This window comes from Shewanella sp. N2AIL (assembly GCF_022690845.1).
GTDB classification, from domain to species: Bacteria; Pseudomonadota; Gammaproteobacteria; order Enterobacterales; family Shewanellaceae; genus Shewanella; species Shewanella baltica.
The window spans coordinates 1-57,671 of record NZ_JALBYT010000028.1 but is presented as its reverse complement, the minus strand read 5'-3'; the positions used below and the strand labels follow the sequence as shown (position 1 = coordinate 57,671).

Sequence of the window (57,671 nt, the reverse complement as noted above, 5' to 3'; positions counted from 1 at the left end):
ACTGATTGCCCAAGTGTGCGATGAGCTGATTGCGGGCGAACTCGATACGCAATTTCCCTTGGTGATTTGGCAAACGGGCTCGGGCACGCAAACCAATATGAACGTCAATGAGGTGATCGCCTATCGCGGCCATGTGCTCTCCGGTGGGCAACTCACCGATGCGGTTAAATGTTTACATCCCAATGACGATGTTAATCGCTCGCAATCTTCCAACGATACTTTCCCTACCGCCATGCACATTGCTGCCTATCGTCAAGCCGTTGAGCTGGTTTTGCCCGGCATGAAGTTATTGCAGCAGAGCTTGCAGCACAAGGCCGAGGAATTTGTGCACCTAGTTAAAATCGGCCGCACGCATTTTATGGATGCGACACCGTTAACCTTAGGCCAAGAGTTTTCGGGTTACGCCGCGCAATTAAGTCATGGTATCGAAGGCATTGAGCACAGTCTCAAGCGGGTGGCCGAGTTAGCCTTAGGTGCGACTGCCGTGGGCACTGGGCTGAATACGCATAAGGATTACGCCGTTAAGGTGGCGGACAATATCGCAAAGCTCACAGGCTTGCCCTTAGTGACTGCGCCGAATAAGTTTGCCGCCCTTGCTGCCCACGATGAATTAGTCGCGCTATCGGCGGCCTATAAAGTGGCGGCGGTCAGTTTAATGAAGATCGCAAATGATATTAGGATGTTAGGTTCTGGACCGCGCTGCGGCATCGCTGAGTTATTCCTGCCTGAAAATGAACCGGGTTCGTCCATCATGCCGGGAAAAGTCAACCCGACTCAGGTTGAGGCCATGACTATGGTGTGCGCGCAAGTCATGGGCAATGATGTCGCCGTTGGCATTGGTGGCAGCAATGGTCAGTTTGAGCTCAATGTGTTTAAGCCGATGATTATCGCCAATGTGCTGCAATCGGGGCGCTTATTGGGGGATGCTTGCCAATCGTTTAATGATCACTGCGTGGTCGGCATAGTGGCAAATGAACCACAGATTGCTAAGCATGTGGAAAACTCACTCATGCTAGTGACGGCGCTGAATCAACATATCGGTTATGAAAAGGCCGCTAAAATAGCTAAAAAAGCCCATAGCGAGCACAAGACACTGCGCCAAGCGGCATTAGAACTTGAGTTAGTCACGGAGGAAGAGTTCGAGCTTTGGGTCGATGCCAATAAGATGTTGGGACCAGATGTCTAGTGAAGGTAAAAAGCAGGGCGGGCTTCGCCCTGCTAGGACGCTGCAAAGAGCGCAGCTGCTAGAATCTAGAACCTAGAACCTAGAACCTATCTTAGTCTTGGGTGTCAGCGTCTACTACTTCGGCCCATAGATCGTGTTCGTCTGAATGGGTGATGCGGGCACGCACTAACATGCCAGGCTCCAACTCAGTTTCACCATTGATAAACACCATACCGTCGATTTCAGGTGCATCGGCGAAGCTGCGGCCAATGGCGCCTTCTTCGTCTACATCGTCAATCAGAATGTCTAAGGTACGGCCAACGAAACGGGCTAAACGCTCGGCGCTGATCTCGGCTTGGACTTCCATAAATCTGTGGTATCTGTCTTCTTTCACTTCTTCGCTGATAAGTTCGGCGATGGTGTTGGCGACAGCGCCATCCACTTCTGAATACTTAAAGCAACCTACGCGATCAAGACGTGCTTCTTTTAAGAAATCGAGCAGGATTTGGAAATCCTCTTCGGTTTCACCTGGGAAGCCGACGATGAAGGTTGAGCGGATCACTAGATCGGGACAAATTTCACGCCAGCGTTGAATCGCTTCTAACTGACGGTCAACACGGCCTGGACGCTTCATCATCTTCAGGATGCGTGGGCTTGCATGCTGCATTGGAATATCCAAATACGGCAGAATTAAACCTTCGGCCATCAGCGGGATCAACTCATCAACCCATGGGTATGGATAGATATAATGCAGACGCACCCAAGCGCCCATTTTACCCAGTTGGCGCGCTAGGCTAGTAATGTCTTGCTTGACTGGCATACCGTTCCAAAAATCGGTACGACCGCCTTTGTCTTTGCCGTAGGCCGAGGTATCTTGGCTCACGACTAGAATTTCTTGTACGCCTGATTCCACTAAACGCTTAGCTTCATCTAAGATGCTGCCCGCTGGGCGGCTGTCGAGATCGCCACGTAGTGAAGGAATAATGCAGAAAGTGCAACGGTTGTCGCAACCTTCTGAAATCTTTAAATAAGCGTAATGCTTAGGCGTTAACTTAACCCCAGTTTGTGGGATTAATGATGTGAAAGGGTTGTGTTCTGGCTTAGGCACATATTTGTGAACGTGCTTTAACACAGCTTCGTAGCTGTGTGGGCCAGTGATTTCTAACACATCTGGATGTACTTCGCGGATTTGGTTTTCTTTGGCGCCAAGGCAGCCAGTGACGATCACTTTGCCGTTTTCTTCTAAGGCTTCACGCACAGCGTCCAGAGATTCTTCAACCGCAGCATCGATAAAGCCGCAGGTGTTGACGATAACCAGATCGGCATTGGCGTAGCTGTTAGTCACTTCGTAGCCGTCGATGCGTAACTGAGTCAGAATACGCTCTGAATCCACGAGGTTTTTTGGGCAGCCCAAAGACACGAAACCGATGCGATTCCCAGTGGTAACAGCATTAGTGCTTGCTGCTTCTAATGTTTTTACTGGGATATCAAGCGTGGTCGTTTGCTTGGGTTTAAAAGTTTCAACTGTCATGGTTTCTCGCTGAGGTATAAGCCGCCTTAAAAAAGATGGCGGATTATACCTGAAGTGGTTAAAAGGTACAGTAGCTTTGGCTGAAAAGTGTACAACTGGGGCGCTGAATATACCAGTTAACCCTAAGGCCTATTTGGGGTGTGGGTATAGAGATATCCGCTAGAGATCCGCAGTCGAACTCATAGGGATAAAAAGAGCTAAATATTTTTCAGAAAAATTAACCCTTTTTAAAATCCGCCGCGTTTATAGGGAGCAAGAAACAGTTTGTTGATGCTGTTACATATTGGTACAGGTATTGGCACTTTTTACTGATAGCCTAAGCGCTAAATAAGCGACAAAGTCGTGTTAGCCGTCTCGTTTGAATATGCGTTCTATTTGAAGTGGTTTAGCTATAAGCACATTATTTTGGAGTAAGTTATGAAAAATTCTCTTTTAGCGGTATTGGTAGCGGGTGGTCTTTTTTCGAGTGCGTTTATGGCGCCAGCAGTGCTTGCCGCTGAGGTCGATTTCCCCCACATTGAAACCATGGGTGTGAGCCAAATCCAAGTCGAGCCCGATATGGCGGATGTGAATGTGGAAGTGGCCGTGACCGAAAAAACCGCTAAAGCCGCCAAAGATAATTCCGATGCCGCCGTGGCTAAGTTTATCGCCCGTCTCACCGCAGCGGGGGTGACTAAAGACCAGATCCAGAGCGCGAATTTAAATCTTCAACCGCAATACGTGTATTTGCAGGATAAGGCACCAGAGCTGACGGGTTACACCGCCAGTCGTCAAATTACCGTGACGGTAACAGACTTAAGCCGCTTAAATGCTATCTTAGATTCAGCCTTGGAAGAGGGCATGAATCGGGTGAATAACATCGCCCTTAAATCGAGCAAAGAAGCGGAATACATCGCCAAGGCACGCCAAGCCGCGATTGTTGATGCCAAACAAAAAGCCGAGTCTTTGGCTAAAGGCTTTGGGGAGAACCTAGGTAAGATCTGGCAGATCCGTTATTACGATCAACGCCCCGTGCAACCTGTCATGTTACGCATGAGCGCCAAAGCCGATGCCATGGGCGCCGCCGAGAGCTATCAGTACGGCCAAGTGAGCATAGAAGATAGGGTCGAAGTGATTTATAAACTGAAGTAAATCAATCATCAGTATGTGACTATGGATGAAGTTCCGATAGGGATTCATCCATTTTTATTTTTCTGCCTCGCACCAACGTTTCATTTCTTTTGTCATCGGCCCTTTATTTTTTATATTCCAGATTTTATTAACATGATGAACAGTAAAAACTGGCAAATTTAAACATTTATCCTCACACTAGTAAGGTGATGTTAAGGAGGCCGTTTATGGATTTCCCCGCTCGAATAAAGCAGCAAACATGCATGGATTGCTTAAGTGGTAAGTCATTAGGATTTGAAATTCGCATGGCATTTCAACCTATCATTCATTGGCCTAGCCGTGAGATTAGCGGTTATGAAGCCCTTGTTAGAGGTCCCGAAGGTGAAGGGGCCGCGTGGGTGTTTGCGCGAATTAACGATAGCAACAAATACTATTTTGATCAGGCTTGCCGGGTTAAAGCGATAGAAACCGCTTCAAAGCTGGGACTCGATAAGATGCTCAGTATCAACTTTCTGCCCAATGCAGTGTATAACCCTGAGACCTGTATCCGCGCGACGATTGAAGCCGCCGACATGTATGGGTTTGATATCCACAAAATCATGTTCGAAGTGACAGAGGGCGAGCAAATTGTCGATCGGGCGAAATTAGTCCGTATCTTCGAGAGTTATGCTAAACGTGGTTTTATCACCGCAATCGATGATTTTGGCAGTGGTTTTGCTGATTTAAGTTGGTTGGATGCCCTGCGTCCCCAAGTGCTAAAACTCGATATGACCTTGATCCGTGATATCGATGCCGATAAAGAAAAACAGCTGGCGGTGGATGAAATACTGCGTATTTGCCTAGAGCTTAATACCAGAGTTTTGGCCGAAGGGGTTGAAACCGAAGGTGAACTGAATTATCTCGCGGCTATAGGGATTGAGTATTTTCAGGGTTATTACTTTGCTAAACCTAAGCTCGAATATTTAACTACCTATGAAGAGCTGAACTTTCATGCACCATAGCCGCGCTCGTTCAACTTCTTAACCTATCTGGATCTTCTGCTTTGTGCATTCACCATAGAATCTAAAATGGCGATATCGACACATCTGGCTAAGCTTATTCGGACTCAAACACAGGAGGTGTTATGAAACAGTTTACAGCTTTAACCCTATTCGCATCCTGTTCCTTGCTGCTAGCTAGCCCAGTATTTGCCCACGGTGACATCGGTGAACCCTCGGATGGCGCCAAGGGAATGGCCGGTGCCATGGGCACTATAGAATTTAAACCCTCTGATTGGCAAGAGAATAAACAGAGCTGGTGGAAGGACAGTGATGGTGTTGCACCCGGTGTTGCCGGTTGCCATGTCGGCACCGATGAACAAGGTGTGCCTAATGGCAGAATGTTTGGTGAGGCGTGTTTGCCCGATGGCTTGTTAGTCGAATCCAATCCTGGCAAAGATGTGATACACGGTCACAGTGACGACTTAGGTCATCCTGATACCTTTGACTGTAATGCTTGGTGTGTTGGCGAAGGTAAAACTGCGGGTATGTGTGAAGTGGCCGCTGCGCCACCTTGCGAGCAATCCGCGAGATGTGCCTGCAAGTAGTTAATTGTGAGTGTGAGCTCGATGTGTGTTGTGAGTTCACTGCGATTATCGCGCTTAGCGGCTCTCCTATCCAACATACTTATTTGAATCCTTGAGTGTACAATTGGCCGCTTTAGCTTTAGCCGTACTGAGCTGCGGGGCAATTGTTTGTTTATGATATCGGCTAACTGATATATCATGCGCCACCTAAAATTGCCCTTGTTACCTATTCGCTACTATGTCTTCCAACGCGCTCTATACCGATTTATCCGGCTATTACGATTTAATGTGTTCTGATATTAACTACCAGCAACAGAGTGCGAGCATTCATCGTCTGCATCAGTTCCTTGGCAATAACGGTAAACAACACCTTGATTTAGCTTGTGGTACGGGTCCGCATGTGCGGCATTTTATCGATCTTGGTTATCAATGCAGTGGCCTCGATATCAATCAGCCAATGCTTGACATGGCCATGCGCCGTTGTCCCGAAGCCCAGTTTAACCTCCAAGATATGACAGCTTTTTATTTAGAAGAGCGCGTCGACTTGATTACCTGTTTTTTATATTCCATCCATTACAGTGCTTGTATCGAACGGCTTAAAAGCTGTATCGCCAGCGTGCACAGTGCGCTCAATGACGGCGGACTGTTTTGTTTTAATACTGTCGATAAACACAGAATTGATAACACTACCTCGGTTAAGCATTTTGCCGAGTTTGATGGTAGTCATTTCGCCTTCGAATCCGGCTGGCATTACAGTGGTCAAGGCGAGAAACAGTCCTTAAAGTTGAGTATTGCCAAAAGCAGTCTGCCGTTTACTGAGGTGTCAGCTTCGGCTTTACCAGTCTCTGACATGAAAGATTTAGGCTCGCTGGAAGCGGGGTTACAGGCTGCAGGTTTGCAGGAAGTCGGCTTGCAAGAACTACACAGCATTGAGCAATGGCAAGATCAACATGCCATGGTTGCGACTAGCTTCACAGAACTGCAGGAACTGTTAGCCCCCTATTTTGAAGTACATGTTTTCGAACATGATTATGAAAGAATCGTCCCGTGGGATCTCGCATCCGGCAACGCGCTGTTTGTCTGCGTGAAGATTTGACCTTCTGTTGAAGGTTCGGCAACTCAAATGACTCTTCGCAACGTCGAAGAGCAAGGGCGATTCATTGGGTTTAAGTAAGGTTTGTTAGCCCTTAAAAACAAAATGAGTCTTGGGTGCTCTGTCTTTTCAATTCTCTTTTCATACTTTTGTTATGATGGCTGGCGGCTGATTTCGTGCTTCAATGTACGGTAAAGCGAACGCTATTATTGATGGAATGACTGGCAGTATGGAGAGTTGATATGAAGCAACTAGCAGAAAACCTGTGGATTTTTGATGGTGAGGCCGTACCATTTTTTACCTTGCCCTATACCACACGGATGACAGTGATCCGTTTGAATAATGGCGCTTTGTGGGTACATAGCCCAATCAAACTCACCTCTGAACTTCAAGCACTGGTCGAAGCGTTAGGCGAAGTTCGTTATCTTATTGCGCCTAACCACTTGCACCACCTATTTTTAAAGGACTGGCAGCAACGTTATCCGCAGGCCCAAAGCTTTGGCACTGCGGAAGTTCAAACAAAGCGGCCAGATCTTCACTTTGATGGGCTGTTCACCGCTCAATTTCATGCCATGTGGGCGACTGATATTGACCAACTTTTATTTACGGGCTCTCATTTCATGCAGGAATGTGTGTTCCTTCATAAAGCATCGCATACTTTGATTGTGACGGATCTTATCGAAAACTTTTCACCCGAATCTTTTAATGCCTTGCAGCGGTTATTGGCTCGCGGAGCGGGAATACTCGCTCCAAACGGTAAAATGCCCTTAGATTGGCGCTTAAGTTTTATGTTTGCTAAGACACAAGCGCGCAGTCATATTGATAAAATATTAGCTTGGGAGCCCAAAGCCATCATCATGGCCCATGGTCTTATTATCGAGAATGATGCAACGGCATTTTTGGAAAAATCATTTTCTTGGGTAAATAGGGAAGGATAATATTATTATTTTTGCCTCAATAGCATTTTAGCGTTTAAACCGCTATACATTATCAGCGAATAAAAGGCGGACACTTTATAGTTGAATTCAGGAGTTAACTATCTGCAATTTTATTTAAAATTAACCAGTGCGACATGAATGATGACTAATTTGTGAGATGTTGTAGGTTGATGGGATGTAGCGGGTTTGTGAATATATTCCTTATCTATGAAATAGTTACAATGCAATAGGCAATAAATACATTCGCCAGAGTGAGTGCAACTTACAGCTATTAATATATAAGTGATTTTAGCTGTTATTTTAGACGTTTTTTCTTCATTTTAAATTATCTTGGTTAAGGTATAGCATTGATAGTAATGTTTTTTATTAACTTTCTTAAAGCTATTTAGCTTGAGTTCGGTAAGTCTGGCATTACTTTTGTAATGTACTTAGCGTATTTAAATAATTAACTAGGAGTACATTATGAAAAATACCATTCTTACTTTGGCCGCCATTATTTCTTTAGCCTCTGTTAGTGTTTACTCTCATGCGGAGAATATGAAAAATAATGATGTCGCAGAAAATGGCATTTATGTTGGTGCTAACTATGGTTATTTAAAAGTCGATGGTAAAGATGACTTCGATGACAATAGCGATGTTATTCAAGGGCTTGTTGGTTATCGCTTCAACCAATATTTAGCTATCGAAGGCGGATACGTCAACTTCGGTGATTATGGCAATAGCCTTTCTAATGCAGAAACAGATGGTTATACCGCTGCGCTAAAAGTCTCTTATCCCATTGTAGATCGCGTTGAGTTGTACGCTAAAGGTGGGCAACTATGGTATTCCACTGATTATGATGTGTTAGGTTTTTCTGGAAATAAAGATGATGAAGGTGTGTTCGCCGGTGCCGGTGTTGCATTCAAAGTCACAGATCGATTCTTAATTAATGCCGAGTACACTTGGTATGATGCAGGAATTACCGTTGAAAATGTTAGCAACGGTGCAGATACAGACACAGACTTTAAACAAGCCAGTTTAGGTGTTGAATATCGATTCTAATTATTCGTTTTTGATATTTATAATTTAAGAATTAATTATCTAGGTGTGACACGCTAAGTGTCACACCTTTTTTATATTACTAATAAGCCCCTCCGAGTTTTTATTTTTTAAATCAAAGTCAAAATCAACGTCGTGGGGCTTCACCCCACACCAGACCAAGAGGGGAAAAGCGCCTGTTCCGCTTTTGGAAATCCCTTGCCGAATAACGTACATGTTTAACTGCCTGTTTGTCATCCATGGCTCTCATTCGTAATGCCGTTACGCAGCACTTACCCTGGTGAAGTTACATGCATTGGTTTAGCTGCCTCATACTCCAAAAATCACCTAACGGCTCAGATGGTACATCCAAGCGCTCCCGATACTGCGCCATCATCAATGATGGCACCACTGCATGTTTGCCTATATATTTCGATAACTTCGCAGGGAAGGCGTATCCCTATAGTTTTAGTATTGTTGGTTTGTCGTTCAAAGCAAAAATATGGATTTCCTATCTTTCTTTGCTGTGACAGAGGTTTTATCAATAAATTTGTTACTTCTCTTTTACGTGTTTTGACGTTAATTACGTATGTTGCATTACTTGATTATTGCGATAAGTTATTTACTCCTGCGTATAAAAATACAACAACATCGCAGAGATCACGAACAATCGTTTATCTAAGTAATATCCATCCAAGAACCCAGATTTTTATCGTGTTTAACATTTTGGTTACATAATGGTTGTTTAATAATTGTACAGTCTTCCTTGTGTTATTCATTTTTTGAGTAAAACTATTCGTCAATAATTGGTGTTGGTGTTTTGCGGTTATACATTTTAAAAGATGTTTTCTATGTATTTATTTGTATTCACCATGTTAACATCGAGTTTGATTTTATGTCATAGGGCTAGGTTAGTTTAACCTCATTTTTAAAGGATTAAATTTATGTTCAAGAAAGATATAGTATCAGTGCTTGTGTTCTCAGCATTGATGTCAGGATGTGGCGATTCAGCGAAATCTACACCTGAAAAAACTAATCAGACTCCTACAATCGCTGCAGAATTCTCTCCTATAACCGAAAAATCCTCTGTAAATTTGTCAATCGTCGCATCAGATGACGATCGTATTGCAAGTTATTTATGGGAGCAAGTTTCAGGTACACAATTAGCTTTCACTGGTGGTGACTCTGATACCATTGCATTTGAGGTCCCTGCAATTACTCAAGATAGTGTAGTTGAATTTAAAATAACTGTTACAGACAGTGAAGGTCTTTCTGCCTCAATAATTTCACCAGTGAAAATTGAGAGAATTGAAGCCTTGTATTCGATTGTAGGGAAGGTTGTTGGTAACGGTTTTAACAATGTTGATATTACGGCTACAGTCGGGGAGGAATTAGCGACATCGACTATAGATGACTCAGGCTTATTTTCTCTAATGCTTGCTGTTGATGATGATGTTGATGTTGATAAAACGGTGACAATTAAGGCTGGGAGCATCGATACTTTTCAATTAGTTGCGCTTTATCCATCTATTACGACTTTTGCTTTGGCTGATGGGTTAAGTCCTGTATCTAATGGTGTTCAGTCTAAAGGTGTAAAAGTCAAATCTAGTCGTGCAGCCGAGAACCAACAAAGCTCACCTACAGTGTCTATTTCTGCGGTATCAACGGCGCTATTTGGTTTGTTAAGCGCAGCTAATGGTGGCAAAACACCTATTAATACGAGCGAAATGCAGTTATTTGAAAGTCAAATTAACCCCGATCTTATTATCGAGGCTGCTGCTGTGGTTAATATTGTACTTTCGAGCGAACAGAAACTGCTTGACGAAGGTATGGATTTAGTCAGTACTATTACTAATCCTGCAGCCTACAATGCATTAGTAGTAAAAATTGAAGCTATCGACCCTAATAGTATTTCCGATGCAGTAGAAAAAATCATTCTTAATCCTGATTATGCAGTTGCACTTACACCGGAAAACATTGCTCCTATTTATTATCAAACAACAGCTGTTGCCCCAACTTTTGTAGCTCGAAGTGGAGCGCGCTATGAATTTAAACAGGAAGGCATTGGCAAGAATGTAAATTCCTATGAGAATGATCAATTTGATTGGACAGTGAGCAACAATACAATAAAGTTAGATTATTCCCAATATGAGAGTAATGGAAGTACATCTTTTGAGTCTGTGTCGAATATCTCTTTTTTAACTGAAGTTGAAAAAGAAGCTATAATTGCAAACGGTCATCAACAAGTTATGACTAGCTATAAGCCATTTAGTAGGACGTTGACTCGTATTGTTAGTGGTTCGACAGTCGACACATTCCGTGATGAATATGTGCAAATACACTCAGTGTTACCTATTAAAGAAAATGGTTTTACTTTTCCAGGGGCATCAAAAGAATCCAGTACCGTAAGTAATGTACTATTACGCAAAGCTTCAATGGGTAATAAGCAATTTGAGGCTGGTGAGCTTGTGGGGCTTTGGGGATTTGATGTATACCGGAATAGTCATGTTAATTCAAAAATGGACTTTGAAATTTTAGATTTTATGATGGGCGGTAAAGGTATCAGCATCGATTCAGGTGATGATTTTACATGGTCTATAAATGATGGTGTATTATCAGTTAACTTTGAAAGATATAGTCATTCTGTGAATCTAATCGATATGGTTGGGGGCGACTATTCTGTATTCACTGAAGTATTTGATAATGAAGTTGGTGAAGTTATTACGGCTAGTTTTGGTGGTGCAGTTAAAATAAAAGATGATGTTCAATGGTCTGCAGAAAATGTTTTAACAGGACCAGAACACTATTATCAAACAATGGTCAATCAGTGGAGTAGTTATTCATGGGATGGCGATATTCTCAAATATTGTTCTGCTGTATACACCATTGAAGAATGTTTGGAATATAACTCTGGTATAATGTTTGGTTTTCAAATGCTAACAGATAATACAGGTGGCCGTTATAGTGCGCCTTCAGATTTATTACCTCCGAATTTAACTAATTATTTCATTAGTCCATTAACTTGGTTGCTGACAGAAAATAACAAGCTTCGTATGGATTCGCTGGATGTTTGTTACGATGATGCGTCAAAGTCTTGCCGTTACCGTGAGTGGAAATTGTTAAAGATGATTGACGGTCGTCTAGGAAAACGAATTTATGTGCAAGAAGTTGATATGAAACGCGAGCGCAATCAGTCTGCAGGAGAATGGAAAGTTAATATTTCGCCGCGCTGGAATATGTATGAACTAATTGAGGTTGAATATTTTAATAAAACTGCATCAAGCGTTGAAATGTCTAAGATTGGTAAGGCAGCGGTAGCGGCTATTTTTGAATTCAAAGTATCAGTGCTGCCAATTGACAAAGTCTCCTACAAGATTCTCTACCCAAGTGTAGTTAAACAAGTCGTTCATTAGTCGTTATAAATATTTAGTGTGAAGTTTCTTTAGTAATTATACATGCCAACTACACTTGTGGTTGGCATATATTGAATGAATATTGCCATTAAACTTATGGTAATAAATGCGACTTCAAGTCTAAATTCCTAAGCTTTAGAAAAAAGGCGCCTGAGCGCCTTTTCTATTTAAGCTATGGGTAAACGACCCAAAACCTCAAATCTGATTACAACTCTCTGCTAGAAAATCAGATCATACTCTTCCCGTAGGATCTTGATGATATCTGCCTTTGGATTCGCTGGCAGTGGGATCGCCGCGCCAGTCACCTTCTCAGCAACGCCTGTGTAAGTGCGTGACACTTGCATCATGGCCTCAAGTGGCAGGTCATTGTCGCGAGCTAGGGCTTCACGCTCTGGCATTCTGTCTTTGTTAAGCAGCACATCAGGATCGGGGAAATGATTCAGCAAGAACTGGCGGAAACCCTCTTTGGAGTTTTCTAAAATCTTGCCATCGCGGTAGGCGGCGCCGTCCCAAATACGTGATGAGTCTGGGGTGCCGACTTCATCCATATAAATCAGTTTTGAGTTGCCATCTTTGTCAGTCACATAACCGAACTCAAACTTAGTGTCGACAAACACTTGATCAAGCTTTGCCAGCGCTGCTGAAATAACTTTAAAGCCATCTTTTAACAGCTTCTCGTACAGGTCGATATCTGCAAGCTTTTCAAAGCCAAAGGCTTGGTAATTGGCTTCGATGTCGCTGCGGCTGATGTTCACGTCATCTTGGGCGGGTACGCCTGGGATGCCGGTTAAAATACCCTTAGTCGATGGGGTGATTAACAGCTCAGGTAGCTTTTGATCTTTCTCTAAGCCTTCTGGCAGTGTTATGCCACAGAATACTCGCTCGCCTTTTGAGTAAGCGCGCCACATTGAGCCTGTAATGTACTGGCGGCATATAGCTTCGACTTTAATAGGGCGAGCTTTTTGTACTATCCATACGAACGGGTGCGGGATATCCAAAATATGGCTGTCGGCTAGGCCGTTTTCGGCGAACAGTTTAAACCAGTGGTTAGAAATCGCGTTTAATGCCGCGCCTTTACCGGGAATGCCTTTGAGGCCGCCTTCACCGTGGAAGATACAGTCGAAGGCCGAGATACGGTCGCTGATCACCATGATGGCGAGCGGGGTATCTTCGGGGACGTTATAACCTTTAGTGGTAATTAAACGGCGACTGTCGGCATCGGTTAGCCAGTAAACGCTGCGAACCTTGCCGCTGTGGACTGGGCTGTCGGTGCGGATAGGTAAATCGTTATTGATGGCAAGTACGGAATCAGCAAGACTCATGACGAGTATTCCTTAGGATAGAGAGTGTAGGGATAAGGTTTTTATAAGTGTCGGTTTGCAGATGGACTATGGCGTTAGCAACAGCCAGATTTATTGCAACCGCTTTATTATTCGCGCGTGGCTTAGGGCGTAAAGCGCTCAGCCAGTTTTCGGGATTTGATGTTAAATCTTGAACAGCAAAAGGGGTATTTTCGGGCGGTGTTTGAATTGTGTTGGGTGAAGATAATGCAAGGGATGGAACAAACGCAGGGCAAGGTTGGCACCACAGTGAAAGTGGTCTGTTAAAGCGGGCTGGGCCCGTGCCATTTTGCTCGAAAATGCTAACCATTAATCCGAGAGAACCTTGTGCTAGACTGCCGCGAAAAAGTGGCGACATTTTACCTTTATTGACGAAATTTGCCACGGCTATTTGCATTGTTCTTTGCTGATGTGCGAGCTTATGACACAGTTGCAGCCCACAAGACCATCAAGCTAAATATCCAATGGAGGGAATATGAGCACAAGTCATCCACATCTAGATAGCGACAGAGAATTGATATTAGAGCGGATTATCGACGCGCCACCGGAAAAACTGTTCCGCGCGTGGACCGAGCCTGAGCTTCTCAAAATTTGGTTTACGCCAAGGCCGTGGACTGTGGCTAGCGCGACCTTAGATGTGCGTGCTGGCGGCACTAACGTGATTGTAATGCGCAGCCCTGAGGGGCAAGATTTTCCTAACCGCGGCGTGTATCTTGAGGTGGTTGAGAATGAGCGCATCGTATTTACCGATGCCTTTACCGAGGCTTGGGTGCCGTCCGATAAAGCTTTTATGACGGCAACCATCACGTTTGAACCTGTGGACGGTAAGACCAAGTACACTGCGCGGGTGCTGCATTGGAATAGCGAAGATAGGCAGAATCATGAGGATATGGGGTTTCATCAGGGTTGGTCTAAGGCGACCGATCAGCTTGAGGAACTCGTCGCGAACATTTAGCCGGTGAGTCTCAAGCCTCGTATCAGAGAGTAAACAATAAGCAGTATCTAGCCCAATTGCTCTGTATATTTTATTGCTGGGGATTGGGTAGGATTAGAGGTGTTATGTCGTCACAGAAAGAAGTGCCAATGCTTAAACAATCAGTGCTTGCGCCATCGCAACTCGCGCAAAGCGCGGCTTTGCAGGGCAATAGTTTTTTATCAAAACAGTTTAATGGCTTGTCGGAATTAGCCCAAGAGCTACAGGGCATCGAGTTCGAGGATTGCTGCTTTCAAGACTGTCATTTTAGCGAGAGCGTTTTTCGTAAATGTAAGTTTATCGATTGTCGCTTTGTACGCTGCAACTTGAGTTTAGTGAAAGTGCCCCAGTGCCAGTTCAGCGGGGTCGAGTTTGAAGAGTGTAAGTTAGTCGGTATCGATTGGACCCGCGCCGCATGGTCGCGTTTATCCTTTGCCGCGCCTTTTTCCTTTAAGCAATGTATCTTAAATGACTGCTCATTTTTAGGCTTGTCCCTCGATGAAATCATCATCGAAGAGTGTAAGGCCCACGATGTGGATTTTCGCGAGGGCAGTTTCAACCAAGCCAATTTCACCTACACGGATTTTAGTCATAGTCTGTTTGGCCGAACTCAATTATTGGAGGCGGATTTCAGCGAGGCCTCAAATTACAATATCGACATTTTTAACAATAAAATCAAAGGGGCTAAGTTTAGCCGCGACGAAGCGATTCGCCTGCTCAACTGCCTCGATATAGAGCTAATGGATTAATGCGATTGTAATCAGTTTGCGTCTGCTAGCACGATGCTCTTATCCTGCTAGGGTTATCGCAATTGATTGAAATGTCAGTTTTCTTCTAAGCCGCCAGTGTCCAAACTGGCGGCATTTTTCTGTCTTCTCCGTCGATGTAAAGCCTGTTCCCAATAAGCCTGTTGATCTTATTCACGTATTTCAGCGTCAGTCTTAGGTTTTAGTTGCGATAGATCACACCGAGCTTCCCCATGTGGTTTACCACAATATCCGCCTACCTCTTTCGGGATAACAATCTTTGTGGATGAGCAGTGTATTCAGCGGATGCTGGTATTTTGAAGATATGGCGGCGCTGTTTTTACGCTTTTATAACTAAAAAAGTAATCAAATCAGTGAGCAAACCTCTGCTCGATGGCGCCAAAAATGGCGACTGACGGGTGGGATGAGCGTGATGGAGGTAACCATGATTGAGCTTAATAGGCGAACCTTTTTAAAGGGAGCGGGAGCGAGCAGTGCCACGTGTGCGTTAGCCAGTCTGCTGCCGGGCAGCTTAGCGGCATTAGAGAATAAGCAGCTAAAGGGCATGGGCAAGGAAATTGCCAGTATTTGCGAAATGTGTTCAACCCGTTGCCCGATTTCGGCGCGGGTGATTGAGGGCAAAAACGTCTTCATTAGTGGTAACAAGGCCGCTAAGTCCTTTGGCGGTAAAGTGTGTGCTCGTGGCGGCGCAGGCCATAGCTTACTGTACGATCCACAGCGTATCGTTAAACCGTTAAAGCGGGTCGGTGAGCGCGGCGAAGGCAAATGGGCTGAGATCAGTTGGGATGAGGCTTATAAATTAATCGCCGAAAACCTAAATAAAATCAAAAAAGAACATGGCCCAGAGGCAGTGGCATTCTCGTCAAAATCGGGCTCACAAGAAAAGCATTTGTTTCACCTTGCGACCGCCTTTGGTAGTCCAAATACTTTTACCCACGCGTCGACGTGCCCCGGCGGTTATGAAATTGCCGCTAAGGCCATCTTTGGCACTAAGGTCAAACGAGATTTAAGTAACTCTAAATACATCATTAACTTCGGCCATAACCTGTACGAAGGCATCAATATGTCCGAAACCCGCGGCATGATGGCGGCGCAAATGGACAAAGGTGCCAAGCTGGTGGTCTTCGAGCCAAGATTCTCCGTCGTGGCCGATAAAGCCGATGAATGGTATGCCATTCGCCCCGGAACCGACGTTGCCGTCGCCTTGGCGTTATGCCATGTATTGATTGAAGATAATCTTTACGACAAGGCATTTGTCGCGCGCTATGTGGAAGGCTTCGAAGCCTTTGCCGCCGAAGTGAAAGCCTATACCCCTGAATGGGCCGAAACCATTTCCGATGTACCTGCCAAAGACATTCGCCGCATCGCCCACGAATATGCGGCAAAAGCGCCCCATGCCGTGGTCGATTTTGGTCACAGAGCCACCTTCACCACCGAAGAGTTTGAGATGCGCCGCGCCCTGTACGCCGCCAACGTCTTGATTGGTAATATTGAGCGTAAGGGCGGGATTTATATCGGCCAGAAACCCGGTGATTACAACAAGCTTGCCGGTGAAGCAGTTGCGCCCGTATTGGCAAAACCTGGCGTGAAAGACATGCCAAAACCAGCAGCGAAACGTATCGATCAAGTGGAAGAACAGTACGCCATGATGTGGACATCGGGCGGCGTCTACCAAACCATTCTCGATGCCACCTTAAGCGCTGTGCCTTACCAGTTACACGGCTGGGTGATGTCACGCACTAACCCAATGCAAACCATGACAGACAGAGCGCGCGTCGTTGAAGCCTTGAAAAAGCTCGACTTTGTCGCCGTGTGTGATGTGTATATCAGTGAAACCGCCGCCTATGCGGACGTGATTTTACCTGAGTCGACTTATCTTGAACGTGATGAAGAAATTGCTGATAAGTCAGGTAAAAATCCCGCCTATTATGTGCGCCAACGTGTGGTTGAAACCTTAGGTGATACTAAGCCTTCTTGGCAGATCTTTAAGGATGTGGGTGTGGCTATGGGCCTTGGCGAGTTCTATCCATGGGAAAACATGGAAACCCTGCAAATGCTACAGGTGAACCGCGACACTGACCTGCTGCGCCGTATTAAAGACGAAGGTTTTGTGAGCTTCGGTAAGCCAATTATGTTGTGCGAGCCTAAGATGGTTGCCGAGTTTACTAAGGCATACCCCAATGCGCGACCTGCCGATGAAGACGGCACTTACGCAAGTGCACTCACCTTTAAAACCCCGAGTGGCAAGATTGAACTCACCTCCGCCAAAGTCGAAGCCATGGCACCGGGCCGTGGGGTGATCAAGTTCCGCGAAGTGAATCTTAAAAAAGCAGATGAGCTGTACTTTATCCAAGGCAAAGTGGCGGTGCACACCAATGGCGCCACCCACAATGTGCCTATGCTCGCTAACCTGATGTCGGATAACGCTGTGTGGGTTCACCCCGTCACTGCGGGCAAATTAGGGATCAGCAATGGCGACCCAATCCGCCTCACCAGCAGTGTTGGCACAGAAGAAGGCCATGCCTTAGTCACGCCGGGCATTCGCCAAGATACTGTGTTTGCTTACATGGGCTTTGGTTCTAAAAACAAAGAGTTGGTCAGAGCAACAGGCAAAGGTATCCACTGCGGTAACTTACTGCCGCACGTGACGGCTCCAGTGTGTGGCATGACAGTGCACACCACGGGCGTCACGCTGGCAAAGCGCTAATCGGAGGCTTAAATGAATAAACGATATGTAATGGTGCACGACGAGAATAAGTGCATCGGCTGCCAAGCCTGTAACGTGGCGTGTCGCAGTGAAAATGGCGTACCCGAAGGCGTTACTCGTCTGCAAGTGCGTGTGGAAGGCCCCTTTGGTGAGATGCCCAATCTGCACTTCAAATACCACAGGGTATCTTGCCAGCAATGTGAAGATGCGCCCTGCGTTAAGGTGTGCCCAACGGGCGCGGCCTATGTGGGTGAAGACGGCATTATCTCTATCCATACCGAGAAGTGTGTCGGCTGTATGTACTGTGTGGCAGCGTGCCCTTATAAAGTGCGCTTTATGAACCCAGAAACCAAGGCGGCGGATAAGTGTAACTTCTGTAAAGACAGTCGTTTAGCGCGGGGCGAAGAGCCAGCGTGTGTGACTGTGTGTCCAACCGATGCCTTAGTGTTTGGCGATGCTAATGATCCGCAGAGTGAAGTAGCCATCATGCTCAACACTAAAATCACATACCAAGATAAAACCCATTTAGGTACTAAACCTAGGGTATATCGCGTTCCTACCAAAAGAGGGGGGATTTGATTATGAACAATACTTGGGGCGACATGGCGCAATATGATCCTGTCACATGGCACTGGGTCATCGCCGTTTACCTGTTTATGGCGGGGTTATCCGCGGGCAGTTTATTGATTGGCATTGGTTTACGCTGGGCGAATAAGGAGCTCAGCGCGGGAGCCGAAAGCAGCATTCTTAAGGCGGCTGCCATTATTGGGCCTGTGGCGATTAGCTTAGGTTTAGCCTGCTTAGTGTTTGATTTAACCAAACCATTCCACTTCTGGCTGATCTTAATTCACTATAACTTCCAGTCTGTGATGGCCATTGGGGTGCTGGCGCTGCTGGCGTATTCTCCCTTAGCCTTTGCGTACGCTATTATTGTGCTGCGGGATGACTTACCAAAATGGGGTTTGGGTTTCCTAACACCTATCGCTAAGTTACTTATGCCATTTCGAAAGCTGATTGAAGTATTGTTGTTTGTCCTCGCCATTGGCGTAGGGGCTTACACTGGCTTCTTAATTTCGGCGATGAATGCTTACCCTATGCTCAACACTGCGGTACTGCCTGCGCTGTTTTTAGTGTCGGGTTTATCGGCGGGCGCTGCGGCAAACGCGGTACTGGCACTCTTGCTGTTTAAGACTGACAGCCACGATAAAACCTTAGTCAAGATGCACGGTTTAGAGTTGCCTGTGATGGCGATTGAAATCCTGTTCCTGTTCATGTTGTTCTGTGCCTTGTACTTCAAGGGCGGCGCGGCGGCTGCGGCTTTAGCGTCGTTAATTTCTGGGCTATGGGCAAGCGTGTTCTGGATAGGCGTCGTCGGTATAGGTTTTGGTATTCCATTGCTGTTCATGTTGCTACCAGCCGCGACTCGCCATACTAAGGGCGCAATGATCATGGTTGCCTGCGCGAGCTTAACCGGCGTACTCGCTCTAAGACACTTTATTGTGTACGCAGGGCAAAGCTATTTAAGCTGAGTGTAAGCTGGCTTTAGATATTGATAGATAAAGAAAAGCACTGACAATGTCAGTGCTTTTTATTGTTTGAATCTTCAGATGATTTGCCAATACAAGCAGGACGCTTATTGGGGTAATAACTCGATAACCGACTTCACCGTTAGCACTAAGGCGCTGATACTGCAGAGGACTAATGTCGCCATTTTAGTTTTATCTTTATCGACACTGCCCACTAATCGCCCCGCGACTAAATACCCTAAAAGCACTGAAGGTAGCAACATCAACGACAGCCACAGGTGCTTCAATTCTAATAAGCCAGTGATCGCCAGAATGACCATAGCTATGGTGGAGCTAAAAATGAAGAAGGCCGACAGGGCGGCGCGAAACTGCGAAGCGTCTTTGCCTGACAATAGAATCGCCATCGGCGGACCACCAATAGCGGCAATATTACCGAAAATACCCGAGACGACGCCCGCCCCAAAGAGGGTTTTCTTATTCACTGGCAGGCTGAATTTATACAGGCTGAGGATAACCGCGACTGCCACAATGGCGGCGATGGATAACCCGAGTATGGGCTGAGGCGCAAACAGCAACAGACTCGCACCGATAAAACCACCGGGCACGCGACCTATAAGCGCATATTGCAAGCCATTGAATTCTAAATGACCACGCTCCCGGAATAAGGTCAGTAGCGAGATGGTAAATCCCATGGCAATAACGGGACCCGGTACGAGTTGTGGATCGACGATATATAGCAAAGGACTGGCGACAACCGCTAGGCCAAACCCAATCAGGCTCTGGGTTAAGGCGCCAAGAAATACAATCAGCGAGGCCAAGGCAAGAGTCTGTGGATCTATCATAGAAAACATAGGATTCCATATAAACAAAAAGGGATCGTTAACGATCCCTATTGATGAGCACTGTGATGTAACTTTGCCAGCGACAAGTCGCTATTCCATGTCTTCCCACTCGATCCCCATCTCGTCCATCAGCAACTTGGCTTCGGCGGGAATGCTGTCTGGGCTATCTTTTGACAGATCTTCATCGTTAGGCAATGGCTGGCCAGTGTAGGCGTGCAAAAATGCCTCACACAACAGCTCGCTGTTGGTGGCGTGACGCAAATTATTGACCTGACGACGAGTTCGTTCGTCCGTAAGGACCTTAAGCACTTTGAGCGGAATAGACACAGTAATTTTTTTTACTTGTTCATTCTTCTTGCCATGTTCAGCATAGGGGCTGATGTATTCCCCATTCCATTCAGTCATTGACTCACCTGTTATAACGCTAAATTCGGGGCAGATTTTAAACCCTTACAAAGAACAGTCAAATTATTGCTACTATTTCTTTGTGATTGCAAACAGATTTCTTTATGTTCAGACGTCTAAACGTCTTCACGCCTATTGACGATGGCGTTGGGCTTAGGTACATTTAGACGTCCAGACATCTCTATCAGTCTACCGAATTTAGGAGTCCACCCATGGCAGAGCGTCAATTAGCCACACTGGCAGTGCGTCAGGGTATCGAAAGCGATACTCAATATGGTGCAGTTGTGCCACCGATTTATTTGTCGACTAATTACGCCTTCGATGGTCATAAAAATCCCCGCGAATTCGATTACAGTCGTTCAGGCAACCCAACGCGCTGCATTTTAGGCGAAGCATTAGCGCAATTAGAAAAGGGCGCCACTGGCATAGTGACATGCACTGGCATGGCGGCCATCACTCTAGTGACCACTTTGCTCGGCCCTGATGACCTGTTGGTGGTGCCCCACGATTGCTACGGAGGTTCTTACCGTTTATTTACTAATTTGGCGAAGAAAGGCCAGTTTAAGCTGATTGTGGTCGATCAAACCGACAGCCAAGCGTTAGCCGTCGCTATCGCACAAAATCCTAAGATGGTGTGGCTCGAAACCCCATCGAACCCGCTATTGCGTGTGGTGGATATCGAAGCCATTGCCAAGGCGAGCCATGAGGTCGGCGCACTAGTCGTGGTCGATAACACTTTTTTATCGCCGATATTGCAACAACCCCTATTGTTAGGCGCGGATATCGTTATCCACTCCACCACTAAATACATCAATGGTCACAGCGATGTGGTTGGCGGCGCAGTGGTTGCCAAAGATGCACAAATTGGCGAAAGCTTACATTGGTGGTCGAACACGTTAGGCTTAACGGGATCGGCATTTGATAGTTACTTAACCCTGCGCGGCCTACGTACCTTAGCGGTGCGAATTCGTGAACATCAAGCCAATGCCCAGCGCATTGTTGAGGTATTGACGCAAAGCCCTGTGGTGAGCAAAGTTTATTACCCTGGTCTTGCGGATCACCCAGGTCATGCGATTGCAGCCAAGCAACAAAAAGGCTTTGGCGCTATGCTGAGTTTTGAGCTCAAGGGCGGCGAGGCCGAAGTGGTGGCCTTTTTAGGTGCACTTAGGTTATTTAGTGTGGCGGAAAGTTTAGGTGGCGTAGAAAGTTTAGTGGCTGTGCCCGCAACTATGACCCACAGAGCCATGGAGCCGCAGGCGCGTTTTGAGGCAGGCATTAAGGACACCCTATTGCGTCTATCGGTGGGTATTGAAGATGCCGCCGATTTAGTTGCAGATATTCAAGCAGGATTAGCCGCCGTTGCGGCTTGTCAGTAGAGGAATAATAGATGGCACGTTGTCACTTACATAAATTTGGTGGCTCCAGTTTAGCGGATGCCGATTGTTATCGCCGAGTCGCCCATATCCTGTTAACCCACGGTCATAGCGATGACCTTGTGGTGGTCTCTGCGGCGGGTAAGAGCACGAATTTCCTGTATAAATTATTAGCGCTGCGCGACGCGGGTCAGTTGTGGCAAGAAGAATTACAAGTGCTGACCAGCTATCAACAGGGTTTGGTAGAGCAGTTATTGTCGAACGAACAAGCCCGCGATCTGCGTGAGCGTTTGGCGACAGATCAGGCGCAGCTCATCAGTTTATTGTCCCTCGACGAACGCAACGAATACCAAGTTAACCATGTGGTGAGCTTTGGCGAGCGTTGGTCGGCGCGCTTGATGGCGGCGCTGCTGCGCGAATCTGGTGTGGCGGCAAGCCATGTGGATGCCTGTTCAATCTTAGTGGCTGATGAAGCCGCCGTACCGCAAATTCGGGTGCAGGAATCTCGCGCTAAAGTACAAGCGCTGTTGGCTGCACATCCTAATGAGCGACTGGTGATCACCGGATTTATCTGCGCTAATGAGCGCGGCGATACCTTATTACTCGGTCGTAATGGTTCCGATTTTAGCGCTAGCCTGATTGCCAGCCTTGCCGATATTGAGCGCGTGACCATTTGGACCGATGTAGAAGGGGTGTTCAACGCTGACCCGAATAAGATCAACGATGCTAAATTACTGAAAAGCATGTCACTTGCCGAAGCTGACCGCTTAGCGCGTTTAGGCTCGCCGGTATTGCATTCGCGCACTCTGCAGCCTTTGTTCAATACCGAAGTGAGTTTAGCGGTGCGCTCAAGTTATGCATCGCACACCGACTTTACCTTGATTGCGCCCCACAGTTCGTCTGCGAGCGCGCCTGTGGTGACGAACCTCAATGCTGTCGTATTGTTCGGCTTTAAGCTTACGGGTGAATTAACGAGCTTATTAGATTCGTTGATCGCCGCGGGTTTAACGCCATTGGCCCATTGGACGTCTGCCCATCAAAGGGTTGAGCTTGCCTATACCGCTGAAAATCAAAAACAAGTGCAAAGATTGCTCGATGCCGAGACAGAAGCATTAGGGATCAGCGATCAGCAGATCAACACAGATCTCGGCTTAGTGGCATTAGTCAGTGCCGATGCCGAACATTATCGCCGCAGCTTTGCTCGTTTATTAAGCCGTGATGCTAAACCTTTGTTTAGTGGTGACTTAAGCTTAGTGACGCTGGTGCCCCAGTCGCAGGTGAATCTGTTAACGCAAAAGGTACACCGCCGCTGCGCTGGGCCGCGTAAACGCATTGGTGTCTTGCTGCTCGGTGTGGGCAACATAGGTGAGGCTTGGGTCGATTTGTTTAAGTCGGTGTCGCCATCACTGGATCATGAACTCGAAGCCAGTGTTGAGTTAGTCGGCTTAGTCAGTTCGAGTAAAGCCTTGATTAAATCCACAGGCATTAATCTTGCCGCGTGGCAGACTGAGTTTAATACCGAGGCAACACCTTGGCAGTACGAGCACTTGTTCGAGCAATTAGAACGGGTTAACTGTGACGAGCTGGTGGCCTTAGATATCAGTGCCAGCGCCAGTTTGACGCTGCAATATCCAGAGCTATTCGAGCGCGGCATCCATGTGGTGAGCGCGAATAAACTCGCAGGCTCGGGCCCACTGCCTTTCTACCGTGAGTTAAAGCAGCAACTGGGTAATCGTCGTTTATTTTGGCGCTATAACGCCAGTTGCGGCGCGGGCTTACCCATCCAACATGCGCTAAATGATCTGCGTAACAGCGGTGATAGTGTTGAAGCCGTGGGCGGGATTTTCTCTGGCACTCTGTGTTGGTTATTTGAGAAATACGATACCAGTAAGCCATTTTCAGAATTAGTGATTGAAGCCAGAGGCTTAGGTATTACTGAACCCGATCCCCGCGACGATCTGTCCGGTCGTGATATGCAGCGTAAGCTGCTTATTTTGGCCCGTGAAATTGGCCTTGAAATCGAGCTTGAAGATATTGAATTACGCTCATTAGTGCCAGCCGATTTGGCCGATATTCCCTTAGATCAGTTTCTTGCCCGCATTGCCGAGTTAGATGCCGATCTGCTGCAACAATACGGTGCGGCGGCGGAGCAAAATAAGGTGCTGAGATACGTGGCATCCTTAGATAACAGCGGCCCAGAGCTTAAAGCCGAAGTCGGTTTGCAATGGATTGATGCCCATCATCCCTACGCTAATTTGACCCCCGGCGATAACGTGTTTGTGATCCGCAGCGTCTTTTATCAAGGTAACCCTTTGATCATCCGTGGACCGGGCGCCGGACGCGAAGTGACAGCGGCGGCGGTGCAGTCGGATCTGACGCAGATCTGTCGCGATCTCTTGCAAGAGTAGACTGAAATTCAGCAGCTTAAAGGACTCATTCGAGTCCTTTTTTATTGGCTAGAATAAATCTATCGAATTAACCGAGATTAAATGCGGTTTATGGGTATTTTTTGGCTTGACTTACATCTCAGTTTCTCTAGTATATGGACATATAGACGTCCAAACGTCCATTTGAACTAATTCATACTAGCAAAGAGTAGCGCCAAGGGCGGTTGAGGAAATACACATGGCTTTTCATCACGCACAACATTCACAATCGCTGAACCAGAGCTTGTCTGAGCTTAATGGCGATATTAATGTTTCTTTTGAGTTTTTTCCGCCATCGACCCCCGAAATGGAACAGATCCTGTGGAACTCTATTCGTCGTTTAGAGCCGCTTAATCCTAAGTTTGTGTCTGTGACCTATGGCGCTAACTCAGGTGTGCGCGACCGTACCCACGGCGTGATTGAGCGTATTCAACAGGAAACTGACCTTGTTGCCGCGCCGCACTTAACCTTAGTGGATGCTAGCGATGAAGAGCTATTAGAACTGGCTAAGCATTACTGGAAGTCGGGCATTCGTGACATAGTGGCACTGCGGGGTGATTTACCTGCGGGCAGCCCCAAGCCCACTCGTTTTGCGGTGGATTTAGTGCGTTTACTGCGCTCTGTGGCCGACTTTGATATTTCCGTTGCGGCCTATCCAGAAGTGCATCCCGATGCGAGCAATGCACAGGCGGATTTGATCAACCTTAAGCGTAAGATTGATGCGGGCGCTAGCCGTGCCATTACCCAGTTTTTCTTCGATGTGGAATCTTACCTGCGCTTTCGTGACCGCTGCGTCGCCGCAGGTATCGACGTTGAAATCGTGCCAGGCATTTTACCTGTGACTAACTTTACCCAGTTAAAACGTTTCGCGGGCATGACCAATGTGTCGTTACCGGGCTGGCTACACAAGCAATTCGATGGTTTAGAAAACGATGCTGGCACACGCCAATTGGTGGGTGCAAACGTGGCAATCGACATGGTGAAAGTACTGTCCCGCGAAGGCGTGAAGGATTTCCACTTCTACACCCTAAACCGCGCCGAACTGACCTACGCCATTTGCCATACGCTAGGTGTGCGTCCTAAGTAAGCTATTGTTTAAAATGGTCTAAAAATTAAAGCGCTGATGAGAATTAGCGCTTTTTTGTTTTTAAAATCCTACAAAGTGCACGTTCCATTTTGTGCATTCTCTTCTATTGTATCGGTTTTACCTTATCTTCTTTTCTAGCTAATCGTATTTTTGATTATTTTCTAAAAAATTAATCGGATTATTTTTCATTGATTTAGCCCAAAAAGTCCCTTGAAAATGGTTAATGGTGTTATTTATCTCAGTTTACTTAGCCTGCTAACTAAGTATAATGCTTAGCACGCTAACTAAGTGGGTGAGCAAGATGCAAAAAGAATTAGAGCGATTGAAAGAGTTATCACTGGCGGAGCATTTAGGCCGTCTGCATCGATTGTGGCGTACCGTGGCCGATGTCGAGCTGGCGCCTTTGGGATTAACCCATCCCCGCTGGACGGCATTGTGGAAATTACTGCGTTTAGGCGACAGCGTGAGCCAGAAAGTGTTGGCCGATGCCTTAGAAATTGAATTGGCTTCGTTAATGCGCACCTTAGGGCAATTAGAAGAGCAAGGTTTAGTCGAGCGTCATTGCTGCGACAAAGATAAGCGCGCAAGGATTGTGACGCTAACGCCTGCGGGATTGGATGTATTAAAGCAAATGGAAGCGCGGATAATTCAGGTCCGCCGTGAGTTATTAGCTGGGATCAGTGCCAGCGAGCTCAGCGAATTTGAACGCATTATTAGCCTGATTAGTGACAACGCCAGCGCCAAATTGGCCAAGGCAACAGCAACCATTTTGTGAGAAAGAAGATGACACCGGATCAACAGTTTGCCCGTTTAGTAAAATTTGCCATGTTCGGCTTTGTGATGGTTTTCGGCTATTTTATGCTTGCCGATACTATGATGCCATTGACGCCGCAAGCTATGGCGACGCGTGTTGTGACTAAGGTTACGCCGCAGATCAGCGGCAAAATTCAGACCATAGCCGTGACGAACAACCAAGCGGTTGCCAAGGGCGATTTGCTGTTTCAAGTCGATCCTGCGCCCTATGAGTTAGCGGTATCGCAAGCTAAATTGGCCTTAGAGCAAGCCCGCCAAGACAATGCCGAGTTAGATGCCTCGCTGCTTGCCGCGAAGGCCGACGTCAATGCCAACAAAACCACCTCACAACAGAAACGCAGCGAAGCTAAGCGCCTCGATGCCCTGTATGCCACCCATGGTGTATCGCAGCAGCAAAGGGATCAGGCCGATAGTGATGCCGCCGCCGCGGAAGCCAATTTGCTCGCCGCCAATGCGCGTTTAGAAAAACTTAAGGTGAGCCGTGGCAGTTATGGCGAAGAGAATCTTAAGGTGCGTCAGGCACAAAATCATCTTGCCCAAGCTGAACTCAATTTGTCTTACACCCAAATCCATGCCGATCAGGACGGGATAGTGACTAACCTGCAGTTAGAAGTCGGGAGTTTTGCGACCGTGGGGCAACCTCTGTTAGCCGTGGTATCGGATAAGATTGATATTATTGCTGATTTTCGTGAAAAGAGTCTGCGTGGCGTCAATGCTTCATCGACCGCTTTGATTGCGTTTGATGGCGAACCCGGCCGTTTATATCGGGCGACGGTGAGCAGTGTCGATGCGGGCGTGAGTGCGGGGCAATTCGATGCCAATGGCCGTTTAGCGGCGCCGCAGGAGTCTGACCGTTGGGTGCGTGATGCCCAAAGATTGAGGCTGCATTTGGAGTTAGATGGGATGGCGATGAACAGCTTGCCAGCCGGAGCGCGCGCGACCGTGCAACTGCTGCCCGAGAATAGTCTGTTTAGTCTGCTGGCAAAGGTGCAGATTAAAGTCATTAGCCTGCTGCACTATATTTATTAGCCTATTTATTAGCCTATTTATTAGCCTATTTATTAGCCTATTTATTAGCCTATTTATTAGCCTATTTACTAGCTTATTTATCAGCCTATTTACTAGCTTATTTATCAGCCTATTTACTAGCTTATTTATTAGCCTATTTGCTAGCGTATTTACTCGCCTATCTACTCGCACTTATTGCTGTTGACGGGCGAGTGACTCGCGGTCGGTGTGTTTGCCGTGAGTCGCTTGAGTGAACGCTTCAAAGCAACATAAGTGTGAATGCAGTATTAGCTAGCTAAACATCCCCAATTTTACTTATCGATAGAACAAGGCGACGAGCATGTTACTACGCCATAGCCCATTGACGGCCAACGATTTACGCCAGTGTTTACGGATTGCGACTGGCGCGACCATAGGTTTTACCCTGTGTAAAATGTTTGGTTGGAGCAATGGAGTCTTCTTCACTGTGACGCCTATGCTGCTACTCGGACTCGTGCCCGTGATGAATGGCCATGCTATGCGCCAGTTATTGGCCTCATCTGCCATGGCTGGGTTAGAGGTTGGACTGCTCGGTGGTCTGTTTGGCAGTCATCCCGGCCTGATGACGCCCATCGTGTTTCTACTATTTTTATATCGCTTTGCAGCCATGTCCCGTGGCAGTTTATTCCTCTTTGGCGCCAATGGAGTGCTCAGCCTTAGCATCATGCTGCACTTTGCAAGCTATCCCAATACCAATCTGAATGACTTAGTTTTCAGTAACTTTTGGGCGACGGCACTGTCGGTCGTTATTGCCTATGCTATGACGGCACTCTGGCCCGATGTGGAACCAAGGGCGGCTTACAAGCCTGGACCTAAGGCGCCACATCGAATGCGCCACGAAGCATTACTCGGCGCGACCATAGCGACCGCATCGTTTCTGGTATTCCAAATATTTGATCTGCGGGATTCGATGTCAGCTCAGGCGACCACCTTGTTGCTCCTGTTTCCTATGCATTGGAATGGCGCACTCGACTATGCCCGTAAGCGCGCCATAGGCACTTTGCTGGGCGTGTCGTTTGGGGTCGTTGTGCAGTTGGTACTCTATGACTGGTCAGGACTATTGATATTAATCGTCCCCTTGCTGTGGATTGGACTGATGATCTTTAGCCAAGCCCATGTGCGAGAGGCAAGTGGCTCAGGCGTGGGTTTTGGCGCCATGACGACCTTAGGTATTCTGTTTGGCCAGTATCTGACCCCAGGCAACGATTTAATCTTCAGCGCCTTATATCGAGTGAGCAGCATTCTCACCGCCATCGTCGGCACGCTACTCCTGTGTTATTTGATACATAAGTTATTGAATCGTTTTGAATCGACGCGATTTGGTTATTGATTCTGGCTACTCGGGCTTGAAGACTTGCAGCATACCCTTTCAAAGAGTAAGGTAAATTTATCCCATTTGGATTGAACAATAAGTGAGCTTTAATGAACGCTAAGGCTCATTAATTGACTGTTTTAAAAAATGGGCGGCTGACTCAAAAATGGGCTCAGTGTGTGAGCAGCAACATAAATAACAATAACCACCTATGCTTTAGAGCTTAACTCTCTTCAAGGATAGAACATGAAGATTAAAACATTCGTCATAGGCTTAACGCTATGCAGCGGCTATGCGGCCGCCTCCGTTGCGCCTTCTGGCAAACAATTGATGGAAATTATCCCCCAACCGGCACAGTTATGTGTGTCTTGTCATGGGGTAGAAGGTCAGGGCGTTGAACCGCTCGGCCCTCGATTAGCGGGATTATCTAAACAATATATCTCGACCCAGTTACAGCATTTCCAAGCGGGTGTGCGCCAAAATGCGACCATGATGCCGATGGCAATGACCCTGCAAGGTGATGGGATTGAGCAAGTGGCAAACTACTTTTCTGCAAAGCCTGCCAATGAGGTCAAGCCCGTTATCCGCGGTGAACAGGTGGTTTTCAATGACGATACCGCCCGTTTAGCCTACCAAGGTGATTGGTCACGTGGTTTACCAGCGTGCGTGACCTGCCATGGTCCTTCGGGGTTAGGTGGCGGCTTATTTCCCCGTTTAGCCGGTCAGCAAGCGAGTTATATTAAAACTCAATTACTGGCATGGCAGTCGGGAATGCGCAAAGGTGATGTCGATGGCATGATGGCGAACGTGGCTAACAAGCTTACCGCCGCTGAGGTTGATGCCTTAGCGAACTACTTTGCTAATTTGAAATAAGGAGCTGGCCATGAAATATTCCGCAATGTTATTACTGGCCGCTATGGGGTCGTTAACCGTGCAGGCGCAAGCCGAATCGGATCCGCTGCAAGAGCGCCCGGATAAACAAGCCCCGCTGCCTTCTTTCCCTAAGATACCGGATCAAACCTATCTCGTCCCTAGACCTTTGAGTGCCATTCCTGAAGGTGCCTTTGGTGATAAAGTGCGTTTGGGTTATCAGCTATTTGTGAATACCCAAAAACTGCGTGATAAGTATGTGGGTAACGAGCTTAATTGCACCAACTGCCATATGGATGCGGGCCGTAAAGCCAACGCTTCACCCCTTTGGGGCGCGTATTTTGCTTATCCGGCCTATCGCAAAAAAGACAATAAGGTCAGTAGCTTTGAAGAGCGCATTCAGGGCTGCTTTAACTATTCGATGAATGGTAAAGCCCCTGCATCGGCGAGCCCTGAGCTAGTGGCGCTTTCTGCTTATGCCTATTGGTTGGGCATGGGTGGCTTGATGGACGAAGCTAATATTAGCGGCCCAGTCCCTGAGCTTAGCGATGCCGAGTTAGTCAAAGGTGCCAAACGGGAAGACTTCCCGCTACCTGAGATATTAGCCAAGGCGATGACAGTTGAGCAGCGTGCCAATTTGCCGGGTCGTGGTTATCCTGAGATCCCAAAACCCGAACAAGCCTATTCACCTGAACGGGGTAAAGAGGTCTATGTCGCCCATTGCCAAACTTGCCACAGTGTTGATGGTCAAGGTCAAGCGATTGCTGGCGTTTATGCGCTGCCACCGCTGTGGGGGCCTAAGAGTTACAACTGGGGGGCGGGAATGCACAGGGTCAATACTGCCGCATTCTTCATCCATGAAAACATGCCTTTTGGTAAGAGTATGCAGTTGACTAACCAACAGGCTTGGGACGTTGCAGCTTATATCAACTCCCACGAGCGTCCACAGGACCCGCGTAGCAAAGGTGATGTGAAGCAGGCGCAGGAGAAATACCACAATGACAGCGATTACTATGGTGTCGAGGTCGATGGCAAAGTGTTAGGCACTGAGTCCTATCCCATTTTTCCTAAGAAGTCATAGTTGAGCGGCTTTGATTCAGTGCTCGCTTGATGAAATAAAGCGAGTGAATAAGTTGGACAGAAAAGCCAGCAAGCATTTAGCTTTGCTGGCTTTTTTATTGGTCAAACATATGTTGGTCAATTGTACTGAGTCATCTTTGATTTAAGTAGTTGGGATCTTCGTGTTTGCAGGTATCAATGTATAGGTGAGTCATGGCATTCGCTCGTCGACTCGCAGCCAGTCCATCCTTGGATGCTCGACCGCCCCGTCCATGGGGCGGACGGTCGCCTCGCTAATTGCCATGACTCGCCTTTCGAGCCTTAGTGTCATTTGTTGAGCTAAAGTACACAGAGAATTTAGCCATGGGTAGCTCATTAAACTACTGGCGTATCTTTGATTTATAGCTCTTGCTATGATCAGATTAAAGAACTGAACCAAAAATAACCAGATTTCAGATATCCAATAACAATAAGTTCAAAATCGTTAATCAATTAGTTCGTAGGTCCCAAGTGTGTTAAACCAAATAAAATAAGGATATTCAATGTTTAGGCAAGTTTATATTGATGGCCTTCTTGAAAAATTAGAAGACCAAGAATTTAGAGACTATGCATTTAATGCATTAAAAATATTTAGGTCTAAGCCGTGGAGCATAGACGATGGAGATACAGTTTCCATGCCCTTTATAGATGTATACTGCCAGAAACCCAAGGGGATGGAGATTAACTTAATTGATTGGATAGAAGCTGCACTTGCATGGCAGCGAGTGTTATCTAACACAATGATTTATAAGTTTATCCAATGTCCTGCTTTGGCCAAAAAAGATGCCGACATAAAAGGAAATAACCAAATCATTAGTAGTCTGACTGAATTGTACTCGGGAATTATCAAAGATTCAGGATTTTACGGTGGCAATTATGGTGCTGACGGGCATATTGAATTTTTCAAACCTCCATTAAGCAATAATACTTACTTTCCCCTTGAAGTTGGTTATTGTAGTTCAGACCAAATTAACACTCATATTTTTACAAATAATTGTTTCGCAAGACTCCCATATAATTCTGAATATATAGTGATTTTTGAAGTTATTCAAAATTCTTTATCATAAACTTAATTGTAAGGAACTTTATTGAAACATCCATAGTTAAATTTAGCGACAGGTAAACTCGGGAATTAATAAGATTAAGAACTTGCACGGAAGTGACTGTTGGCGGCATATATGCCGCCGTTAAGCCTTCTGGGATGACTCATTTCTAAATCAAAGTTGGCGTGTCACTGGAGTGCAAGTGCTTAATTTTTGGCAAATCAGAAAAGGACGCTTTACAGTATCTGACCTATAGAGGCATAGAGAATATCACCATAATGTGTTGAGCCTAGGGTAAACAATGACAATTGATACCAACGCAACTGATGATACAGTTATCTTTCTTTGTGGCAAAGCAACTCAACTTGAGTGGCTAAAAACCGTTATGATCACCATCTCTAAGAATAAATAACCTATGTTATTTAAGAGGATATTGATGTCCAAGTCGTTAAAAGATTTAAGTGTTACGGAATCGCAAATTTGCCCCCTGTGCAAAGGCGCGAATCAATGTGCGGTGATTGTTGGTAAGGGTATTGAGGATTGTTGGTGTGCGCAGCAGATGTTCCCACCTTTGGCGGTGTTGCAAGCGCAAGCATCAGGTTCGCTGCAAGGGGCAATCAGCCCCATTTTACTGTCTGCCGATGCGTGTATTTGCCAAACCTGTCTTAGCCAACTCAAGCAGAGTTTAAGTCAGGGGCTGATTGCAACACAGGATGAAAAAAGCCCATCGAGTGTGAGCGACGGGCTAGGTTATGAGGTGAAATAGCGGGCTGAAGTAATGAGTTATCGACTGATTGTGTAATCCAGTTGCACAGTGGTTTGTGCCTCAACGGCTTTACCATTTTCAAACTTAGGTGCGTAACGCCATTTATCTATCATTTTTAGTGTTTCTTTCTCGAAGAGAGCACCACCCTTAGAAGCTAAAATTTCAGGATTTTTGACGAAGCCATGCTCATCGACAGTAAATTTAAGCTGAACCCAGCCACTTTTACCTCGCTGCGCATAGGACATTGGATAGTCTGGAACGGTACGGAAAATAGGTTGTTGTTCCTGTGCGTCGGCCCAAGGACGCATTTTGCCGATAGCAATACAGTGAGCGGTGGATTCGTCACGCTTTCCTTGGCGCTCATACAGTTCGACTAAATACGCATGGGCACTCAAGGCATAGGGATGACTAAAATTGAGTGCGTCGAATTGTTTAACCACTTCCAGCAGTAAAGGTTCGGCTTTACTATCATGTTTTTCCACAAATTCAACAGCGCCAACAGTAAAGGTTGCTTTGACTCTGTCTATGGCGTTCTCTGGCAAAATCTCTTTATAAATATCATAGGCATCGAAGGCATAGCGTCTTACGCTTTTCGTGTATAGCTCTGTATTAGATAAGCGGTTAAAGGCTGCTATTTTTACATCGGCGATCAGCTTCTTTTTATCGGATTTTTCAGCAATTGCGATAGCAGTAAGAAAATCCTCTTTCGCATCTTTGGCTTCGACGGCGGTTTGCGCAGCGCCCAGTAAGGGATCGATAAGCTCAAGCGCTTGTTTGCCATAATGAACTTTATAGTTAGCCAGAGCGAGCTGATACAACTCATTCGCCTTAGCCGTTTTGGGTAGATTCTTTTCTGTAAATGGGTAGGGTGCAACTTGCTTCTCTATCGCGCTGGCCCAATTCAAGGCGAGGTTAGCTAAGTCGACACTGTCTTTGGCATATTGAGCTTCGCCGAGTTGGTAAGCGATTTTTGCGCTCGCTTCAATCTTAGCTGCATCGCCTTTTTCTACGGCGGCTTGATAGACACTATAGGCTTTGGTAAAACTATTTTCTGAGGCGTGCACGCTAAGAGATGTGCCTAAAGTGAGGGCAAGAAGACAGGCGATGGGCAACATTTTTCCGTGCGACATTCTATATATCCTTATTATTGATGAATTTAGATGATACATAGATGTGCATTATGGGACAAGTCGGTTTGGCTTTTGTTAATAATGCTGGGGGAGTGCTGATAACTGATAACTGATAACTGAGAATTGAGAGTTGAGAGTTGAGATTAAAAATAAGCGAGCCCAGTTGAAATTGAGTTCGCTTATTTATCAGTGCTTTGTCGCTTTATTAGCCGTTATAACTTCTATTAGCCGCAAGTGCTTTTACTCGCCACCATCACTTCGCAGTGAAAATCACGGCAAATTGCCCGAGCGCGCCGTATTCAAAGTCACAAACCTGCGCCAATGGCAGATCGAGGACGCCCGCGTAGGAGCCTGTGATCACATATTGCCCTTGAGTTAAGCCAATGCCTTGGGCGGATAGAAAGTTAACTAACCAGTAGAGTCCCGCTTTAGGGAAACCATTAGGATGAATGGCGGATTTTTGCAGTGTTTCGCCATTGTGAATGTTAACGCTGAGTTCGAAATAGCTGGTCTCTAAATCTGCTAGTGGGTTTAGCACTGGCCCTAACCATAATCCTTGATTGACTAAGCCATCGGCGAGGGCATCGAAATGCGTCGCTTCACTGGGCGTATGGTAGCGGCTTTTGATCAATTCCAAGGCTAAGCGAGTGTGGCCTAAGGCCGCGTCGATTTCAGCCTCTGTGTAAGGCGTGGTTCTTGGCGGTAAATCGCGAGCAATCTCGAAGGCGAGTTCAGGTTCGACGCGGGCCAGTCCTTTAGTCGATGGATAGAGCGGGCAAGTGGTCGATTGCTGATACACATCATTTTGATAAATAGGCGCTACGACGGTTTTTTCCGCCGAGGGTACTAGGCATTTCCACGCCGCGATAGGATTACTGTTAGCCTTATAGATGGCAGCCACGGTTTGCTGAATGGCGAAGGCCTGTTCGAAGCTCGTTGGCCTCAGCTCTGGGATCAGTAAATCGCCGCTGGTGCCTGCGGCGCGGCGCTCGGCGAGTTCCTTTGCTGCGGCATGAATCTGCATTTGAACTGGTTCGAGCGTGGCGGTAGATGACATTAACTTTCCTATTTAAAGAGTGAGCCTAGAAAGACGTGACGTAGAAACAGTGTGGCAGAGAAGCCATTTAATCGGCCAAATATACTCGGTTATTGCCATCGCTGGAAATGCCAATGTTGGCTTTCGTAGTAAATCTGCTGCAAGTGAATCAAGAGTGCGGCCAATATTCCAATCATAGTAAGATGCTGATACTTGCCCCACATAAGTGTCAGCTAAAGTATCCATGCTAACGCGAATGTTTCCATTATGTGCTGCTAGATATTGTGCTGACTCAGTGCCAGAATGACGCTCCATTTTGCGGTCTCTACTGGACATCTCCGTGAACCTTAGCCATAACGCCCCTCAGGCAAATAATCATGCTCAACTCGGGCTGCTCTTCATCTCAGTTGCGATTGTATTTTGGGGCATGTTACCCATAGCCTTGAAGCTTTCAGGGGCTTTTATCGATCCAGTCACCCTGACGTGGTTTCGTTTTTTGGTCGCGCTTGTGGTCAGCATATTGATCCAATGGAGCGCGGGTAGCCTTAAGCAATTTGCGGCGCTCGATGCCAAAGTCTGGTTACGGCTAGTGCTTGCGGGCGTGTTTTTGATGCTCAATTATGTGTCTTTTGTTTACTCTCTCGATTATCTCGCGCCGGGTGCTGCCCAGCTGAATTTCCAGACTTCGCCCTTTTTCCTCGCCTTCGGTGGCGTGCTGTTTTTTAAGGAACGGCTGAATGCGGTGCAGCTCAGTTGTTTTGCGACACTAGCCTTAGGCATGTTGATGTTTTTCCATCCGTATTTGGATTTATCTGGTGCCAATAATCATCAGGTTTGGATTGGGGTAATGATTATCCAGTTCTCGGCGTTGTCGTGGACTAGCTATGCCTTGTTGCAAAAATCATTACTCAATCGTTTATCGCCCGCGAACGTGCTTTTAGTGATCTATGGCTTAGGTATTTTCGTAATGGCTCCCTTTAGCGACTTTAGTCAGTTTGCCAGTATGGACAGCTTCGAGTGGCAGATTGCGCTGTTTTGCGCTGCCAATACCTTGATCGCCTATGGCTGTTTTGGGCAGTCGATGAAGTACTGGCCGACGGCACAGGTGAGCGCCATGTTGGCCCTAACGCCAGTATTTAGCTTTAGTGCCACTGCTTTGGTAGTAAGCATTGGCTGGTGGCCAGAAGTCTTCCATGCCGATGAATTAGATGGATTATCTCTGCTGGGGATTGGCGTCATTATTGTGTCTGTGATGGTGGTACAATTACTGCCTCTGTATCGTAATCGTCAGGCGAAGCGTTTGCAGGCTGTCTAACGCATACATTTTATCCATGGGAAAGGCCAGTGATCACTAGACTCAGCGATTTAAAACTTAAGGATATCCGTGGGGTCATCTTCGATCTTGACGGCACTTTAGCGCATTCCAATCCCGATTTTGCTGGTCTGCGGCGTGAGTTGGGGATTCATTCTGGTACGGATATCTTGGCCCATGTGGATAGCCTGAGTGCGGGTGAAGCACAGGCTCAGGCGCTGGAAATCGTCCATGAGTACGAGAGACAAAGCTCACTCAATGCCAGTTGGATTGATGGCGCGCGTGAGCTTATCGAATGCCTACGGGCTAAGTCGCTGCCCTTGGCTATTTTGACCCGCAATATGCCGGAAGCGGCGCAAATCACTATCGATAAGCTCGGCATAGATATTGAACTAGTATTAACGCGTTACGACGCGCAGCCTAAGCCGCATCCCGAAGGTATTCATCTTATTTGCCAGCAGTGGCAACTCGCCCCCGCAGATATCCTGTATGTAGGCGATTATCTGTTTGATCTGCAAACCGCGCGTAATGCGGGTAGCCGCTGCGCATTATATTGCCCTGAAATTATTCCCGATTATGCCCACGACGCCGACATGCTAGTGGCTTGCTACCATAGCTTTATCGAAGCGTGGACAGTGGGTGACTAGGCATTGTTTGGGGCTGCATCTTGCTTATCTTGCTTCAGTCCCAAGCGTACACTATCCAATAAGGCAATCAGCCAGCAGAGGATAAATCCGTACATCAGCTTATCCGCACCATCCCGAATGGTTGCCGTGGTTTGCTTGGTCACTTCGGCCGCAATCACGCCCATATCCAGCGGCAAAACGCCAGTTTGAATATCCAGCGAGATAAGCTGCGCCACTTGCATGACTTGTTGCAGCAACAGGCCGAGACTCAGTATTGCCAGCACAAAGAACACTAAGGCGCTGCGTTTATGTTGCAGATAAAAATGGCCGCTGCCAGGGGCGACGAAGGCGGATAATAGTCCAGCGGTAAGGGCTTTTTTCATCGAAATACACTAGATGCGTTGCTAAAGACTAAGTCGACACTAATAGACATGTTGGCTTAACTGCAAGTTAATTTGCCATTGCGACTAACATTCCAATAAAGCCCGCAAACAGAGTGCAACCGACAAGTACCATGATTAATAACGTTTTATCTCTGTGGCATGACTTAGCGAGTTCGGGAAGTGCCGAGATAAATGGGTAAGTTATCAGTGCTAAAAAATCCATTTTATATCCTTAAGCTAGACATTCTTGTACTGACTATATCAGCTTGAAATATCAACTGGCCAGTTTGCTTTGAGCTAGTGCGATGTCAAGCCAACAAAAAAGGAGCCTAGGCTCCTTTTTTAGTCTCTAGCTTAAGCTAGATTAGTCTTCACGTGGTTTACGTGGCTTACGCTCACCGGCAGGTTTGTCTGCACGTGGTTTGCGGTCAGCAAATGGCTTGTCACCAGTAGACGCAGCGCGTGGCTTACGGTCACCAGCTGGGCGGTCACCCGTTGGACGATCGCCACGTGGTTTACGGTCACCAGCAGGGCGGTCTGAACGAGCACTACGGCCTGAATCAACAAATACTTGATCGCCAGCTTCGCGGATGTTCAATGGCTTGCCACAAACACGTACTTTACGTAGGTGCTGTAACACGTCTTTTGGCATGCCGTCTGGCAGGTCAACAGTGGTCACTGCATCGTAAAGTTGGATTGCGCCAATGTAACGGCTGTCGATGTTAGCTTCATTCGCGATAGCGCCAACGATGTTACCCACACCTACACCATTCTCACGACCTACGTCGATCACGTAACGGCACATTTTCAAATCTGGGTTGTCTTTCAACGCTTCAGCTGAGCCTAAGCTTGCTGGCATTGGACGCGGTTCGCGACTTCTGCGTTCACCACGCTCACCACCACGGTCGCCACGATCACTTCCGCGGTCGCTACGTTCAGCACGTTCACTGCGTTCATCACGAGCACGTTCTTGAATTGCTGGCAATTGCAAAGGACGTTCTTGTTGAACTTGCTGTAATAATGCAGCGGCTAGCAGATCAGTATCGACTTCTAACTGTTGGCATAATTGAGCAACAGCTTCTTTCATGAAATCTAAATCGCCGTTGATGGTTTCAGCCAATTGCTCACCTAAGCGAGACAGACGACGTTCTGCAACAGTCTCTGGGCTTGGGATTTTCATTGGTGAAATGCGGCTGTTAGTTGAACGCTCGATAGTGCGCAGCATGCGCATTTCACGGCTAGTTACAAACAGAATCGCCATACCAGTACGGCCAGCACGGCCTGTACGGCCAATACGGTGTACATAAGCTTCGGCATCATACGGAATATCGTAGTTTACAACGTGACCGATACGCTCAACGTCAAGACCACGGGCAGCAACGTCAGTCGCGATCAGTATGTCTAACTTGCCACGTTTCAGTTGGTCAACTGCACGCTCACGGGCTTGCTGGTTCATGTCACCGTGTAGTGGTGATGAAGCGTAACCGCGGGCTTCTAACTTTTCAGCTAACTCAACACATGAGTTACGAGTACGTACGAATATGATCACACCTTCAGTGTTTTCAACTTCTAATACACGTACTAAAGCTTCAAGTTTGTTGTGTTGTGATACTTGTACGAAACGCTGTTCGATTGACTCAACCGTCGTTTGGCTTGATTCGATACGAACATGTACAGGATTACGTAAGTGCTGGTTAGCTACACGCTTAATTTGCTCTGGCATAGTGGCAGAGAATAACGCCAGTTGGCGCTCGCTTGGCGTGTGCTCAAGGATCCATTCGATATCATCGATGAAGCCCATTTTTAACATTTCATCGGCTTCATCTAGCACTAAAGCTTGTAATGAGTCGAGTTTCAAGGTGCCGCGACGCATATGGTCCATAACACGACCTGGCGTACCAACGATAACTTGTGGGCCGCGTTTCAGGGCATTCAACTGTTGTTGCATGCTTTGTCCGCCATAAATAGGAAGAACGTGGAAATTCTTCATAAATTTGGCATAGCTACTGAACGCTTCAGCAACCTGCACGGCTAATTCACGTGTTGGTGCTAAGACTAAAATTTGCGGTGTAGTTTGGCTGGTAACTTTGTTTAATAGTGGTAAAGCGAAGGCGCCAGTTTTACCTGTACCTGTTTGCGCTTGACCTAAAATATCTTTGCCAGCCATAAGTGGATCAATACTGGCTGATTGGATTGGCGTCGGTTTTTCATAACCTAGCTCGTCAAGAGCACGCAACAAATTCTCGGATAGGCCGAGTTCACGGAAAGTTCTTTCATCGGATGACATTGGGTTGTAGCCTTGTGGATGCGCGCGCGAAATGGCGCTAAAGTTTCACAGACAGAAAATCAACCCCGTGTCGATTTCCCGCGAACGACGGATTATAGCAGCATGGACGGCACTTTACCAATCAGAGTCACGCTATTTAACCTGTTTTCTGCATTTTTTTCGCTAAAACTGAGCAAGAAACGCGCCACTTCCCATTAATTCTTTAAATATTCGGCATTTAATTGAAGTAACTCAAATGCTGACTCAGTCACGGCTGCGAGAAAAGTGATGTCGATTGTCGCGACGGTATCCTCAGGGGTGTGATATTGGGGATGGGTCGGCACGCCAAAATACAGCCAAGGGATATTGGCTTTGTGGAAGGGATAATGATCCGATGCCCGCAGCCAGTCGGTACTTTGTATGCTACGGCCAACGGGTTTTGGATGCGTGAGCTTAATGCAAAGGCGGTTCTGTTGATTAAGTAGAGGTTTAAATTGATTGAACTGAGTGAAGTTTCGGCTGCCTTCAAGGTAAATCCCATAGGGCCTACCGGGATGACTCACCATGTCGAGGTTAATCATTAATTCAAATGTCGCCTCTGGTAGGCGGGTTTTGAGTTGTTCAACCAAGGCGATGCTGCCATAGAGTCCCGGTTCTTCGGCATCGGTTGCCACAAACATTAGATTCACCTTAGGCAAGGTATTGGGTTGCAGGGCAAATTGCTGCTGCCAATGTTTGGCAATGGCGAGCATAGCGGCGACGCCGGAGGCGTTATCATCGGCGCCGTGGTAAATCTTGCTGCCGCTCATGCCTAAGTGATCATAGTGAGCGACGATAATACGCCATCGATTCGTCGGCTCTGGCGCCATCGCGGTGGCGACCACATTGGCGCCGGTTTCTTGGGTGAAGAAGGTTTGGTATTCAAAGGGCACGATAAAGTCCGCTCCCCAAGGCTGTAAATTGAGATCTTCAAATTGCTGCTTTATATAGTCACGACTTTTTGCCGCACCTTGGGTTTGGGTTTTGCGGCCTTCAAATTCATCCGAGCTTAATCTTGTCACTGTCGCTTGTAACTCTGCTCGCTCGGCCCAAGTGAGTTTAAGCTCAGTGCGCGCACAGGTTTCTAGTGAGTTAGCGCAGCCGCTGAGAGTCGCTGCCACAAAGCAGGCCAGTGCGCATATGCCAAATCGTTGGGATTGATGTTTTATAGGACGCTGGATTTTGAAGTTTGCGAGCCGCTGACTAAGCCGTGTATGGTGGAATAAGGTCGATGGGCCTAGGTTTATACTGCTTAGGTTTATAACGCTTAGATTTATGCCGCTGAGGTTTTGGCTGCTTAGGATTAGGCAGATTGACTGATATAGGCTCGGTAACATACGGCGGGTAACAGGGAGCTGAGTACTATCACGCATGGATATTCCTTGTCCTTATTGCTGATGCCTTCGCCTGAAGATAACTGTCATCTTTGCTTAAAGCTGATCCGAATTCAACCTAAGTCGAGTTTAACCAGCGCCGTATTCAACGAGGGGCGAATATAAGCCAAGGCGACATGCTGCGTGAGTCGACTGTTCTTATGTCAGTGGCTGATTTTGATTGTGCCATTACAGAAAGTGGCTAGATGTTGAAAGCTTAGGCCTTATTCGCCAGCTTGTCTTATATCGCAGCTTATATAGAAGCTTAGGCTTATTGGAATACAGAATCGTCAGCATTGGCTCTTAAAACGAGTACTAGAATTAGTGCTAGCACTTTGCACTTAATATGATGAACTAAAAAAGAAGCGCAGTGCCTATGCGACTGCGCTTCTACTGTACTGAGACCAAGGGCTCGAAACTTATGCCTTGGCTTTATTGGCCTTTGCCATTTCAATATCCCGTTTTAGCAGTGGCTTTAAGAAGCGTGCCGTGTGGGAGGTTGGATGCTCGGCGACTTCTTCCGGCGTGCCTGTGGCTAAAATCATACCGCCGCCACCGCCACCTTCTGGGCCTAAGTCGATAATCCAGTCCGCCGTTTTGATCACGTCCAGATTATGCTCAATCACCACAATGGTGTTGCCGTGGGATTTAAGACGATGCAATACATCGAGCAGCAATTGGATATCGGCAAAGTGTAAGCCCGTGGTCGGTTCATCCAAGATATACAAGGTTTGGCCCGTGTCACGTTTAGACAGCTCTTTGGCAAGTTTCACCCTTTGGGCTTCGCCGCCCGAAAGTGTGGTCGCACTTTGGCCGAGGCGCACATAGGACAAACCCACATCCATCAAAGTTTGCAGCTTACGGGCAATGGCAGGTACGGCATCGAAGAAAGTGCGCGCATCTTCCACTGTCATCTGCAGTACTTCGTGAATATTCTTGCCTTTATAGCGTACTTCTAAGGTTTCGCGGTTGTAGCGCTTACCTTTACAGGAATCACAAGGTACATACACATCGGGTAGGAAGTGCATTTCGACCTTGATCAAGCCGTCGCCTTGGCAAGCCTCACAGCGGCCACCTTTAACGTTAAAGGAGAAGCGGCCGACTTGATAACCACGAGTTCGTGACTCTTGGGTTCCGGCAAAAATCTCGCGAATTGGGGTGAAGATGCCAGTATAAGTGGCAGGGTTAGAGCGTGGCGTACGGCCAATCGGGCTTTGGTCTATATCGACCACTTTGTCGCACAGCTCCATCCCTTCGATACGATCATAGGGTGATGGCTCATCCACAGTCGCACCGTTGAGCATTCTATGGGCGATCTTGAAGAAGGTATCGTTGATTAAGGTTGATTTACCTGAACCCGATACGCCCGTTACACAAGTGAAGAGGCCAATCGGTATGGTTAAGTCCACATTGCGCAGGTTGTTGCCACGCGCGCCAAATAACTCAATCACTTGAGTTTTGTCGAACGGAATACGCGGCGTATCGATATGAATGCAGCGCTTACCGGAAATATATTGTCCGGTGACTGATTCTTCACAGGCGATGATTTTCTCAATCGGGCCGTCGCAAATCACTTCGCCGCCATGAACACCTGCGCCAGGGCCTATGTCGATCACGTGATCCGCCATGCGGATCGCATCTTCATCGTGCTCAACCACAATTACTGTGTTGCCCAAATCCCGGAGGTGGATCAGGGTTTGCAGCAGACGTTCGTTATCCCTTTGATGCAGGCCAATTGAAGGTTCGTCGAGCACATACATCACGCCGACAAGTCCGGCACCAATTTGGCTGGCGAGTCGAATTCGTTGGGCTTCACCGCCCGAGAGGGTTTCTGCCGAGCGAGATAGGCTCAAATAATTGAGGCCCACGTTAACGAGGAAACCTAAGCGATCGCGGATTTCTTTTAAAATTTTCTCGGCGATCTGCGCCTTTTGGCCGCTAAACTCGACTTTCTCGAAGTAATCTAAGGCTTCGCCAATCGACCAAGTGGTGAGTTGCGGCAGATTGATATCGCCTAAAAACACATTACGAGCTTCTTCGCGCAGACGCGAACCACCACAGCTTTGGCAGGCTTGGGTATTGATAAACTTGGCTAATTCGTCACGTACCGAGTTGCTTTCGGTTTCGCGATAGCGCCTGTCCATGTTGTTGAGAATGCCTTCGAAGGGATGATTACGCACCACCACATCGCCGCGATCGTTGATGTACTTAAAGGCAATGCTATCTTTGCCTGAACCGTACAGGACGATTTTGCGAACTTTTTCGCTGAGCTGCTCATAGGGCACTTCGACGTCGAACTTATAGTGTTCGGCGAGTGAACTGAGCATTTGGAAATAGTAGAAGTTGCGTCTATCCCAGCCGCGAATCGCGCCGCCAGCCAGTGACAGCTCAGTGTTGCTGATCACGCGCTCAGGATCGAAAAATTGTTGTACTCCTAAACCATCACAGGTTTGGCACGCGCCGGCTGGATTGTTAAAGGAGAAGATCCTTGGCTCTAATTCTGCCATCGAATAACCGCAGTGCGGACAGGCGAAGTTGGCCGAGAAAATCAGTTCTTCGCCTTTTGCTTTACCAGTACCCGTGTCGTCATCCATGGTGGCGACGGTCGCGATGCCTCCGGAGAGTTCCAGTGCGGTTTCAAAGGATTCCGCTAAGCGTTGCTTGATATCGTCACGCACTTTAAAGCGGTCGACGACCACTTCAATCGTGTGCTTAACGTGTAAATCTAAGGTTGGCGGATCGGTTAAGTCACACACTTCACCGTCAATACGCGCACGGATATAACCCTGCGCCGATAGACCTTCGAGCAATTTAACGTGTTCACCCTTACGGGCGTTGACCACAGGCGCGAGCAGCATCAAGCGGCTGTCTTGGGGCATTTCTAACACTTTATCGACCATCTGGCTGACGGTTTGCGCCGCCAAGGGTTGATTGTGTGTCGGACAACGCGGCTCACCCACGCGGGCAAACATCAAGCGCAGGTAATCGTAAATTTCGGTAATAGTACCCACGGTGGAACGCGGGTTATGGGAAGTGGATTTTTGCTCTATGGATATCGCTGGGCTTAAGCCTTCGATATGGTCCACATCGGGCTTTTCCATCAAACTCAAAAATTGGCGAGCATAGGCTGACAGGGATTCGACGTAACGTCGCTGGCCTTCGGCATATAAAGTATCGAAAGCAAGGGAGGATTTGCCAGATCCCGATAAGCCCGTGATGACAATCAGTTTATCCCTTGGGATAGTCAGGTTGATATTCTTGAGATTGTGGGTGCGTGCGCCGCGTATTTCAATCTTATCCATCTATCGCTCTAATGCCATATGCTTAAAAAAATGAGCATAAGTATCGCACAGTTCCGCGGCTGAGTTTAGTTGATTCTGTGATCGGCACCAATCCTAGGGCTGGCACTGGCTTTTAATCACCTTGCTGACAGTGGCAGTTATGTACCGAGTGGATTAACTAAGATTAATGCGGTTGTTGCGTACTGACTCACAGGACAAATGTGAACACTATGTTAGACTCGTTTCCCTGTGCCTGAGCGTTAAATAGGGCAGAAAAATAAACATGTTAACCCGAGCACGGTCAATATAGGTCTGTGATAATCGGGATAAAAGTTAACTGTACAGGCAGTGGTTTAGGCCACTATTTCCTTTTGAGCAAATCCTTTTGGGTGTGGTAACATGCGCCCCTTAAAAGACTTCAATCCAGGGCAAAATCATGGGTAACAACGGACTTTCGGGTACTGAGAAAAAAGTCGCGTTTTCTTTAGCCAGTGTATTTGGTTTACGCATGATGGGCTTGTTTATGATCATGCCCGTCTTTGCACTTTATGGTCAGCACCTCGAAGGCTTCTCGCCGCTGTGGGTCGGTATTGCTATCGGCGCCTACGGTCTGACTCAAGCTGTGCTGCAAATCCCTATGGGGATTTTATCTGACAAATATGGTCGCAAGCCGATTATCCTTATCGGTCTGGTGCTTTTTGCCATTGGTAGCTTGATTGCCGCCAACGCTGATTCGATTTACGGCGTGGTGTTTGGTCGAGCAGTGCAGGGCATGGGCGCGATTGCCGCTGCCGTGTTGGCGCTGGCAGCGGATTTAACCCGCGACGAACAGCGTACTAAGGTCATGGCGATTATTGGTATGTGTATCGGCGGCTCTTTTGCGCTGTCCTTACTGGTCGGCCCGATTGTGGCACAACATGTGGGCTTATCAGGCCTGTTCTTCCTCACGGCGATTCTCGCTGTGACGGGCATGTTGATCGTGCAATTTTTAGTACCGAATCCGATTTCCCACGCGCCTAAGGGCGATACGTTAGCCACGCCTGCCAGACTCAAGCGTATGTTGACCGATCCCCAGTTGTTTAGACTCGATGCGGGGATCTTTATTCTGCATTTAGTGTTAACCGCAGTATTTGTGGCCTTGCCGCTGGATCTGGTGGATGCGGGGCTCGTGAAAGAAAAACACTGGATGCTGTATTTCCCTGCTTTTGTGGGCGCGTTTTTCCTGATGGTGCCGTTAATTATCATTGGGGTTAAACGTAAGAATACTAAAGCTATGTTCCAAATCGCCTTAGTGATCATGATAGTGGCGCTGTTGGCGATGGCTTTATTCTCTAACAACTTATGGGTGTTGAGTTTTGCCGTGGTGCTGTTTTTCACTGGCTTTAACTATTTAGAAGCTTCATTGCCCAGTTTGATTGCCAAATTTTGCCCCGTCGGTGAAAAAGGCTCGGCCATGGGCGTGTATTCCACTAGCCAGTTTTTAGGGGCCTTTTGTGGTGGTATGCTGGGCGGTGGCGCCTTCCAATTAGTGGGCGCGGTCGGGGTGTTTATCGTTGCTGTGATCTTAATGTCTATTTGGTTATTCCTGACATTGGGCATGGAAAATCCCGTGCTGTTAAAGAGTTACACCTTAGAAGCCGAAGTCAAAGACAAGGCACAAGCGCGGGATATGGCGGCTCAGTTATCACAGCTCATGGGCGTCGTCGAAGCGATCGTCGTGTTGGACGAGAAAGTGGCTTACTTAAAGGTTGATGAGCATTTCGATTTAAGAGAAGCACGAGCTGTGTTAGGCTCTGCTCAATAATATCTGGGTCTGCCGTGTGGTATTTGGGGAAGCTGATTTTCCTCTATGGCGACACAGATAAACAACATACTGAATTAATAGATTATTTAAAGAATCGCAGGAGATTTCAATGGCCAGTCGTGGTGTTAACAAGGTAATTTTGGTTGGCAATTTGGGACAAGATCCAGAAGTGCGTTATATGCCAAACGGTAATGCAGTCGCTAACATCACAGTTGCGACCAGCGAATCGTGGAAAGACCAACAAGGTCAACAGCAAGAGCGTACTGAATGGCACCGTGTGGTTCTGTTCGGCAAATTAGCTGAAATTACAGGTGAATACCTGCGTAAAGGTTCACAGGTTTACCTTGAAGGTAAACTGCAAACCCGTAAGTGGAAAGACCAAAGCGGTCAAGACCGTTACAGCACTGAAGTGGTTATCGATCAAAGCGGTAGCATGCAAATGCTAGGTAGCCGTGGTCAAGGTGGCCAAGCACAAGGCGCGCCAATGGGCGGCGGCATGCCACAAAACGCAGGTTACCAATCTGCACCACAACAAGCGGCACCAGCGCAAAATCAATATGCGCCAGCCCCTCAAGCTGCACCTGCTTACCAAGCGCCAGCTCAGCAACAATATGCTGCGCCAGCACCTGCTCAGCAGCAATATGGACAGCAACAAGCTCAACCACAACAAGGTGGTTATGCGCCTAAGCCACAAGCCGCTCCAGCGCCTGCTTACCAAGCGCCAGCAGCTCCGGCACAACGTCCTGCACCACAACCACAGCAAAACTTCACTCCAGATTTGGATGATGGCTGGGATGACGATATTCCGTTCTAATTTGGGATTTATCGAAGTGTAAAGACGGTATCGTCTTAAATGAACAAAGCCACGCGAGTCGTGGCTTTGTTGTTTCTGGTCTTTATGTTTTTAGTCTTTATGCCGTGAAGCCGTTAAACCCTTCATTTACATGACTATACGCTTGAGATAAAACCTAGAACGTGTAATCGAAGTTATAACGCATGCCCAGCATGATCTGGTCATTGGTTTCGCGGTATTCAAAATCTGTCTTTTGATATTCGATGAAGGTGCTGAATTGCGGTGTTTTATGCCACTCAAGCGTAGTGTTATAGGCGTTGTATTTAGCAGAGGTGATGTCATTGCCACCATCGTCGTATCTGGACACGCCCAGCTTGATTTTATAGCTGTCAGTGATGGGGTAGCAGGCGACCACATCGAGTGTTGAGCCATCCAATGTGGTTCCATCGACGTCGTCTTTTTCAATGTTTTGATAGGCCGCCGCGAGGTACAAGTCATTGAAACTTTTTGCTAGGGTGACGCCGACAGTGTTCTCATCTTTGCCGTCGTCTAACTCTTTGTTATAAAAAGCCGCGGCTATATAGATTAGGTCGGTTTTATAACGGATACCCGCGTTAACGAAGTCACTGCCGCCACTGCCTTTGTTGCCATCGAATTGTGCATCGGCCGAAAATAACAGGTCGCCAAATTCTTTACGATAGGTCACTAAGTTATTGAGTCTGAAGGGGCTCGCACTGTCATAGGCGAGTGGGGTTCCTGAGCGGTTAAAGATGTCGACGGGATCGGAAATGATCTCCTGAGTGACGGCTTGTTTACCTATGGCAACACTACCAAAAAATCCCTTTAATCCGACATAAGCTTTGCGTGCATCGCCAAAGTCGCCGTCATCTTTGATATCGACCTTAAATTCCCCTTTCGCAAACCCGACTAAGCCATTGCCAAGTTGGTGTTCTGCGGCAAAGCCAATTCGCGAGTTCGCATCGCCCACATCCCACACATCGTCCGAGTTAGTGTGGGTCAGGCCGAAAGTCGGGCGTAAAGAACCATAAAAATTAAACTGAGTATCCGATAAAACCGATGCCTCTTTTTCTTGGGCTTCGAGCATGGCGAGTCTTTGCTGAATTTGTTGTAATTCAGTGCGTAACTCGTCATTGGTTGCAGCGGTATCATTGGCTTGAACAGCAAAGATAGGTGTGGCAAAGCTCAGCACAAGCACGGCTGATGTTAGTTTGAACTGCTTCATTTATGTTTCCTTACATAACAACTACTAGCGTGCCGTTAATGGATTTTGTTGCCGATGGAACAGTACTGCTAGTAGTAAGGATCTGCACTTGTGATAGTGCTCAAGGAGGCGTCTCGCTCAGAGGCAAGGCGTCGCATATCTGCAGCGGGCAGATATGATTTGCCCGCTGGTTTGGGAAAGGTGTTGCCCTAAAACCCCGCTAATGCAGCGGAACTTTAGGTTAAGGAAAACTAGAGTATGCTTGCGGCCATTTTGCGGCGCAGGTAAGCAATTTGCTGCATGTGCGGCAAATTTTTAGGGCAGTTATCTTGGCAGCCGAGTAGCGTCATACAGCCGAAGACGCCGTCTTGATTGCCAATCACATGGTAGAAATCATCCGCGCTGCGGCTGTCTCTGCTATCCATTTCGAAGCGGGCAATTTTCATCATGCCAACCGCGCCGACAAAGGTGTCACGCATTTGTTTGGTGGCGCAGGCAGACACACAAACCCCACATTCGACGCAGCGTTCTAGCTCATAGATCCGCGCGGCTTCTTCAGGTGCCATTGGATTTTCGAGGCGATGAATGTCCTGATCATCGGGTTTAGGGTGCAGCCAGAGTTTTAAGCGTTCGGCTAATTCGCGCATAAATTTGCCCGTGTTCACCGACAAATCGCCAATCAGTTCGAAGCCGGGCAGTGGCATTAGGGTGATTTCGCCATTGGGATAATTCGCCGTTAACGTGCGACAGGCCAATGTGGGGAAACCATTGATCACCATGGCGCAACTGCCACAGATGCCCGCGCGGCAGACAAAGTCAAACTGCAGTGAGGGATCTTGTTGTTCACGCAATTGATTCAAGGCGATAAACACTGTCATGCCCGGTGTTTCAGTCAACTGATAACGTTCCATCTTTGGCTTGTCTTGGCCATCTTGCGGATCGTAGCGGAAGATATTAAAGCTGATTTGACGGCTCATAGTGGTTTATTCCCTACCGGTTGGGCTGGAGTGATCGCTAAGGTATCGCTGAGGCGTCCATTGGGAGCCTGCAGATGACTTGGCAGCTCGTATGGCATCAGGGCTCGCTGCAGTGTGTTTCTATCGGGATCGTCACCTAAGCGCGCGAGCACTTGATTGATTTCTTGTACGCGTTTTTCGGTATCAGGATGGGCAATAGTGTTATCGTTGCCGTAGCCTCGGTATCCCGGTGGTAGCTCCATTTTCATCACATCTAACGCTTCATAACGCAGCACAGGTTCCAGTGACTCGGCATCTGGCCAAGTTGCCAGCGTGCGGTTGAGCCAATCTTTATCATTGCGTTGTGGGTAATCTTCCCGTGAATGGGCGCCGCGACTTTCAGTGCGAGCCTCTGCGCCACAGGCGACGGTGAGAGCCACTTTCAACATACGAGTGACGCGTAGCGCTTCGACTAACTCAGGATTAGCGTGACGTTTTTTACATTTAAGACCAAGATTTTTTGCCCGCAGCAGTAAGTCTTTCAGGCCTTTGATGGCTTTATCTAATTCGGGTCCATTACGGAAGATCCCGACGTAGTTCATCATGATGCGTTGCATTTCTTTCTTTATTTGGAAGGGGTTTTCTGTACCGTTGCCTTCGACCAGTCCATCGATTTCTTGCTGTAATTTATCGATGAATTTTTGAGTCAGCGCAGTATCAATTTCTAAATCGTTATTCTCACAAAAATCAGCCACATATTTGCCGATGATCATGCCGCCGACCACAGTTTCTGCCACCGAATTACCGCCTAAACGGTTAAAGCCGTGCATGTCCCAACAGGCCGCTTCTCCGACGCTGAACAGCCCCTTGAGTTGTGGACTCTCGCCTGTGGCATTGGTGCGTACGCCGCCCATAGAGTAATGCTGGGTTGGCCTGACGGGGATCCAATCTTTGCAAGGATCGATACCAAGGAAGTAATCACAAATCTCTTTCACTTCGCGCAGGTTAGTTTCGATATGTTCACGGCCCAGCTGCGTAATATCCAGCCACAGATGTGGGCCATAAGGGCTTTCGACGCCATTGCCTTTGCGCATGTGTTCTGTCATGCGGCGTGAAACCACATCACGAGAGGCGAGTTCTTTTTTCTCGGGTTCGTAATCTGGCATAAAGCGATGGCCGTCTTTATCACGCAGAATACCGCCATCACCACGACACCCTTCAGTGGTAAGGATCCCCGCGGGCACTATGGCGGTGGGGTGAAACTGCACCGCTTCCATATTGCCTAAGGTGGCGACACCTGTGTCGAGTGCTAACGCTTGGCCTATGCCTTCGCAGATGGTGGCATTGGTCGATATTTCATAAATCTTGCCATAACCGCCGGTGGCGATGGTGGTGGATTTGGCCACATAAGCGCGCAGTTCACCTGTGACTAAACAGCGGGCAATCACGCCATGGCAGCGCTTGCCGTCATGGATAAGCGACAGGGCTTCAATCCGTTCGTGTACTGGAATGCCCATAGAAATAGCTTGGTTATCCACTGCATACAGCAAAGAGTGGCCAGTGCCGTCTGCGGTGTAACAGGTACGCCATTTTTTAGTGCCACCAAAATCGCGGGCATTGATCAGGCCGTGAGCTTCTTCGGCCTCATTGAGCGTTACCCTTTGCGCATTCATGATGACTTCGCGCGGGCCGGCGGAAATCCTTGACCAAGGCACGCCCCAGTTGGTGAGTTCGCGGATCGCTTTCGGTGCAACGTGGGCAAACATGCGGGCGACGTCTTGATCGCAACCCCAGTCAGAACCTTTGACTGTGTCTTGAAAGTGAATGTCTTCGTTATCGCCCATGCCTTTAACGGTATTGCCTAGGCTGGCTTGCATTCCGCCCTGTGCGGCGGCCGAATGTGAACGTTTTGCGGGAATTAACGATAGCACTAAGGTATCTAGGCCTCGCTCTTTGGTGGCAATTGCGACTCTGAGACCTGCCAATCCTGCGCCAATGACTAATGAGTCTGTATAAATGATTTTCAAATCAGATCCTTATCTAATAATTTAGATAACATTTCATGGATTTATCATTGCACTCCTCGGGCATAGATGCGCGGCAACTATGTATCAGAGGAGGATCCGTATGTTGTTTGTCTTGCTATACAGGCTAAGTGCGCCGATAGCGTCATGCCCATTACTGAGGAATAAACGGTTGTACTGGCAGAACTAATTCGATACCAATATTGATATAGGTCACTAGGCTTAATGTGCCTAAACACAATAAATAGACGATCAATACTTGCGCTATAGTGCGGATAAGTGGGCGGTTACTACTCACACCCCACTTTAATATCACTCGGTATAAACCAACGATGCCGTGGAATAACACGATAGGTAAAAACACCACATATAAGAGCCAAGCGTTATCGTGGTAAACCCGTTCGGCCGAAAGGTGAGGGCCAATATCAGGGTTTAAAATCATAGTGGCAAGATGGGCTGACACTAAGAAAAACAGTAAGAAACCGGTGATCATCTGCCAAAACCATGCTTGGGTATCTCTATGCTTGATACTCGACATGAAGCCACGCATCGCTCGCCATTGGCCTAATTGCACTGGAAAACGACGTAGTGCGGTGGCGGCATGTACTGCAACAATCACCAGCATAATGACTGAAATGATCTTGGTCACTATGGGGAAGCCATGACCCGTCGAGCTAAACATACTGCCTTCTAAGAATTGCACCATGTGAAAGAAGGTTTCTTTACCAAATAAAATGCTCGCCTCGAAATGCATATGAAATAACAGGAAAATACCCAATATAAGCCCTGTCGCACTTTGTAAGCAGTCTGCTTTAGCCGACCAGGCTTGGCCAAATGGTCCGCCGTTAATGGCGGTAGGAACACGCGTTTTCGCTGACATTAATTCACCTCTTACCAGGTTTGTGGTGGCGTGAATGTACCTGCATCACGCCAACACAAAGTCTTTAGATCCAGATTAAAAGAAGAGGGTTAATCCAATTATTGGCATTAGCCCTTAGAACACTTTGGGTAAAGTTGCGCTACAGCATCATGCCGCCAAACAGGAAGGCCAATGCCACGCTGGTGGCAATCGTTACTACGCCAGGGACCAGGAACGGATGGTTAAATACCGCCTTACCAATCCGCGTCGAGCCGGTATCATCCATCTCAACCGCAGCTAGTAGCGTGGGATAAGTAGGCAATACAAACAGCGCGCTGACGGCGGCGAAAGAGGCTACGGCAGTTAAAGGACTCACGCCAATGGCTAAGGCCGCAGGCATCAGTGCCTTAGTGGTTGCGCCTTGGGAGTAGAGCAACATGGAGGCAAAGAACAGGGTGACCGACAATAACCAAGGCTGACTTTGCAGTAAGGTGCCTGCTAAATCTTTGATTTCCTCAATATGATTCGACACTAAGGTATCGCCTAACCAAGCCACACCTAACACACAGACACAGGCTGACATGCCCGATTTAAAGGTGGCCGCATTGGAGATTTCACTTGCGTCTAACTTACAGAAAATCGTGATAGCTGCAGCTGCTGTGAGCATCAGCACCATAATGGCGGCGTCGCGCGGCAGTACAGGGTCAACAATCAAGCCGACTTTGTCAGATATCGCAGTGGCGTAGGCCATCACAGCCGCAATCGCCAGCAAGAAAATCATCACAGAGCGTTTTGCGCCGGCTTTAATCTTGATCTCAGTTTTACCGCGTGTTTTGACTAAGCCCTTAGCTAAACGGTCTTGATAAATAGGATCATCAGCCAGCTCTTTACCCATTAAGTTAGCAACAACGGCGCCGACCATACAGGCTAAGAAAGTTGAAGGAATACATACGGCTAACAGTACTAAATAGTCCACGCCAAAGGGTTCTAGAATGCCTGAGAAGAACACAACTGCCGCCGAAATCGGTGAAGCGGTAATGGCAACTTGGGACGCGACAACGGCGATAGAAAGAGGACGAGAGGGACGAATACCTTGCTCTTTTGCGACTTCGGCAATAACAGGTAAGGTTGAGAATGCGGTGTGGCCTGTTCCAGCAAAGAGTGTCATGAAATAAGTGACTACAGGTGCCAGAAAAGTGATTTGTTTTGGATGCTTACGTAATAATTTTTCTGCCAGTGAGACTAAATAATCCATCCCTCCTGATACTTGCATGGCCGCAATCGCGGTGATAACCGACATAATGATGAGGATCACATCAATCGGAATATTGCCCGGTTTGAGTCCCATCCCTGCGGTCAGTATCAGTACCCCGACACCGCCCGCAAAGCCGACTCCCATGCTACCCATCCTTGCACCTAGGTAAATGGCCCCGAGTACGATAATTATCTCTAATATAATCATAGTGTTAACTCTATTTTGTTTTTAATTTCAATAGCCTGCGCATATTCACTATGCGCTGGCTTATTCTTGAATCATCGAGTTTTGGGCTGGGGAAGGCTCCCCAGCCCCACTGAGTTACACTTTGGCTTTGCTGCTGCGTTTAGCTTGATACTTAGGATTCATCAGGTTTTCAATCGAGAGAATGTCATCGAGTTCTTCAACCGTTAACAAACCGCGTTCGAGTACCACTTCACGGACATTTTTACCCGTTTGGGCGCAAATCTTGCCGATGATGTCACCCTCATGGTGGCCGATGATGGGGTTAAGGTAGGTCACGATCCCGATGGAGTTCATCACATGGGCCATGCAGATCTCTGGGTTTGCAGTGATACCTTCAACGCATTTCTCACGTAGGGAGATACAGGCATTACCCATTAAACTGAGTGACTCAAACATCGCCTGACCAATCACAGGTTCCATGACGTTAAGCTGTAACTGGCCCGCTTCGGCGGCCATAGTGATAGTGATATCGTTGCCGACAATCTTAAAGGCAACCTGATTGACGACCTCAGGGATCACAGGGTTAACCTTAGCTGGCATGATAGAAGAACCCGCTTGTAATTCAGGCAGATTGATTTCCTTCAGACCTGTACGTGGACCCGATGACAGTAAGCGTAGGTCATTACAAATCTTGGACATTTTAATCGCCATGCGCTTAATCGCACTGTGCAGCATGACGTAGGCACCACAGTCGGAGGTCGCTTCGATTAAATCTTCCGCTGGCACATAAGCACGGCCAGTGATTTCAGCCAGATGTTTAATGGCGAGTGAGGAATAACCCACTGGCGTGTTAAGGCCGGTGCCAATGGCCGTTGCGCCTAAGTTCACTTCTAACAGCAATTCTTGGCAACGCTTGATGGACTTAATTTCTTCTCGCAGTGTGACAGCAAAGGCATGAAACTCTTGGCCTAGGGTCATAGGCACGGCATCTTGCAACTGAGTGCGGCCCATTTTTAAGACGGTTTTAAACTCTGCGGCTTTAGTGTCGAAGGCACTGATAAGGTCAGTTAATGCATCTAGCAGAATATCGGTACTGTTGATGACCGCAATACGGAAGCCTGTTGGATAGGCATCGTTGGTCGATTGGCACTTGTTGACATGGTCATTAGGATTGATGACATCGTAACGGCCTTTTTCAAGCCCCATGATCTCCAGTGCAACGTTGGCTAATACCTCATTGGTATTCATGTTGATTGAAGTGCCTGCGCCCCCTTGATACACGTCGACTGGGAATTGATCCACAAATCGGCCCGTTGTGAGTATCAGATCGCACGCTTCAATAATCTTGTCAGCGATTTCAGGACTTACAGCGCCTAATTCGCTATTGGCCATGGCAGCTGCTTTCTTTGTTAGCATCATGCCACGGACTAATTCAGGTACATCGGAAATTTTTTGATTACTCAGCTTAAAGTTTTCGATGGCACGTAATGTATGTATGCCGTAATAAAATTCATTGGACACTTCTTTCGTTCCCAATAAATCTTCTTCGATCCGTACGCTATTAGTATCTTTCATTTCGATCCTATTAAATCCGGTTAATAGTAAGATATATCTCCGAGTATTGAGTTGTGGTGCGTACATAAGTATGCGTAACACTTCAAAAATAACTCATCGAAAACATGAAGGAGAATCGTCTCCTTGACTATCGACACAGATCTTAACGCTTTGGCAATAACAGGATTTAGATGGGGATCACTTAACTGTTTGAAATGGTAGATTTGTTTTGTTTATTAGATAAGCATCTCAACTCGGTTAGCTAGTGTGAGCTATTACTTTTTGATGCAAATTAGCTATGGATTTGTTATTCGTTAACCAATAGGCGACATATTTACTCAGGGTGTTTTTGAATTTAAATAAACCGTACGCTATTTAATTTCCACTTTATCAATCGCGAATAATCATTGATTAGTTAAATCTACTCAATAATAAATGCATAGTGTTTTATTTAAGTTTTAAATAATCAATTAGATAACGCTAAATTTGTTATTTCATTTTAGTGAGAATTATCACGGTTAGACTTAAATAATAGTGCACACTGTGGAGCGTTTATTATTAATAAAAGGATGTAAGCATGAATTTTTCAATGCGTAAGCTCTTGCTCTCGATCACCTTAGGGTTAGTTCTCTCCTCTGCGGCGCAGGCGCTTCCACAGGTACGGATCATTGCCACGGGTGGCACCATTGCCGGAGTAGGGCAATCGGCCACTGAGTCTAACTATCAGGCTGGTGAAGTGGGTATTAGTAGCTTAATTGCGGCCGTGCCTGAAATGAAACAGCTTGCCGATATTCAAGGTGAGCAACTGGTTAAAATCGGTTCGCAGGACATGAACGATAAAGTTTGGCTAGCGTTAGCCAAGCGCATCAATCTGTTACTGGCCGATAAAGAGGTCGACGGTATCGTCATCACTCACGGCACCGACACCTTAGAAGAAACCGCTTATTTTCTAAACCTCACCATCAAGAGCGATAAACCTGTGGTACTGGTTGGCGCTATGCGTCCATCAACCGCCATGAGCGCCGATGGTCCGATGAATCTGTATAACGCCGTCGCGACCGCCGCGAACCTTGAATCTAAAGGTCGAGGCGTATTAGTGGTGATGAACGATACCGTATTGAACGCCCGCGACGTCACTAAGACTAATACCACAGGTGTGCATACCTTTGCTGCGCCTAACTTTGGCCCGCTTGGCGTGATCCATAACAGCAAGATTGAATATATGGGTAATACTGAGCGTCAACATACTACGCAAACGCCTTTTGATGTCAGCAAACTCGACAAGTTACCGCAGGTAGGCATAGTGTATAACTACGCCAATGCCAGTGATTTACCAGCCAAAACCATGGTTGAAGCGGGTTTTGATGGCATAGTCAGTGCCGGTGTGGGTAACGGTAATATCTACCACTCTATATTCGATGTTTTAGCTAAAGCGAGTCAAAAAGGCACCTTAGTCGTTCGCTCTAGCCGAGTGCCCACTGGTGCAACGACACTCGATGCTGAGATAGATGATGCTAAATACGGTTTTATTGCAGCAGGTAATCTGAACCCGCAAAAAGCCCGTATATTGTTGATGCTATCTTTAACGAAAAGCAAAGATCCACAGCAGATCCAACGTTGGTTTCAACAGTTTTAGGATCTCAGTTGAGTGGCTAATACTTAATAAGATTGATGTTTGCTAGATAAGCCAGCGGCAACATCCGACTGGCTTTTTTATCGGCAGAGCTTGAGGTCTTCAATAAAAGCCTTAGAGAATAGTCTCGGTGATCCATTTTGAACGGTTTATCCTATATTATTAATCGCAGCTTGATACAGCCTAGCTGTAACGTTGAGTATTGATAATTTACTGTGAATATAAAACTTGATTCGTGATTGAGTAAAACTATATATTAAGGATGTTATGTTTTTTTAGTATTATTATATAACCTAAAGTATATTTACGTCTCGTATTTATAATTAAGCTTCATGTCTTATGTTGATGCTTTAAAATTACAAAATTTACTATGATCTCGATGATGTCTATCATATGACAATTTATCCACATCGTTAGCCAATTTCTTTTCGATTTTTCAAAAGTAAAGATGGTGAGTTTATCAGTTAATTTACATTTAAGTATTTGGTTTGTTTGTAATTGTTTTTTGCTATATGTTCTTCGATTGTATTTTTTAGTTGATTTATCAAGGTAACAAGTATTCTGTAAAAGTATAGTGATTTAGAGTCAACTCTTATCCAAGAGCTATTTATTGATACCATTTTTTTATGTGGCTATTTCTTTGGTTAAAATAAAAACGGATAAATTACTGTTAATGGTTATTGTAAAGGGAAAGCAAAAAGTAGAGGGTTTTATTTTAAATGTATAACCTAGCTATTTGTTATCAGGTGAAAACTTATAATTGCAATCTCAACTAAAATTATATTATTCCTACGACACACAATTTCACTCATTCGTAGAGGTTCGACGATGAGAATTATGCTGTTAAATGCTGCTTGCATGTCCATGTGAACTCATAGCATGAGTGTCGTTATGACTTGTTTCTATCTCCTGCCGCTGAATTTGTAATAAAAGAGTTATATGTATCCTTTTTTTTCTTAGAGCCATATAGCTTCGGAGTTGTCATGAAGAGGTAAGAGCATAAAGCCAAAATCGTAAATCCCCCCACTTTTTTGGTCTAGGATTGAGATGATGATATCTATCTTTTATTCTTAGCAGAGAGTATCTAGGTATCATTTTAAGATACATCTATTCAACTTATTATTTATTAAGGTTTTTATATTTTTAATCTAGCGTAAGTTGTTGAATGTTGAATGTTGAATGTTGAATGTTGAATGTTGAATGTTGAATGTTGAATGTTGAATGTTGAATGTTGAATGTTGAATGTTGAATGTTGAATGTTGAAGTATGGTGATGTTTTTTTCATGATTAATACTGACGAATTGCAACAATATAATATTTAAACTATATATTTACAGGTATTCAATAGCAGAACGATGAGCATAACCTGCTTTCTAATTGTTTAAAGTTAACTAAATTCAATTAGTTATTGTGTATTTTAATGCTGTTATTAGTGAGTTGCTTGATGACATTTCTATCACTGTATGATGATGGAGTTTTGCTTTTCGACTATTCAATGTGAAATTTAGCAAAGGTGAAAGTAAAAGGATTGCTGAACATTTCTAATATTCCGTATATATAATAATTTAGCAAAAAATGCAGGAGAAACTAGGGCTTGTTGATCTTTCGTGATGGATTATTAGACAGCATGATGGGCTGGTATAATTACTTTCGCCAAAAACTAACCATGACAACCCATCATGCCAAGAACAATGTTAACAGACGAGTACTGGT

The 57,671-nt window shown here is 46.7% G+C and carries 46 protein-coding genes (1 of these 46 running past the window's edge); 28 read left to right on the top strand and 18 right to left on the bottom strand.

Annotated elements, in window-relative coordinates:
* Positions 1–1,186: the 3' portion of a class II fumarate hydratase gene (fumC, locus tag MO387_RS15845; protein ID WP_242326404.1), read on the top strand. 218 nt of this gene lie to the left of the window's left edge; the window shows 1,186 of its 1,404 coding nt (coding positions 219–1,404); its start codon lies off the left edge, out of view; the stop codon is at positions 1,184–1,186.
* Positions 1,187–1,277: 91 nt separating this feature from the next.
* Here fumC and rimO read toward each other — a convergent pair whose 3' ends face one another.
* Positions 1,278–2,696, bottom strand: coding sequence for a 30S ribosomal protein S12 methylthiotransferase RimO (gene rimO / locus MO387_RS15840; RefSeq protein WP_242326403.1), 1,419 nt, complete (start codon positions 2,694–2,696; stop codon positions 1,278–1,280).
* Positions 2,697–3,113: 417 nt separating this feature from the next.
* Here rimO and MO387_RS15835 point away from each other — a divergent pair, with 417 nt between their 5' ends.
* The 7 genes from MO387_RS15835 (at position 3,114) to MO387_RS15805 (ending at position 11,831) form a co-directional block, all read left to right on the top strand.
* A complete protein-coding gene (locus tag MO387_RS15835; protein ID WP_242326402.1) occupies positions 3,114–3,827 on the top strand; it encodes an oxidative stress defense protein in 714 nt (237 codons plus the stop codon).
* 206 nt (positions 3,828–4,033) lie between these two features.
* Positions 4,034–4,807, top strand: coding sequence for an EAL domain-containing protein (locus MO387_RS15830; RefSeq protein WP_242326401.1), 774 nt, complete (start codon positions 4,034–4,036; stop codon positions 4,805–4,807).
* Positions 4,808–4,929: 122 nt separating this feature from the next.
* Positions 4,930–5,391, top strand: a complete 462-nt coding sequence (locus MO387_RS15825) for a hypothetical protein (RefSeq protein ID WP_242326400.1) — start codon at positions 4,930–4,932, stop codon at positions 5,389–5,391.
* 217 nt (positions 5,392–5,608) lie between these two features.
* Complete coding sequence (locus MO387_RS15820) at positions 5,609–6,466, top strand: class I SAM-dependent methyltransferase (protein WP_242326399.1); 858 nt, start codon at positions 5,609–5,611, stop codon at positions 6,464–6,466.
* Positions 6,467–6,705: 239 nt separating this feature from the next.
* Positions 6,706–7,401 carry a DUF4336 domain-containing protein gene (locus MO387_RS15815; protein ID WP_242326398.1) on the top strand — a complete coding sequence of 232 codons (696 nt, stop codon included), beginning with the start codon at positions 6,706–6,708 and terminating at the stop codon, positions 7,399–7,401.
* 462 nt (positions 7,402–7,863) lie between these two features.
* On the top strand, positions 7,864–8,442 hold the full coding sequence (locus MO387_RS15810; protein ID WP_012088141.1) for a porin family protein: 579 nt from the start codon (positions 7,864–7,866) through the stop codon (positions 8,440–8,442).
* Between the two features lie 920 nt (positions 8,443–9,362).
* Entirely contained in the window at positions 9,363–11,831 is a 2,469-nt protein-coding gene (locus tag MO387_RS15805; RefSeq protein WP_242326397.1) for a hypothetical protein, read from the top strand.
* A 218-nt stretch (positions 11,832–12,049) separates the two neighbouring features.
* Here the strand turns inward: MO387_RS15805 and MO387_RS15800 are convergent, their stop codons facing one another.
* Together MO387_RS15800 and MO387_RS15795 are read right to left on the bottom strand one after the other, a co-directional pair.
* Entirely contained in the window at positions 12,050–13,153 is a 1,104-nt protein-coding gene (locus tag MO387_RS15800; RefSeq protein ID WP_242326396.1) for a phosphoribosylaminoimidazolesuccinocarboxamide synthase, read from the bottom strand.
* Positions 13,140–13,568: a hypothetical protein gene (locus MO387_RS15795; protein WP_347342545.1), complete on the bottom strand. Its 429-nt coding sequence runs from the start codon at positions 13,566–13,568 to the stop codon at positions 13,140–13,142. The genes MO387_RS15800 and MO387_RS15795 overlap by 14 nt, the downstream gene beginning before the upstream one ends.
* Positions 13,569–13,646: 78 nt before the next feature.
* Between MO387_RS15795 and MO387_RS15790 the strand changes: the two genes are divergently transcribed.
* From MO387_RS15790 to nrfD, 5 genes are all read left to right on the top strand, one after another.
* Positions 13,647–14,126: an SRPBCC family protein gene (locus MO387_RS15790; RefSeq protein WP_242326394.1), complete on the top strand. Its 480-nt coding sequence runs from the start codon at positions 13,647–13,649 to the stop codon at positions 14,124–14,126.
* 104 nt (positions 14,127–14,230) lie between these two features.
* Entirely contained in the window at positions 14,231–14,893 is a 663-nt protein-coding gene (locus MO387_RS15785) for a pentapeptide repeat-containing protein (protein WP_242326393.1), read from the top strand.
* A gap of 442 nt (positions 14,894–15,335) precedes the next feature.
* On the top strand, positions 15,336–17,618 hold the full coding sequence (gene phsA / locus MO387_RS15780) for a thiosulfate reductase PhsA (protein ID WP_242326392.1): 2,283 nt from the start codon (positions 15,336–15,338) through the stop codon (positions 17,616–17,618).
* 12 nt (positions 17,619–17,630) lie between these two features.
* Positions 17,631–18,197, top strand: a complete 567-nt coding sequence (locus MO387_RS15775) for a 4Fe-4S dicluster domain-containing protein (RefSeq protein WP_113940053.1) — start codon at positions 17,631–17,633, stop codon at positions 18,195–18,197.
* Between the two features lie 2 nt (positions 18,198–18,199).
* Complete coding sequence (nrfD, locus tag MO387_RS15770; protein WP_242326391.1) at positions 18,200–19,147, top strand: NrfD/PsrC family molybdoenzyme membrane anchor subunit; 948 nt, start codon at positions 18,200–18,202, stop codon at positions 19,145–19,147.
* A gap of 104 nt (positions 19,148–19,251) precedes the next feature.
* Here the strand turns inward: nrfD and MO387_RS15765 are convergent, their stop codons facing one another.
* Positions 19,252–19,995 (bottom strand): sulfite exporter TauE/SafE family protein, encoded by a 744-nt coding sequence (locus MO387_RS15765; RefSeq protein WP_012196613.1) that lies wholly within the window; start codon positions 19,993–19,995, stop codon positions 19,252–19,254.
* 81 nt (positions 19,996–20,076) lie between these two features.
* A complete protein-coding gene (gene metJ / locus MO387_RS15760) occupies positions 20,077–20,391 on the bottom strand; it encodes a met regulon transcriptional regulator MetJ (RefSeq protein ID WP_006083215.1) in 315 nt (104 codons plus the stop codon).
* Positions 20,392–20,603: 212 nt separating this feature from the next.
* Between metJ and metB the strand changes: the two genes are divergently transcribed.
* The 10 genes from metB (at position 20,604) to MO387_RS15710 (ending at position 32,226) form a co-directional block, all read left to right on the top strand.
* A complete protein-coding gene (gene metB / locus MO387_RS15755; RefSeq protein WP_242326390.1) occupies positions 20,604–21,767 on the top strand; it encodes a cystathionine gamma-synthase in 1,164 nt (387 codons plus the stop codon).
* Between the two features lie 11 nt (positions 21,768–21,778).
* A complete protein-coding gene (locus tag MO387_RS15750) occupies positions 21,779–24,172 on the top strand; it encodes a bifunctional aspartate kinase/homoserine dehydrogenase II (RefSeq protein WP_242326389.1) in 2,394 nt (797 codons plus the stop codon).
* Between the two features lie 217 nt (positions 24,173–24,389).
* Entirely contained in the window at positions 24,390–25,277 is an 888-nt protein-coding gene (gene metF / locus MO387_RS15745) for a methylenetetrahydrofolate reductase (RefSeq protein WP_006083212.1), read from the top strand.
* Positions 25,278–25,578: 301 nt separating this feature from the next.
* Positions 25,579–26,052, top strand: coding sequence for a transcriptional regulator SlyA (gene slyA / locus MO387_RS15740; RefSeq protein ID WP_006083211.1), 474 nt, complete (start codon positions 25,579–25,581; stop codon positions 26,050–26,052).
* A gap of 8 nt (positions 26,053–26,060) precedes the next feature.
* Positions 26,061–27,119, top strand: coding sequence for an HlyD family secretion protein (locus tag MO387_RS15735; RefSeq protein WP_011847896.1), 1,059 nt, complete (start codon positions 26,061–26,063; stop codon positions 27,117–27,119).
* A gap of 319 nt (positions 27,120–27,438) precedes the next feature.
* The gene (locus MO387_RS15730) at positions 27,439–28,467 is read left to right on the top strand and encodes a DUF2955 domain-containing protein (RefSeq protein ID WP_242326388.1); all 1,029 of its coding nucleotides are present in this window, start codon (positions 27,439–27,441) and stop codon (positions 28,465–28,467) included.
* 228 nt (positions 28,468–28,695) lie between these two features.
* Positions 28,696–29,322: a c-type cytochrome gene (locus MO387_RS15725; protein WP_242326387.1), complete on the top strand. Its 627-nt coding sequence runs from the start codon at positions 28,696–28,698 to the stop codon at positions 29,320–29,322.
* Between the two features lie 10 nt (positions 29,323–29,332).
* The gene (locus MO387_RS15720) at positions 29,333–30,400 is read left to right on the top strand and encodes a c-type cytochrome (RefSeq protein WP_242326386.1); all 1,068 of its coding nucleotides are present in this window, start codon (positions 29,333–29,335) and stop codon (positions 30,398–30,400) included.
* Positions 30,401–30,920: 520 nt separating this feature from the next.
* Entirely contained in the window at positions 30,921–31,484 is a 564-nt protein-coding gene (locus tag MO387_RS15715) for a hypothetical protein (protein WP_242326384.1), read from the top strand.
* A gap of 412 nt (positions 31,485–31,896) precedes the next feature.
* Positions 31,897–32,226 carry a cysteine-rich CWC family protein gene (locus MO387_RS15710; RefSeq protein WP_242326382.1) on the top strand — a complete coding sequence of 110 codons (330 nt, stop codon included), beginning with the start codon at positions 31,897–31,899 and terminating at the stop codon, positions 32,224–32,226.
* Between the two features lie 17 nt (positions 32,227–32,243).
* Here the strand turns inward: MO387_RS15710 and MO387_RS15705 are convergent, their stop codons facing one another.
* Complete coding sequence (locus MO387_RS15705; RefSeq protein ID WP_242326380.1) at positions 32,244–33,356, bottom strand: energy transducer TonB; 1,113 nt, start codon at positions 33,354–33,356, stop codon at positions 32,244–32,246.
* Between the two features lie 253 nt (positions 33,357–33,609).
* Positions 33,610–34,413 (bottom strand): hydratase, encoded by an 804-nt coding sequence (locus tag MO387_RS15700; RefSeq protein WP_242326378.1) that lies wholly within the window; start codon positions 34,411–34,413, stop codon positions 33,610–33,612.
* Positions 34,414–34,732: 319 nt separating this feature from the next.
* Here MO387_RS15700 and MO387_RS15695 point away from each other — a divergent pair, with 319 nt between their 5' ends.
* Both MO387_RS15695 and MO387_RS15690 read left to right on the top strand, forming a co-directional pair.
* The gene (locus tag MO387_RS15695; RefSeq protein ID WP_242326377.1) at positions 34,733–35,707 is read left to right on the top strand and encodes a DMT family transporter; all 975 of its coding nucleotides are present in this window, start codon (positions 34,733–34,735) and stop codon (positions 35,705–35,707) included.
* Positions 35,708–35,736: 29 nt separating this feature from the next.
* On the top strand, positions 35,737–36,351 hold the full coding sequence (locus tag MO387_RS15690; protein WP_242326376.1) for an HAD family hydrolase: 615 nt from the start codon (positions 35,737–35,739) through the stop codon (positions 36,349–36,351).
* On the opposite strand, the gene MO387_RS15685 is transcribed toward MO387_RS15690, so the two are convergent.
* The 5 genes from MO387_RS15685 to uvrA form a co-directional block, all read right to left on the bottom strand.
* On the bottom strand, positions 36,348–36,713 hold the full coding sequence (locus MO387_RS15685) for a DUF6677 family protein (protein WP_011847890.1): 366 nt from the start codon (positions 36,711–36,713) through the stop codon (positions 36,348–36,350). The two genes, MO387_RS15690 and MO387_RS15685, sit on opposite strands and share 4 nt — an antisense overlap.
* Before the next feature lie 67 nt (positions 36,714–36,780).
* Positions 36,781–36,936 (bottom strand): hypothetical protein, encoded by a 156-nt coding sequence (locus tag MO387_RS15680; protein WP_157600311.1) that lies wholly within the window; start codon positions 36,934–36,936, stop codon positions 36,781–36,783.
* A gap of 141 nt (positions 36,937–37,077) precedes the next feature.
* Positions 37,078–39,000, bottom strand: coding sequence for a DEAD/DEAH box helicase (locus MO387_RS15675; protein ID WP_006083196.1), 1,923 nt, complete (start codon positions 38,998–39,000; stop codon positions 37,078–37,080).
* A gap of 194 nt (positions 39,001–39,194) precedes the next feature.
* Complete coding sequence (locus MO387_RS15670; RefSeq protein ID WP_242326375.1) at positions 39,195–40,391, bottom strand: M20/M25/M40 family metallo-hydrolase; 1,197 nt, start codon at positions 40,389–40,391, stop codon at positions 39,195–39,197.
* 419 nt (positions 40,392–40,810) lie between these two features.
* Positions 40,811–43,693 carry an excinuclease ABC subunit UvrA gene (gene uvrA / locus MO387_RS15665; protein ID WP_012586712.1) on the bottom strand — a complete coding sequence of 961 codons (2,883 nt, stop codon included), beginning with the start codon at positions 43,691–43,693 and terminating at the stop codon, positions 40,811–40,813.
* Between the two features lie 415 nt (positions 43,694–44,108).
* Between uvrA and MO387_RS15660 the strand changes: the two genes are divergently transcribed.
* Together MO387_RS15660 and ssb are read left to right on the top strand one after the other, a co-directional pair.
* Complete coding sequence (locus tag MO387_RS15660; RefSeq protein ID WP_006083193.1) at positions 44,109–45,476, top strand: MFS transporter; 1,368 nt, start codon at positions 44,109–44,111, stop codon at positions 45,474–45,476.
* 109 nt (positions 45,477–45,585) lie between these two features.
* A complete protein-coding gene (gene ssb, locus MO387_RS15655; protein WP_006083192.1) occupies positions 45,586–46,290 on the top strand; it encodes a single-stranded DNA-binding protein in 705 nt (234 codons plus the stop codon).
* A gap of 154 nt (positions 46,291–46,444) precedes the next feature.
* Here the strand turns inward: ssb and MO387_RS15650 are convergent, their stop codons facing one another.
* From MO387_RS15650 to aspA, 6 genes are all read right to left on the bottom strand, one after another.
* On the bottom strand, positions 46,445–47,512 hold the full coding sequence (locus MO387_RS15650; RefSeq protein ID WP_242326374.1) for a porin: 1,068 nt from the start codon (positions 47,510–47,512) through the stop codon (positions 46,445–46,447).
* Positions 47,513–47,742: 230 nt separating this feature from the next.
* Positions 47,743–48,468: a fumarate reductase iron-sulfur subunit gene (locus MO387_RS15645; RefSeq protein WP_107402682.1), complete on the bottom strand. Its 726-nt coding sequence runs from the start codon at positions 48,466–48,468 to the stop codon at positions 47,743–47,745.
* Positions 48,465–50,474, bottom strand: a complete 2,010-nt coding sequence (locus tag MO387_RS15640; protein WP_006083149.1) for a fumarate reductase flavoprotein subunit — start codon at positions 50,472–50,474, stop codon at positions 48,465–48,467. The genes MO387_RS15645 and MO387_RS15640 overlap by 4 nt, the downstream gene beginning before the upstream one ends.
* A gap of 151 nt (positions 50,475–50,625) precedes the next feature.
* On the bottom strand, positions 50,626–51,351 hold the full coding sequence (locus tag MO387_RS15635) for a fumarate reductase cytochrome b subunit (protein WP_006086136.1): 726 nt from the start codon (positions 51,349–51,351) through the stop codon (positions 50,626–50,628).
* Between the two features lie 139 nt (positions 51,352–51,490).
* Complete coding sequence (locus MO387_RS15630) at positions 51,491–52,792, bottom strand: anaerobic C4-dicarboxylate transporter (RefSeq protein ID WP_006083147.1); 1,302 nt, start codon at positions 52,790–52,792, stop codon at positions 51,491–51,493.
* A gap of 114 nt (positions 52,793–52,906) precedes the next feature.
* Positions 52,907–54,346, bottom strand: a complete 1,440-nt coding sequence (aspA, locus tag MO387_RS15625) for an aspartate ammonia-lyase (RefSeq protein WP_242326373.1) — start codon at positions 54,344–54,346, stop codon at positions 52,907–52,909.
* A 556-nt stretch (positions 54,347–54,902) separates the two neighbouring features.
* Between aspA and ansB the strand changes: the two genes are divergently transcribed.
* Positions 54,903–55,961: an L-asparaginase 2 gene (gene ansB, locus MO387_RS15620; protein WP_242326372.1), complete on the top strand. Its 1,059-nt coding sequence runs from the start codon at positions 54,903–54,905 to the stop codon at positions 55,959–55,961.
* Positions 55,962–57,671 lie beyond the last annotated feature (1,710 nt).

Bases quoted from the DNA above. Each gene is read 5' to 3' on its own strand.
- rimO (WP_242326403.1), bottom strand. From the start codon at position 2,696: ATGACAGTTGAAACTTTTAAACCCAAGCAAACGACCACGCTTGATATC.
- MO387_RS15835 (WP_242326402.1), top strand. From the start codon at position 3,114: ATGAAAAATTCTCTTTTAGCGGTATTGGTAGCGGGTGGTCTTTTTTCG.
- MO387_RS15830 (WP_242326401.1), top strand. From the start codon at position 4,034: ATGGATTTCCCCGCTCGAATAAAGCAGCAAACATGCATGGATTGCTTA.
- MO387_RS15825 (WP_242326400.1), top strand. From the start codon at position 4,930: ATGAAACAGTTTACAGCTTTAACCCTATTCGCATCCTGTTCCTTGCTG.
- MO387_RS15820 (WP_242326399.1), top strand. From the start codon at position 5,609: ATGTCTTCCAACGCGCTCTATACCGATTTATCCGGCTATTACGATTTA.
- MO387_RS15815 (WP_242326398.1), top strand. From the start codon at position 6,706: ATGAAGCAACTAGCAGAAAACCTGTGGATTTTTGATGGTGAGGCCGTA.
- MO387_RS15810 (WP_012088141.1), top strand. From the start codon at position 7,864: ATGAAAAATACCATTCTTACTTTGGCCGCCATTATTTCTTTAGCCTCT.
- MO387_RS15805 (WP_242326397.1), top strand. From the start codon at position 9,363: ATGTTCAAGAAAGATATAGTATCAGTGCTTGTGTTCTCAGCATTGATG.
- MO387_RS15800 (WP_242326396.1), bottom strand. From the start codon at position 13,153: ATGAGTCTTGCTGATTCCGTACTTGCCATCAATAACGATTTACCTATC.
- MO387_RS15795 (WP_347342545.1), bottom strand. From the start codon at position 13,568: ATGCAAATAGCCGTGGCAAATTTCGTCAATAAAGGTAAAATGTCGCCA.
- MO387_RS15790 (WP_242326394.1), top strand. From the start codon at position 13,647: ATGAGCACAAGTCATCCACATCTAGATAGCGACAGAGAATTGATATTA.
- MO387_RS15785 (WP_242326393.1), top strand. From the start codon at position 14,231: ATGTCGTCACAGAAAGAAGTGCCAATGCTTAAACAATCAGTGCTTGCG.
- phsA (WP_242326392.1), top strand. From the start codon at position 15,336: ATGATTGAGCTTAATAGGCGAACCTTTTTAAAGGGAGCGGGAGCGAGC.
- MO387_RS15775 (WP_113940053.1), top strand. From the start codon at position 17,631: ATGAATAAACGATATGTAATGGTGCACGACGAGAATAAGTGCATCGGC.
- nrfD (WP_242326391.1), top strand. From the start codon at position 18,200: ATGAACAATACTTGGGGCGACATGGCGCAATATGATCCTGTCACATGG.
- MO387_RS15765 (WP_012196613.1), bottom strand. From the start codon at position 19,995: ATGTTTTCTATGATAGATCCACAGACTCTTGCCTTGGCCTCGCTGATT.
- metJ (WP_006083215.1), bottom strand. From the start codon at position 20,391: ATGACTGAATGGAATGGGGAATACATCAGCCCCTATGCTGAACATGGC.
- metB (WP_242326390.1), top strand. From the start codon at position 20,604: ATGGCAGAGCGTCAATTAGCCACACTGGCAGTGCGTCAGGGTATCGAA.
- MO387_RS15750 (WP_242326389.1), top strand. From the start codon at position 21,779: ATGGCACGTTGTCACTTACATAAATTTGGTGGCTCCAGTTTAGCGGAT.
- metF (WP_006083212.1), top strand. From the start codon at position 24,390: ATGGCTTTTCATCACGCACAACATTCACAATCGCTGAACCAGAGCTTG.
- slyA (WP_006083211.1), top strand. From the start codon at position 25,579: ATGCAAAAAGAATTAGAGCGATTGAAAGAGTTATCACTGGCGGAGCAT.
- MO387_RS15735 (WP_011847896.1), top strand. From the start codon at position 26,061: ATGACACCGGATCAACAGTTTGCCCGTTTAGTAAAATTTGCCATGTTC.
- MO387_RS15730 (WP_242326388.1), top strand. From the start codon at position 27,439: ATGTTACTACGCCATAGCCCATTGACGGCCAACGATTTACGCCAGTGT.
- MO387_RS15725 (WP_242326387.1), top strand. From the start codon at position 28,696: ATGAAGATTAAAACATTCGTCATAGGCTTAACGCTATGCAGCGGCTAT.
- MO387_RS15720 (WP_242326386.1), top strand. From the start codon at position 29,333: ATGAAATATTCCGCAATGTTATTACTGGCCGCTATGGGGTCGTTAACC.
- MO387_RS15715 (WP_242326384.1), top strand. From the start codon at position 30,921: ATGTTTAGGCAAGTTTATATTGATGGCCTTCTTGAAAAATTAGAAGAC.
- MO387_RS15710 (WP_242326382.1), top strand. From the start codon at position 31,897: ATGTCCAAGTCGTTAAAAGATTTAAGTGTTACGGAATCGCAAATTTGC.
- MO387_RS15705 (WP_242326380.1), bottom strand. From the start codon at position 33,356: ATGTCGCACGGAAAAATGTTGCCCATCGCCTGTCTTCTTGCCCTCACT.
- MO387_RS15700 (WP_242326378.1), bottom strand. From the start codon at position 34,413: ATGTCATCTACCGCCACGCTCGAACCAGTTCAAATGCAGATTCATGCC.
- MO387_RS15685 (WP_011847890.1), bottom strand. From the start codon at position 36,713: ATGAAAAAAGCCCTTACCGCTGGACTATTATCCGCCTTCGTCGCCCCT.
- MO387_RS15680 (WP_157600311.1), bottom strand. From the start codon at position 36,936: ATGGATTTTTTAGCACTGATAACTTACCCATTTATCTCGGCACTTCCC.
- MO387_RS15675 (WP_006083196.1), bottom strand. From the start codon at position 39,000: ATGTCATCCGATGAAAGAACTTTCCGTGAACTCGGCCTATCCGAGAAT.
- MO387_RS15670 (WP_242326375.1), bottom strand. From the start codon at position 40,391: ATGCGTGATAGTACTCAGCTCCCTGTTACCCGCCGTATGTTACCGAGC.
- uvrA (WP_012586712.1), bottom strand. From the start codon at position 43,693: ATGGATAAGATTGAAATACGCGGCGCACGCACCCACAATCTCAAGAAT.
- MO387_RS15660 (WP_006083193.1), top strand. From the start codon at position 44,109: ATGGGTAACAACGGACTTTCGGGTACTGAGAAAAAAGTCGCGTTTTCT.
- ssb (WP_006083192.1), top strand. From the start codon at position 45,586: ATGGCCAGTCGTGGTGTTAACAAGGTAATTTTGGTTGGCAATTTGGGA.
- MO387_RS15650 (WP_242326374.1), bottom strand. From the start codon at position 47,512: ATGAAGCAGTTCAAACTAACATCAGCCGTGCTTGTGCTGAGCTTTGCC.
- MO387_RS15645 (WP_107402682.1), bottom strand. From the start codon at position 48,468: ATGAGCCGTCAAATCAGCTTTAATATCTTCCGCTACGATCCGCAAGAT.
- MO387_RS15635 (WP_006086136.1), bottom strand. From the start codon at position 51,351: ATGTCAGCGAAAACGCGTGTTCCTACCGCCATTAACGGCGGACCATTT.
- MO387_RS15630 (WP_006083147.1), bottom strand. From the start codon at position 52,792: ATGATTATATTAGAGATAATTATCGTACTCGGGGCCATTTACCTAGGT.
- aspA (WP_242326373.1), bottom strand. From the start codon at position 54,346: ATGAAAGATACTAATAGCGTACGGATCGAAGAAGATTTATTGGGAACG.
- ansB (WP_242326372.1), top strand. From the start codon at position 54,903: ATGAATTTTTCAATGCGTAAGCTCTTGCTCTCGATCACCTTAGGGTTA.